A 56,247-nucleotide genomic window follows, 5' to 3' on the forward strand; every position below is an offset into this window, starting at 1 on the left:
GCGGGCCGGCAGTGCCGGACTTATCCACCGACGGTACGCGATGATGGGCGCGATCAGCACCTTGGCACCGGTTGTCGACGGGCGTGGGCTGGTCTGGTCGGGGCCGCTCATCGAGACCGCCGCTCGCGGGGCGACCGGGCGACCGCGATGGCGGCGTCCAGGTCCGTGGCGAGCCGGGGGTACGACGCCTGCGCCGCGGCGGGGAGCGCCCGGACGACCAGCGTGCTGCCGGCGGGCAGGGCGGTCAACCGTTCCCGGACCAGCGCGCGCAGTCGGCGCCGGACCCGGTTGCGGGTCACCGCGTTGCCGACCGCCTTGGACACGACGAAGCCGGCACGGGACGGCACGGACGACTGATCCGCACTGGTGTCTCGTGCCGGCTCCGGCAAGGTCGGTGTGCTGGGGTCGGCGGTCACCGGCATGGCCAGGTGGACCACGACGGCGCCACGTCCGGCGCGTCGGCCACCGCGAACCGCTGCGGCGAAGTCAGTGCTGCGCCGCAGTCGCTGTGCGGCGGCCAGCACGACTGCCCACGTCCCCTGGACCGGCCCGGTCGGCTCAGGCCGACAGGGTGGTGCGACCCTTGGCGCGACGGCTCGACAGGATGGCACGGCCGGCACGGGTGCGCATGCGCAGCCGGAAGCCGTGGGTCTTCGCGCGCCGGCGGTTGTTCGGCTGGTAGGTGCGCTTGCTCACGTCAGGCTCTCCGTTTTCGTACGCGCCCCGCGCGACGGGATCGCCGGGGTCGTGTGGTGGTCCAGGCCACCTCGACGGTGGCCCACGATCGGTGCTGTCCGGCGGAGCGGGACCTCGGCGATGCGGGGATGCGACCGCGGACAGCAAGCACCCATCACCCTAGCAGAGGGCGAGAAAGCAGCCGTTCCAGCCTACGCAGGGGGGCAATGACCGTCAAACACCCCGAGCGGGGGACAACAGGACGCGCCCGAGGCCGAAGGGCGGTTTTCGCTGATGCCGACAAGGGTGCCGCGGCGTCGCCGGTTGATGGCGCAGGGACAACGCTGTTACCGTGCCCGATTGCGGTGAGCGTCGGAAGCTCCGGTCGTCGCAGAGGCAAGACCGGACAAGGCAGTGAATCGTTCGGCACGGTGAACCCGCTTCAGCGCCCGTTCAGGCAGGGGCAGGTCCCACCCGCGTCCGGCGGCGGCCACAATCGGTCGGTACACAGGCTGTGGATAACTTGTGGATGACCACCGGTCGACCGTCCGGGTGGGTGTTGTTCCACCCGCGAACGCGGCGGGCCCGGGACGGCCGGCTGGCAGACAGCGGCGGCCGGGAGCAGAGGCGAGGGGGTGGCACGACGGTGGCCGGTACGACCGACCTTGCCGCAGTGTGGTTAGCGGCGACCGACGAGCTGGCCGACGAGATCATCTCCGCCCAGCAGCGTGCCTATCTCCGGCTGACCCGGCTGCGCGCGATCGTCGAGGACACCGCACTGCTCTCGGTGCCGGACGCGTTCACCCGCGACGTGATCGAGTCACGGCTGCGCCCGGCGATCACCGAGGCGCTCACCCGCCGGCTCGGCCGACCGATCCAGGTCGCGGTCACCGTCCGGGTGGCCGAGGATGCCACCGGGCGACCGGCCGGCACGGTCTACCGCAGCGCCCCGGACGCCGGCCCGCTCGGTCTCGACGGGCCGGGCGCCGCGCCGCTCGACGACGACCACGGCGCTCGACCGTCCGGCGACGCGCTGCTCCCGGAGCAGTCGCCGGCGCGTACGCCCGATCCGGTGGCGCCGCCCGCGCCGGCGGGCCCACCGCTCGCGCCGACCGTCGACGGGCATCGCTCGGGTCTCATCCCCGCCAGCAGGGACGGGCAGGAGGCGCTGTTCAGCGCCGCCTTCGCGGAACCCGTGCGCTCACCCCGACCGGGGCCGGACCGGCGCGGCTACGACGAGCAGGCCGCCCGCCTCGACCCGCGCGGCCCGGACACCCGTCCCTACGAGCCCCGCTACCGGGACGACTCGGCGTCGCCGCGCGACCAGCACGTGATCCGCTCGCTCCCCCGGGACAGCGGCACGGACAGCGGCCCGGGCCGTAGCGCGGTGGACCATCGGACCGGTGGTCGCGACGACCGCCGGTTGCCCGGTGCCGACACCGGCGGTAACCGGCTCAACCCGAAGTACATGTTCGAGACGTTCGTCATCGGCTCGTCCAACCGCTTCGCCCACGCGGCGAGCGTGGCGGTGGCGGAGTCACCGGCCAAGGCGTACAACCCGCTGTTCATCTACGGGCACTCGGGGCTGGGCAAGACCCACCTGCTGCACGCCATCGGGCACTACGCCACCACGCTCGGCAACGCCCGCTCGGTCCGGTACGTCTCGACCGAGGAATTCACCAACGACTTCATCAACTCGCTCCGGGACGACAAGACCAGCGCGTTCCAGCGGCGTTACCGCGACGTCGACATCCTGTTGATCGACGACATCCAGTTCCTGGAGAACCGCGAGCGCACCCAGGAGGAGTTCTTCCACACCTTCAACACCCTGCACAACGCCAACAAGCAGATCGTGATCACCTCCGACCGGTCGCCGCGCCAGCTCGCCACCCTTGAGGACCGGATGCGAACCCGGTTCGAGTGGGGCCTGCTGGCCGACATCCAGCCACCGGACCTGGAGACCCGGATCGCGATCCTGCAGAAGAAGGCGGCGCAGGAGCGGATGTACGCCCCGCCGGACGTGTTGGAGTTCATCGCCTCCCGGGTGTCGAACTCGATCCGTGAGCTGGAGGGCGCGCTGATCCGGGTGACCGCGTTCGCCAGCCTGACCCGGTCGACCGTCGAGCTGTCGTTGGCCGAGGAGGTGCTTCGGGACTTCATGCCCGACGGCGCCGGCCCGGAGATCAACGCCGACCAGATCATGGCCTCGACCGCTGACTACTTCGGGGTGAGCCTGGAGGACCTGCGCGGCCAGTCGAGGTCCCGGGTGCTCGTCAACGCCCGCCAGGTGGCCATGTACCTGTGTCGGGAGTTGACCGAGCTGTCGCTGCCCCGGATCGGGCAGGCGTTCGGCGGCCGGGACCACACCACGGTCATGCACGCCGACCGCAAGATCCGTCAGCAGATGGCCGAGCGCCGCTCGCTGTACAACCAGATCGCCGAGCTGACCAACCGGATCAAGCAGAACAGCTGAGGGGTACGACGCCGTCGCGGCGCGCACAGCCCGGGACACGCCCGGCCGGATCTCCGGTCGGGCGTTCTTTTTCGTCCGACAGCTGGACTCTCGACATGGTGGAGGCCACAGCATCGAGGCCGTGACCGCCTCGACTCCCACTCGTTGTCCACAGCTCGTTATCCACCGTCGGTGGATAACTACGGTCCGTCCTCCGCCAGTTACCCACAGGCTGTGGAGAAACCCTGTGTACGAGGCTGTGGACGCCTGGGGACGACGGTCACGTTTTCCACCGACGGCCGTCCACCTGTGCACGAGCTGTTGAAGGTTCTGGGGATGACGGCAATGCTGATCTTCACCGCGATCCACAGGCCTGGGGAGAAAGTCGGTGGATTACCGGTGGACAACCGGTGGACGACGGTGGACAACCGCCCGCCGGGACCGGGCTGTGGACACACGAGCCGGTTGTACCCCCGGTTCTCCACAGCTAAATCACCGGTGGATAACCTGTCTGAGCTGCGCAGACCCGGCTTTTCCACAGTTTGCACAGGTGCGATGAAGACGATGAGTTATCTCTTCTAAGAGAACAAAAACCAATCATCACCGTTGGGCTTTCTGTGGATTGGGCCGAGCGCTGCCGGATCAGCCGGTAAGCACCGACACGATCCATGGGGTCGGGCGCACAGCCGATGCCCCCGCGCCCTAAGGTGCGATGGGTACCCGCACGGTCGGGCGGGACGGTAGGCAGCGGTCGGCATGAGAGAGTTGTCGCTGACGTCGACGCGGAGGCATTGATGAAGTTCCGAGTGGAGCGCGACGCGCTCGCCGAGGCCGTGGCGTGGACCGCGAAGAGCCTGCCCAACCGGCCATCCGTACCGGTGCTCGCCGGGGTGATGCTCCGCGTCACCGACGGCAACCTGCGGGTTTCCGGGTTCGACTACGAGGTCTCCAGCCAGGTGACCGTTGAGGTGCAGGGCGACGCCGACGGCGCCGCGCTCGTCTCCGGCCGCCTGCTCGCCGAGATCACCAAGGCGCTGCCGGCGAAGCCGGTCGACATCGCCGCGGTCGGCGCTCACCTCGAGTTGGTCTGCGGCAGCGCGCGGTTCACCCTGCCCACCATGCCGGTGGAGGACTACCCCGCGCTGCCCGAGATGCCGCAGAGCGCCGGCACTGTCGACGCCGCGGCGTTCGCCACCGCCGTGTCCCAGGTGGCCATCGCGGCCGGCCGGGACGAGACGCTGCCGATGATGACCGGCGTCCGCGTCGAGCTGTCCGGCAACACGCTGTCCATGCTCGCCACCGACCGTTACCGGTTGGCGCTGCGCGAGATCCAGTGGCGGCCGGACGACCCCGAGGTGAGCATCAACGCCCTGGTGCCGGCCCGCACCCTGAACGACACCGCCAAGGCCCTCGGTCCGCTGGGCGGCGAGGTCACCCTCGCCCTCGCCCAGGGCGCCGCGGGCGAGGGCATGGTCGGCCTCGCCGGTGGCACCCGACGCACCACCAGCCGCCTGCTCGACGGCGCGAACTACCCGCCGGTGCGTTCGCTCTTCCCGGCCACCCACAACGCGGCGGCCCGGGTGCCGGTCAGCACGCTCATCGAGGTGGTCAAGCGGGTCGCGTTGGTCGCCGAGCGGACCACCCCGGTGCTGCTCAGCTTCAGCGCCGACGGCCTGGTGGTCGAGGCCGGCGGTTCCGAGGAGGCACGGGCCAGCGAGGCGATGGAGGCCACCTTCACCGGTGACCCGCTGACCATCGGCTTCAACCCGCAGTACCTCATCGACGGTCTGGCAAACCTGGGCTCGCAGACGGCAGTGCTCTCGTTCGTCGACGCCTTCAAGCCTGCGGTGATCTCGCCCGCGGACGAGGATGGCGAGGTCATTCCGGGGTACCGGTACCTCATCATGCCGATCCGCGTCTCGCGCTGATCGCGCCCAGCAACACCCAGATCCACGGAGGTAGAAACACATGCAGCTCGGGCTGGTAGGACTCGGCCGTATGGGCGGCAACATGCGGGAGCGGTTGCGTTCCGCCGGGCACGAGGTGGTCGGCTTCGACCACAACGCGCAGATCAGCGACGTCACGACCCTCGCGGGCCTGGCCGAGAAGCTTGAGTCTCCGCGCGCGGTCTGGGTCATGGTGCCCGCCGGTGTCACCGACGCCACCATCGATGAACTCGCCGAGGTGCTCGGCGAGGGCGACATCATCATCGACGGCGGCAACTCGCGCTTCAGCGACGACGCCCCCCGCGCGGAACGGCTCAACGAGCGGGGCATCGGCTACATCGACGTCGGGGTCTCCGGCGGCGTCTGGGGTCGGCAGAACGGCTACGGGCTGATGGTCGGCGGCGCCCAGGAGCACGTGGACCGCCTGATGCCGATCTTCAACGCGCTCAAGCCGGAGGGCGAGTTCGGCTTCGTGCACGCCGGTCCGGTCGGCGCCGGGCACTACTCGAAGATGGTGCACAACGGCATCGAGTACGGCCTGATGCACGCCTACGCCGAGGGCTACGAGCTGCTGACCGCCTCCGAGCTGGTCACCAACGTGCCGGGGGTGTTCAAGTCCTGGCGGGAGGGCACCGTCGTCCGCTCCTGGCTGCTCGACCTGCTCGACCGGGCACTCGACGAGGACCCGGAGCTGGCCGACCTGAGCGGCTACACGGAGGACACCGGCGAGGGCCGGTGGACGGTCGACGAGGCGGTCCGGCTGTCCGTACCGCTGAACGTCATCACCGCGTCGCTGTTCGCCCGGTTCCAGTCGCGCCAGGACGACTCGCCCGCCATGAAGGCCGTCGCCGCGCTGCGTCAGCAGTTCGGCGGCCACGCCGTCCACAAGCGCTGAGCGGTATCCACAACCTGTGTACGTTCACCGGCTGGAACTGGTCGACTTCCGCTCGTACGAGCGGGTGGCCGTCGACCTCCAGCCGGGGGCGAACGTCCTGATCGGCGCCAACGGCGTCGGTAAGACGAACCTCGTCGAGGCGCTGGGCTACGTGGCGACCCTGGACTCGCACCGGGTCGCCACCGACGCGCCTCTGGTCCGGATGGGCGCCGCGTCCGCGGTGATCCGCTGCGCGGTGGTGCACGACGGCCGGGAGCTGCTCGTCGAGCTGGAGATCGTGCCCGGCAAGGCCAACCGCGCCCGGTTGGGTCGTTCCCCGGCACGGCGGGCTCGGGACGTGCTCGGGGCGCTCCGGCTGGTGCTCTTCGCTCCGGAAGACCTCGAACTGGTCCGGGGAGACCCGGCCGAGCGCCGCCGTTACCTGGACGATCTGCTGGTCAACCGACAACCCAGGTACGCGGGAGTGCGGGCCGACTACGAGCGGGTCGTCAAGCAGCGCAACGCCCTGCTGCGCACCGCGTACCTGGCTCGCAAGACCGGTGGGTCCCGGGGCGGCGACCTCGGCACCCTCGCCGTGTGGGACACCCACCTGGCCCAGCACGGCGCGGAGCTGCTCGCCGGCCGGCTGGAGCTGGTGGCCGCGCTCACCCCGCACGTGGCCAAGGCGTACGACGCGGTGGCCGCCGGTCGGGGCGCGGCGAGCATCGCCTACCGACCCTCGATCGAGCTGGCCGAGCCGACCACCGACCGGGCCGTGTTGGCCGAGGCGTTGACGGCGGCCCTGGCCGCGTCCCGCTCCGCCGAGATCGAGCGGGGCACCACCCTGGTCGGCCCGCACCGCGACGAGCTGGCCCTGAGTCTCGGCCCGCTGCCCGCCAAGGGGTACGCCAGCCACGGCGAGTCGTGGTCGTTCGCGCTGGCGCTGCGCCTGGCCGGATACGACCTGTTGCGCGCCGACGGCATCGAACCGGTGCTGGTGCTCGACGACGTTTTCGCGGAGTTGGACACCGGCCGCCGAGAGCGGCTGGCGGAGCTGGTCGGTGGGGCGAGTCAGCTGCTGGTCACCTGCGCGGTGGACGACGACGTGCCGGCCGCCCTGCGCGGCACCCGCTACCAGGTCGGCGAAGGGACGGTACGCCGTGTCGGATGAGCCACGCCCCAAAGGACCGGCGGCGGGCGACGCCCCGTCGGCGCGTACCCCGAACGCGGCGGCGGGATCGGCGGACGGTGAGCCGGCGGCGGCCGCGAGCGGCCCGGAGCTGGCCCGGGCGGTGCTCGACGCGGCGTTGTCCCGGCGGCAGGCGGCGGCCCGCGCCCGGCGTGCCCCGGGCGGCGCAGCCGACGCTGCCGGCGGCTCGGGGCGGCGGCTGCGGGGCTACTCCGGTCCGGGCCCCGACCCGCGCGATCCGCAGCCGCTCGGCGCCGTGCTGAACCGGCTGGTGAAGGCGCGGGGCTGGCAGCAGCCGGCGGCCGAGGCCACCGTGTTCGGTGCCTGGGAGCGGGTCGTCGGCGCGGAGGTCGCGCAGAACAGCCGCCCGGTGAAGCTGGAGAACGGCGAGCTGACCGTGGAGGCCCGCTCGACCGCGTGGGCCACCCAGCTGCGGCTGCTCGCCGGTTCGCTGCTCAAGCAGATCGCCAGCGAGGTCGGTCACAACGTGGTGCGCAAGCTGCACATCCACGGCCCGGCCGCGCCCTCCTGGGGCAAGGGGCCGCGCCGGGTACGCGGCCGGGGCCCACGCGACACGTACGGCTGAGCGGGCCGTTCAGCCGCGCCGGTCGGCCTCGCGGGCCGCCCGCTTGCGTTCCCGTTGCTCCCGGGTGAAGCGCTTGCGCTCGGCCAGGTCGCGTTTCCACGCCTCGCGGGCCTCGGCCGAGCCGCCCTGCACCGCTCCCTGCACGCCCTGGGCCGGGCCGGCCAGGTGTCGGTAGGCCCAGCGCATCAGTCGGCCACCCTCGCCCGGGGCCCGGGTGACCGCGCCGTCCTCGCTCATCTGCCGCCCTCTCCGCGTCGTCCCACCGTCGGGCCCCGACACGAGCCGGGGCGTTTGGTGCACCAATGATTGGTGTACCAACGATCGGTACGATAGTCATCGTGGCTGACGAGGGCAACCGATGAGCGAACGACCGGACGGCGTCGACCCGCTGGCCCTGGAACAGCAGGTCTGCTTCGCCCTCTCGGTGGCGGCGCGCAGCGTGGTGGCCGTCTACCGACCACTGTTGGAACCGATGGGCCTGACCCATCCGCAGTACCTGGTGATGTTGGCGCTGTGGCAGCACGCGCCGCTGTCCGGCCGTGAGCTCAGTCGCCTGCTCCAGCTCGACCCGGGCACGCTCTCACCTCTGCTCAAGCGACTGGAGGCGGCCGGCTACCTGCGCCGGGAACGCGACCCCAGCGACGAGCGCAGCCTCGCGGTCACGCTCACCGCCAGTGGTGCCGCGCTACGGAGTCATGCAGAGCTGATCCCGGCCGCGATCGTGCAGCGGCTCGGGCTGCCGGTCGAGGATCTGCAACACCTGCACGCGGTGCTCACCCAGCTGATCGCGGCCGCGAACCAGCCGGCCGCCGCGGAGGCAGACGCCGCTGACGCCGAGGCCGCTGACGCTGACGCCGCGGCTCAGGCGTCGGCGTAGACGGCGAACCCGCGCTCGGCGCAGCGCCGGTAGAACGCCGCCAGCACGCCCAGCTCGGCGCAGGTGAAGTTCCACTGCGGCGGGTCACCGCGCTCGTCGCGCAGCGCGTCGAGCCGGCTCTCCAACCACCGCAGCTGCTGCTCGGCCAGCCTGCCGTCGCCGAGCAGCGAGCGCAGCACGGTGCTCACCGACTCGAAGGTGACCGCCTCGCCGTACGCGCGGTGCCCGGCCACGAACCTCTCGATGCCGCTCGCGATCCAGGAGCAGCCGTCCGGGTCGATCACCGGGTCCTCGTCCTCGGCGGCGGCGTCTGTGGCATACAACACACCTTCGAGGCCGAGGAGCAGATCCACCAACTCGGTGTACGCGGTCGCCCGGATGGTGCCGGTCTTCGCGATGAGCTCGGCCAGCGCGGCGGTCGGCGCGGAGATTCGCGGCAGGTCGACGATCTCGCCGAAGTCGACGAACTCGGCCGGAGCGACCGGATCGTAGAAGCGGCCGGTCCGCGGCCAGTGCACCGCGACGTTGTCCAGCCCCATCTGTCACCTCTTAAAGAGCACGTGTCGGGTCGATCGAGTCGATCGTCCCGGTTCCAACCGGTAAAGATCAAGGCTGGTTCCGGGGCGCCGCAAACGTACGGCACGGACGCTTCGGCCGCGACCCCCGACCCGCCCGACCGCGGGTCAACCCGTTCGGGGACGGCGCGTGCGACGGAAGCCTGGCGTGTGGGGGGAGTCGCGGGCGGCGGGGTTCTGCCGGCTACGGACTTCTCAGCCGCCTCTCTGAGGGTGCCGAGTGGTGGTTCTGTCCTCCGCGCACAGTAGGATTGACGGTGAGACGAAGACCCGGGTGCGGGAGTGGGACAGGGCCGGTGGCCCCGATTCATTCTCCACGTCGGGTCGAGCCGATCGCGATCCGCGGGCAACCGCGGCGACCGGCGCGTTCGACCCGCTGTCCGGAGGTCTCCGGCACCGGTCCGCGCGCCGACGTCGCGTCCTGTCCGCCGAACCCGCGCCCGACGCGCCCCTACCGGCGCGGCTGACGCGAGAAAGTGGCCGAGGGTGGCAGCGCAGGACAAGCAGGAGTACGGCGCAGAGTCGATCACCGTTCTCGAGGGGCTGGAGGCCGTTCGCAAGCGGCCCGGTATGTACATCGGGTCCACCGGCGAGCGCGGTCTGCACCACCTCGTCTGGGAGGTCGTCGACAACGCCGTCGACGAGGCGCTGGCCGGATACTGCGACACCATCGACGTGGTGCTGCTCGCCGACGGTGGCGTCCGGGTCACCGACAACGGCCGTGGTTTCCCGGTCGACCTGCACCCGAAGCTCAAGAAGCCGGGTGTCGAGGTCGCGCTGACCGTGCTGCACGCCGGCGGCAAGTTCGACGGCAAGGCGTACGCGGTCTCCGGTGGTCTGCACGGCGTCGGTGTCTCCGTGGTGAACGCGCTCTCCACCCGGATGGCCGTCGAGATCCACAAGTCCGGCTTCGTCTGGCGGCAGCAGTACAACAACTCCAAGCCCGGCCCACTGGACAAGGGCGAGACCACCGACCGCAGCGGCTCGGCGGTCTCCTTCTGGCCCGACCCCGATGTCTTCGAGACCGTCGACTTCGACTTCCAGACCATCTACCGACGTCTCCAGGAGATGGCCTTCCTCAACCGCGCCCTGCGCATCCACCTGCTCGACGAGCGGGTCGCCGAGGAGGAGGACGGCCGGCAGCGCGAGGTCACCTTCTTCTACGAGGGCGGCATCGCCGACTTCGTCCGGCACCTCAACGCCTCGAAGAACCCGATCCACAAGACCGTGGTCGAGTTCGGCGCGGAGGAGGAGGGCATGTCGGTCGAGATCGCCATGCAGTGGAACGAGTCGTACGGCGAGTCGGTCTACACCTTCGCCAACACCATCAACACGCACGAGGGCGGCACCCACGAGGAGGGCTTCCGGTCCGCGCTGACCAGCGTGGTCAACCGGTACGGCACCGACAAGAAGCTGCTCAAGGGCGACGAGAAGCTCTCCGGCGAAGACATTCGTGAGGGCCTCGCGGCGATCATCTCGGTGAAGCTGGCAAACCCGCAGTTCGAGGGTCAGACCAAGACCAAGCTCGGCAACACGCCGGTGAAGAGCTTCGTGCAGCGGGTCTGCAACGAGTGGCTGGTCGACTGGTTCGACCGCAACCCGGCCGAGGCCAAGATGATCATCACGAAGGCGTCGCAGGCCGCTCGGGCCCGGATCGCCGCGCAGCAGGCGCGCAAGCTGGCCCGGCGCAAGTCGCTGCTGGAGTCCGGCTCGATGCCGGGCAAGCTGGCCGACTGCCAGTCGACCGACCCGCGCGAGTCCGAGGTGTTCATCGTCGAGGGCGACTCGGCCGGCGGCTCCGCCAAGCAGGGCCGCGACCCGCGGACGCAGGCGATCCTGCCGATCCGCGGCAAGATCCTCAACGTGGAGAAGGCCCGGATCGACCGGGTTCTCAAGAACAACGAGGTCCAGGCGCTGATCACCGCGCTGGGCACCGGCATCCACGACGACTTCGACATGGAGAAGCTGCGGTACCACAAGGTGGTGCTGATGGCCGACGCGGACGTCGATGGCCAGCACATCCAGACCCTGCTGCTCACCCTGCTGTTCCGCTTCATGCGTCCACTCGTCGAGCTGGGGCACGTCTACCTGGCCGCCCCGCCGCTCTACAAGATCAAGTGGAACAAGAAGGGCGACGACGCGCAGTACGCGTACTCCGACCGTGAGCGGGACGGGCTGATCGCGCTGCGCCAGCAGAAGAAGCCGAACGCCAAGCCGGACGACATCCAGCGCTTCAAGGGCCTCGGCGAGATGAACTATCCCGAGCTGTGGGAAACCACCATGAACCCGGCGACGCGTACCCTGCGTCAGGTCACTCTCGACGACGCGGCGACCGCCGACGAGTTGTTCAGTGTGCTGATGGGTGAGGACGTCGAGGCGCGCCGGTCGTTCATTCAGCGCAACGCCAAGGACGTGCGGTTCCTGGACATCTGACGGGCTGCTGCGGATCGGCCGGGCACTGCCCGGCCGATCCGCCGGTCCACAGAGTTATCCACAGCTTGGCCGGTATCCACAGCGGTTATCCACAGCACGAAAACGACTCTGAGTCTGATAAGGGTATACAGTGACCGATTCTCCCGAGTCCACACCGAACGAGCCCGAGGTTCCCGCCGAGGCCATCGCCGCGGTGGTCGCGCACGACCGGATCGAACCGGTCGGGCTCGAGGTGGAGATGCAGCGCTCCTACCTCGACTACGCGATGAGCGTCATCGTCGGTCGTGCGCTGCCGGACGTCCGGGACGGCCTCAAGCCGGTCCACCGCAAGATCCTCTACGCGATGTTCGACTCCGGCTACCGCCCGGACCGCGGCTACGTGAAGTGCTCCCGCGTCGTCGGCGACGTGATGGGTCAGTTCCACCCGCACGGCGACTCGGCGATCTACGACGCGCTGGTCCGGATGGCGCAGCCCTGGTCGCTGCGCTACCCGCTGGTCGACGGCAACGGCAACTTCGGCTCGCCCGGTAACGACCCGGCCGCCGCCATGCGGTACACCGAGTGCAAGCTCGACCCGCTCGCCATGGAGATGCTGCGGGACATCGACGAGGACACCGTCGACCTGCAGGACAACTACGACGGCCGGGCCAAGGAACCCACCATCCTGCCGTCGCGGATCCCCAACCTTCTGGTGAACGGCTCCGAGGGCATCGCGGTCGGCATGGCCACCAAGATCCCGCCGCACAACCTGCGGGAGATCGGCGCGGCGGTGCAGTGGTGCCTGGAGCACCCGGAGGAGGACGAGGAGACCACCCTCGAAGCCCTGCTCGGCATCGTCAAGGGCCCGGACTTCCCGACCCACGGTCTGATCGTCGGCACGACCGCGATCCAGGACGCGTACCGCACGGGTCGCGGCTCGATCCGGATGCGCGCCGTGGTGGAGGTCGAGGAGGACAAGCGGGGTCGACCCTGCCTGGTCGTCAGCGAGCTGCCCTACCAGGTCAACCCGGACAACCTCGCCGAGCGGATCGCCGAGCTGATCAAGGAGGGCAAGCTCGCCGGGATCGCCGACATCCGCGACGAGTCCTCCGGTCGTACCGGCATGCGGATCGTGCTGGTGCTCAAGCGCGACGCGGTCGCGAAGGTCGTGCTGAACAACCTCTACAAGCACACCCAGCTCCAGGAGACGTTCGGCGCCAACATGCTGGCCCTGGTCGACGGGGTGCCGCGCACGCTCAACCTGGCCCAGTTCATCCGCTACTACGTCGAGCACCAGATCGACGTGATCCGCCGACGGACCGCGTTCCGGCTGCGCAAGGCCGAGGAGCGGGCGCACATCCTGCGCGGTCTGGGCAAGGCGCTGGACGCCCTGGACGAGGTGATCGCGCTGATCCGACGGTCGCCGACGGTGGACGACGCCCGGCAGGGCCTGATCCGGCTGCTGGAGATCGACGAGATCCAGGCGACCGCGATCCTGGACATGCAGTTGCGCCGCCTCGCCGCGTTGGAGCGGCAGCGGATCGTGGACGACCTGGCCAAGCTCGAGCTGGAGATCGCCGACCTCAAGGACATCCTCGCCAAGCCTGAGCGGCAGCGGAAAATCGTCTCCGAGGAGCTGGGCGAGATCGTCGCCAAGTGGGGCGACGACCGCCGGACGCAGATCATCCCGTTCGACGGCGAGGTCTCGATGGAGGACCTCATCGCCCGCGAGGACGTGGTCGTCACGATCACCCGGACCGGGTACGCCAAGCGGACCAAGGTCGATCTGTACCGCTCGCAGCGGCGCGGCGGGAAGGGCGTCAGTGGCGCCACGCTGCGGCAGGACGACATCGTCAGCCACTTCTTCGTCTGCTCGACCCACGACTGGATCCTGTTCTTCACGAACAAGGGCCGCGTCTACCGGGCCAAGGCGTACGAGTTGCCGGAGGCCAGTAGGGTAGCCAAGGGCCAACACGTGGCCAACCTGCTCGCCTTCCTACCCGACGAGCAGATAGCGCAGATCATTGAGATCCCGAACTACCAGGTAGCCCCCTATCTGGTACTGGCCACGAAGAACGGCCTGGTGAAGAAGACGCGGCTCGAGGAGTTCGACTCCAACCGTTCCGGCGGCATCATCGCGATCAACCTGCGCGATGAGGACGAGCTGGTCGGTGCTGCGCTGGTTGCGCCGGAGAACGACCTGCTGCTGGTCTCCAAGAAGGCACAGGCGATCCGGTTCAACGCCTCGGACGAGGCGTTGCGGCCGATGGGCCGGGCCACCTCGGGCGTGATCGGCATGCGCTTCACGGACGACGACGTCCTGCTCGCCATGGAGGTCGTCCGGGAAGGTTTGGACGTTCTGGTGGCCACGAACGGGGGATACGCGAAGCGAACCCCGATCGAGGAATACCCGGTGCAGGGCCGGGGAGGTAAGGGCGTGTTGACTGCAAAGATCACCGAACGGCGCGGTGGTCTGGTTGGCGCGGTGGTGATCGATCCGGACGACGAGCTGTTCGCGATCACCAGCAATGGTGGTGTCATTCGGACTCCGGTGAAGCCTGTACGCCGTACGCGTGACCGGAACACAATGGGGGTCAAGCTGATGGACCTCCCGGACGGCGTGACTATCGTGGCGATTGCTCGCAATGCCGACGAGCCTGACGAACAGGACTAGTTGAATGACGGAGACACAGGCGAAGTCGGGGAACACGGGGACCTCGGCCAACCCGGTCGACGAGGAGGCCGCCAAGGGCGGCACACCAGCGACCGGCCGCGCGGCCGTGGGCCGGGCGACGGTCCCCGCCGATGCGCCTGCCCCGAAGTTCACACGGGCTCCGGGCATGACACCTCCGCCGGAACAGCCGGGCGAGGACGGCGGGTCGGGCGACAAGACCGAGGCGACCAGCGCCGAGGCGCCGACGTCGGCCGCCGCCGCACCTTCGGCGCCGACGGCGGCACCCTCGGCCCGGCCGGCGACCACCCAGCCGATCGGTGTCCGGCCCGGCCAGGCGGCGTCCACCGGGTCCACCGGCACCCAGCCGCGGATCACACCGGGCATGACCCAGCCGCAGTCGGACGCGGGGCGTACCGGAACCGCGGCCGGTCGCCCGGCCAGCGGCGGCGGCCTGCCCCCGGGGATCGGCAACCCGTCCGCCGTCGGGGCCGCCCGCGTCGGTGACGCGGTGCGTGCCGCGCGTACGTCGGTCAGCTCGGCCGCGTCCCGTGGGCCGCGCCGGGCCCGGCTGAATTTGAAGCGGATCGACCCGTGGTCCGTGATGAAGTTCGCGTTCGCCGTGTCGGTGGTGCTCTTCATCGTCGTGGTGGTCGCCACTTCGGTGCTCTACCTGGCGCTGGACGCGATGGGTGTGTTCCAGAGCGTCAACGAGAGCCTGAGTGACCTGGTCAACGCCGGCGGTGGCCAGAGCACCAGCGGCTTCCAGATCACCGCCAAGGGCGTGATCCTCAGCTCGGCGCTGATCGGCCTGGTCAACGTGGTGCTGTTCACCGCGCTGGCCACGCTCGGTGCGTTCGTCTACAACGTCTGCGCGGACCTGGTCGGCGGGATCGAGCTGACCCTCGCCGAGCGGGACTGAGTGGCCGGGACGCCGGGGGTACCGCGGAATGCGGTGGCTCCGGCGTCCCGTACTCGGGTAGTTTTTGCAGGCGTCGACGGCCCGGCTCGCAGGCGCGGACCCCGATTTGGGTCCGGTCGAGCGGATGGGTTAATCTTGCTCGTCGCAACGCGGGGCTATAGCTCAGTCGGTTAGAGCGCAGAGCTGATAACTCTGAGGTCGATGGTTCGATTCCATCTAGCCCCACCGCATGTCGTCCGACGGTAGTCGAGCTTGAGGGGTCGCCCCATGTTCAAGAAGCTGCTGATTCTGGCTGGCGTCGTCGGCGTCGCCGCCGTCGTGTTCAACAAGATCAAGGCGTCGAACGACGAGCGCGCCCTGTGGCACGAGGCCACCACCGCGCCCGACCTGCGCTGACGTCCGGCCTCGGCGACGAGCGATCGACGCCACGGCCACCCACGGGGCCCTAGCTCAACTGGCAGAGCACTGCCTTTGCAAGGCAGGGGTTAGGGGTTCGAGTCCCCTGGGCTCCACCACCAGCACATTCCTCGTACGCGAGCTGCACGTCTTCGTCCCCAAGGGACGGACGCGGAGCAGTGGGCCGAGTAGCTGGTTTAGCCAGTACTCGGCAGGGGATCCGCGCTCATGCGGGTCAACATCGACGAACCGGACGCGGTCGAACAGTTCTGGCAAGGGATGCGGGAGGTGGCCGCTGCCGCTACCCGGCACCAGGACGAAGACCTGTACGACGCGCTCGTCAAGATCGGTAGATCCGCGCTGGCCCAGGGGGTCGAACTGGTGTCATCCAGCGGGTTCTTCCTTGAGTGCCCAATCTGTAACGCCAGGTCAGGCCAGCGCTGCATAAACGTGCCCGGCCACGTGCTCGGCGGCGACGGCGCACTCCATTCGGAGCGCGTCGAACTGGCCGAGAAGGCGATCAGCGGTGAGGTCCCGCTGCCTGCGCCGATGCGGTGACGACCTTCCCGCACGAGCGGTGACAGCGAGGTGGGCGGCATGGCGCTGACCGGATGGGGTAGCTGCCGTGGCGGTCTAGGTGTCGACCGCGAGCGTTATGACGCTGAGGCATGAATATGACTCTGAGGTATGTCGCTCCTGGTCATCCGGGCACCGGCGCCTGACCTTGTGCGGTCGGGCGGACGGGTAACACCGGGTGGTGGTCAGGAGTCGGAGCGAGCGATCCGGACGGCGATGCCGTCGAGGATCAGCTCCAGCCCCAGTGTGAAGTCCGCGTCGACGATCGCCTGGTCGGGGGTGTCCGACGGCGGCGCCTCGAACAGCGTGGAGGAGAACAGCCGGGCCATCTCGGGGAAGCGGTCGGGATTGACGAGTCGAGCCAGCGCGCGGCCGTACTCCCGTTCGGCGTCGGCCTGACCCTGGCCTTCGGCTCTGCCCTCGGCGAGTTCGCTGTACAGCCGAACGGACTGGACCACGTAGCCGCTGATCAGTGACAGCGCGCCGATCTTGTGCGCCCAGTCCAGGAGCGTGCCGGACATGATCGCCAGCGCGGCCTCCATCCAGGCGATCTGGTGCGGCCCGGAGGGCGGTCCGGAGGCGGGTACGCGCGTCAGCCACGGTCGACGTTGGAACACCGTGCGGTGCGCGAAGGCCCAGCGGCGCAGCCCTTCCCGCCAGTCGGTGGCCTCGATGTCCGGTGGCAACCCCAGGGCGACGTCGGTCATGAGGGTGAGCAGCTCGTCCTTGGAGCCGACGTGCCGGTAAAGCGACATGCTGGTGAAGCCGAGGCTTTTGGCGACCTTGGGAAGAGTCACGCCATCGAGCCCGTCGCGGTCGGCGATCTTCACGGCCGCGGCGACGACCACGTGCACGTCCAGGGTTGCGGGCCGTCCGAGACGCGACGACTCGGACAGGCCCCACAGCCGGCGCAGCGGCGCCGGAACGAAATCGTCGCTGGCCATGGGCTCCCACGTTCGCCCGGAAAGTTACGTCCACATCATGACAGACAGCATTAGTGTACGGGTGATACTTTCTCTACGAAACTAAAGCCGACCTCGGGGAGACGAACGTGAGCACTGACACCGCACCGCGGACAACGAGAGGGCCGGTGCTGCGCGCCGAGCGGGCCCTCGCGCCGGACCTGGCCCGGGGAGCGATGCTGTTGATCATCGCGCTGGCCAACGTCGCCGGAGTCGTCTTCGCCGGTGAGCCCGGCCTCGACACCACCCCGGAAGGCGTCGACCGTGGCCTCAACTTCCTCCTCTTCGAACTCGTCCACGCCCGCGGCTATCCGGTCTTCGCCGTGATGTTCGGCTACGGACTCGTCCAACTCGCCCGCCGCCAGGACGCCTCCGGCGCTCCGCCGAACCGGGTGCGCTCCGTGCTGTTACGCCGCAACTCCTGGCTCGTCGTGTTCGGGTTCGTGCACGCAGCGCTGCTGTACTACGGCGACTTCCTCGGCGCGTACGGGATCGTCGGGATCGTGATGACCCTGGTCCTGCTGCGTCGCAGCGACAGGTTCCACCGCATCGCACTGGTGCTCTGGGCACTGGCGGCGCTCGAGATGCTGGTCATCGGCGCTCTGGTGGTGAGCCGCATCCTCAGCGGGTCGGGCGGGTCGGCGCCGCTGTCGTCGAGCCACGTCGACTCCCTCGCCGCGCCCGACTACCTCGCGGCCATGCTCGATCGCCTCGGCGAATGGCCGGCGCACACGCTGACCGTCCTGCCCTTCATCATGATCGCCTGGCTGGGCATGTGGGCCGCCCGCCGCCGGATCCTCGAGGAGCCGGCCCGACACCGGAGTCTGCTCAGGTGGACCGCCGTCCTCGGCCTCGGCGCGGCGATCGCCGGAGGTCTGCCGGCCGCCCTGGTGAGCGCAGGATGGCTGCACGTCGACGAGTCAGCCGCCGGTCTGTCCGCGCTGCTGCACGGCGTCAGCGGCATGTTCGCCGGCCCGGGCTACGTGGCCGTCTTCGGCCTGATCGCCGTGCGAGCCAGCCGGTCCGGCCCGGTCGTCGGCGCACTCTCCGCCCTCGGTCAGCGTTCCCTGTCCGGATACCTCTTCCAGTCGGTGGCCTGGCTCATCCTCCTGGCACCCTTCTCGCTCGCCCTCGGCGACCGTTTCGGCAGCCCCACGGTGACCGGCCTGATCATCGCGGTGGCCGTCTGGCTCAGCACCGTGCTGATCGCCCAACAGCTCGACAAGCGCAAGCAGCCCGGCCCCGCCGAGATCGTCCTGCGCCGCCTCACCTACGGCCCGCGGACGTGATCGTCGCCGGCTGACACAGCCTCGGTGCGGGTTGGGCCACCAGCCCACCTGCACCGAGGGAATCGTCTCGCCACCACGGCACCGCGCTCGCCATGATCGAGCAATCGACGAACAGCCGACTCAGCCCTCGGATCCACCGTCCTTCGCAGGCTGCGCCGAATCGGCGTCCGAACCGCTGCGATCGGGGCGGGCCTCTGGAAGGTGTTCCATCAGCTTGGTGAGCGCGCCGTTGGCGAAGGTCGCGCCGAGCGCCGACCCGGCCCCGATGGTCCAGCCGACCGGCCCGAGCGGGGTACAGCCGAAGAACTGACTCACCCCCGGCGTCTGCACCACCACGACGAGCACCCCCAGTGACGCCGCCGTGGACGCCAACACCGCCGGGCTGGTGCCGCCGGCCAGGATGGTCTGCCCGAGCTGGGTGCCGACCAGGGAGACCAGGGCGACCGTTCCGGCCCGCTGACGACGTCCGGTGTAGCGGGCCAACGTCCAGCCCGTGGTCGCACCCAGCGTGGTGGCTGCCGCCCGCAACCCGATCTCCCTGGTGAGGCTCTCACCGAGCGCCGCGTCCGGGCCCTCCCGGAGCAACCCGTCGGTGCGGTCCGCAGCGGGTGGGCGGACCGCGATGGCCAGGGCCGGTGCCAGGTCGGTGAGCAGGTTGACCAGCAGCAGTTGTCGCCCGGTGAGCGCGGAGCGGCCGGTCGCCGCGGCGGTGAGCACACTGAACGCGATCTCGCCGAGGTTGCCGCCCACCAGGATGCTGAGGGCGTGGCGTACCGACGACCACATCGCCCGACCTTCGACCAGGGTCGCGATGATGGTCTCCAACCGGTCGTCGGTGACCACCAGGTCGGCTGCGGCACGGGCGGCCGGGGTGCCACGTTGACCGAGGGCGATGCCGACATCGGCCAGCCGGATCGCCGGGGCGTCGTTGGCACCGTCACCGGTCATCGCCACCGTCCGCCCGCACTTCTGCAACGCCTGGATGATCCGCACCTTGTGTGCCGGGGTGCAGCGGGCCACCACGTCGGTGTTGGCCAACCGCTCGGCGAGCGCGTCGTCGTCCAACTGGTCGAGTTCCCCGGCGGTGACCACCCGCTGTTCGTCGTGTTCGCTGATGGTGCTCGCGATCGCCTCGGCGGTGGCCGGATGATCCCCGGTGATCATGATGGTGTGCACGCCGGCCTGCCGGATCCTGCGTACCGCGGGGGCGGCGCTCTCCCGGACCCCGTCCGCGAGGGCCAGGAAACCCACGAAGGTCAGCCCTCGCACGTCCGAGTCGGTCACCTTCGGGTCGTTCACCTGGCACTCGGCGACGGCCAGGATCCGGTTTCCCGCGCCGGCGCGGTCGGCGAGCATCCGCTCCAGCTCAGCGCGGCCGGCGTCGTCAAGCGGCTCCTGGCGACCGTCGAGGCGCCGGGACGAACAGCGCGGCAGCACCGTCTCCGGCGCACCCTTGACGCTCAACAGCAGGTGACCGTCGGTCTGCCCGACGCTCGCGTGGTAGCCGCGGGACGGCTCGAACGGCAGCCCCCCGGCGGCCCGCCAACCGGCGGCACCGGTCTGCTCCACCACCCCGGCCTCGCCGGCACCCCGCCGGACCGCCCGGTCGGTCTGCAACGCCAACTCCTCCGGGTTCTTGGCGGCGGGAGTGGCCCGCAGCGCGGCAGCCAGCGTCATCCGGAGTCGATCGTCCAGCCGGTCCAGCGGGGCGTACCGGTCGCCGACGCTGTCGCCGACCCCGGCCAGCAGCAACTGGCCCTCGGTGAGGGTGCCGGTCTTGTCGAAGCAGAGCACGTCCACCCGACCCAACGCCTCGATGGTGCGCGGGTTGCGGACCAACGCGCCGTGCTCGGCCAGCCGCCGGGCGGCGGCCAGCTGCGCCGCGCTGACCAGGAACGGCAGCCCCTCCGGCACCGACGCCACGGCGAGGTTCGCGGCGGTCGCCGCCGTTTCGGCCAGGGGTACGCCCCGAAGCAGGCCCGCACCGGCCACCGCCACCGCCGAACCGGCCGCCAACGGGATGGCGGCGCTGGTCAACGAGCCGAGTCGGGCCTCCACGCCGCTCGTCGGTGGCGCCTGCCGCACCAGTGCCAGGCTGCGCCCGGCCTCGGTGTCGTTGCCGGTCGCCACCACCACGGCGGTGCCGTGCCCGGCGGCGACGGTGGTGCCCTCGTAGAGCATCGAGTGTCGGTCGGCGATGGCGGCGGCGACCACCGGCCGGTTGGACTTGCCGACCGGCAGGGACTCGCCGGTCAGCGACGACTCGTCGGCCTCCAGACCCACCGATTCGAGCACCCGGCAGTCGGCGGGCACCGAGTCGCCCGGTTCGAGGGCGATGACGTCCCCGAGGACCAGGTCTTCGGCGGCGAGCACCTGCTCGGCGCCGTCCCGACGGACCCGCGCGGTCACCGCGGACCGGGACAGCAGCTCCGCCAGCGACCGTTCCGTGTTGCGTTCGTGCACCGCCCCGATCAGGGCGGACCCACCGACCACGCTGCCCACCAGCGCGGCGTCGACCAACGAGCCGAACGACGCGGAGAGCACCGCCCCGGCGGCCAACACCGGGGTGAGCGGGTTGGACAGCTCGTCCACGAAGGCACGCAGCAGGCCACCACCCCCGGGAGCGGTACGGCCGTCACCACCGGAGCCGTGCTGCCGGCGCTGCGCTTCGGCGTTGGTCAGACCCTCCGGGGTGGAACGCAGGTGGTCGAGTACGGTGCCGACGGGCATCAGGTGCCAGGCGGTCGTCACGGGCGCCGGGGTGTCCGACTGGTCGTGCAACCGGCGGGCCTGCCACACCCCGTTCGCGAAGGCCAACCCGGCCGCGCCGTTGACCGCGACGAGCGCCCGGTGCGGCAGTTGGGTGGGTGGGGCGGTGAACGCGCCCAGCGCCCCGAGGCCGGTGCCGGCCATGGCCAGCCGGATGTTCTGCTGGGCCGTCCGTCGGGCCACCCCGGTCGCCTCGATCACCAGCGCCACGACCCGAAGGTCGGCACCGACCAGCAGGTGCGCGCCCCACGGCGGCAGCTCCTCCGGTGCGGCGAACCCGAGACCACAGTCGGACGCGCCGAGTGCCTGACGATTCGCCGAAACCAGCATCACCACCGCGCCGTCGCGCTGCAACGTGCGTACCGACTCGGTCAACTGGTCCCCACCGGGCAGCATCGCGTCGGCGAAGCCGTACCGCTGTTCGTCACCGCCCGCGACGACCAGCCGCAGGCCGGCGTGTCGGGCGGCGGACGGCAGGCCGTCGACGCCGGGCGCGGGTTCCGGCTCGACCCGCAACAGTGCGGCGAGCCGGTCGCCGTGGGCGAGACCGAGGAGCTGGCCGTTGCCGGAGCGCAGCCGGGCGGCGTCCGGGACGGCGTCCGGGTCGTTCGCGGGCATCCGGTCCAGCGGCCCCAGCTGCCAGCCGTCGGCGGCGCGGGTGCCGGCCGGGTCGTCCGGGTCGAACAAGGCGAACGCCCGCTCGGCCACCTGGTCGACGTCCGCTCCGGGCGCCGGCGCCAGATCGGCCAGTACGCCCCGATCCGAGCCGAGCACCGCCGCGTCGAGCACGAGGGTGTCGATCCGGTCCAGTTCGCGCAGCACGCTTCCGTCCATCGCGATGACCCCGCGTCGGGCCAGCATCCGGCCGAGCTGGGCCGCGTACCCCTCGCGGCCACTGCCGGGCGCCTTGGGCAGCGTGGACAGGCCCAGCGCGGCGGCCCGCTTCGGCCCGGCGAACGGCACCGCCGCCGCGCCGGCGGCCGTGCCGGCGGCGAGCATCCGGTTGATGTACCGCTCGACCGGGCCGTCCGGCTTCGGCCGGGGACGTTCGATCACCGGCCACCGGGCGCTCGCGCGTTCCGCGTCGCCGGTCAGTCGCGGCTCGGCCCGCTCCCAGGCGGAGAGTTGGGCCCGCGCCTCACCCCACTGCACCACCCGCTGCGCACCGTCCAGGACGATTCCCGTCCAGCGCCCGGTCAAGCCCTGCACCACCGCCTCGGCCAGCGGAAACAGGATGTCGGCGCGTGGGTCGGAGCGCAGCCGTTTGCCGATGAACTGGTGCAGCTTGGGTTGGAGGTCCACCGCGGAGAGCAGGCCGGCCACCTCGCCGGGCAGCGGCGCGAACGGTAGGACCCGGGTGGCCGCCGAGATCGTCAGGCCCAGCGCGTCGGAGGCGAGCGCGCCGAGGGTTCGCGGGGTTCGCGGCCCTTCCTCCGGCGGGTGCGGTGGTGGAATCTCCGGGTCGGGTTCGTGGTCGCAGGTCCGCTCGATCCGGTCGATAGTGGCGATCAGGTCGCGCAGCGCCGGCTCGGGGGCCTGGACGGCGACCACCACCCGGCCGGAGGGTGCGTTGACCCGTGCCCAGACAACGCCGGGAATTCGCTCCAGCGCGCCCTCCACCTGCCGGGCCAGCCGGTTCCCGCCGTCCTGGCAGACACCGTGCACTTCGATGTGGTGCCGGCCCGGCCGGGACCAGACCCGACGCCGCGTCAGCCCGGCAGTCCGGGCCAGCCGGGTCGCGGCCGAGCTGACCGTCCGAGACGCCTCGCCGACCAGGTGCGGCACGCCGAAGGACGGCAGGAAGCGGCCGGCAGCGCGACCCGCCGCCGTCATCGAGGCGTACGGCTGAACGGACGCCGGCCCGGCTCCCTCGTGCCGCTGGTCCTGACCTTGACCATTTCGTCCTCCCACCGCGCTCGCGTCCGGCGGCCTGGCTTCCCGACCTGCCATCCGTTATGCCCCCCGAGTGGCGGAATTTTCTGCCACCGCTGGCGCATGGACGGGATGGGCCGTGGAATCCGACGACCATCACCGGACATGGGGAGGCCGGCATGAGCACGTTGACGCGACATCTCAACGGTTCGCGGGAGAACATCCGGATGTACAGCCGACGGGTCGAGTTGCCGATGCTGGGCGAGGTGGCGGTGCCGCCCCCGGACAAGGTCGCCTACTACGCGGGGCTCGGGATGCTCGCGGCGCTACAGGTCATCGAATGGCCGATCGCGGTGGTGATCACCGCCGGCCACCTGCTGGCGGACCAACATTTTTCCGGTCTGGTACGCGGTGTCGGGGAGTCGCTGGAGAACGCCTGATGAGAGCCGGTTCACCGGACGTTTGACATGAATCAGGGTTGAGGTCGCATGCTCGGTCCATGCCGAGCACAGCCGTCACCGCCGTACCGACCACACCGGGGCTGTTCGCACCTCGGCTGCGCGCGATGACGGTGGGCAGTGTCGCGTTGATCTCACTGCTCGCGTTCGAGGCGTTGGCGGTCGGTACGGCGATGCCGACCGTCGCCCGCAGCCTGGACGGGCTGGCGCTGTACGGGATCGCGTTCGGTGGCCCGTTCGCCACCGGTGTGCTGGCCATGGTGGTCTCCGGCATCTGGTGCGACGCGCGGGGTCCTCGTGGGCCGATGTGGCACGGCGTGGTCTGGTTCGTGGTCGGGTTGCTGATCGCCGGGACCGCCCCGGTGATGAGCGTGCTGGTCGTCGGGCGGGTCGTGCAGGGTTTCGGTTCCGGGCTGCTCTCGGTGGCGCTCTACGTGATCGTCGGGCACGCGTACCCGCAGGAACTGCACCGGCGGATCTTCGCGGCGTTCGCGGCGGCGTGGGTCGTACCGTCGTTGGTCGGGCCGGCGGTCGCCGGGCTGATCGTGCAGTACCTGGGCTGGCGGTGGGTCTTCCTGGCGGTGCCGGCGGTGGCCGTGCCGGCCGTGCTGCTGATCCATCCCGGCCTGCGGTCGCTCGGTCGCAGCGCGGTGACCAGCCCACCGGCCGGTGCGGCGGCGCGGATCGGCTGGGCATGCGGGGCGGCGGTGAGCGCCGCGCTGCTGCACATCGGGGGTCAGCAGCGCGGCGCCACGGCCCTGGTGCTGGTCGCGCTCGCCGTGATCGGCCTGCTGGTCTGTGCCCCGCGCCTGCTCCCGGCGGGCTTTCTCCGGGCCGCGCGAGGTCTGCCCACCGTCGTCGGGCTGCGTGGGCTGGCGTCGGCGGCCTTCGTCGGCGCCGAGGTGGTCATTCCGTTGATGCTCTCCCGGGAGCGGGGCCTGTCGCCGACCGCGGCCGGGTTGGTCCTCACGGTCGGTGCGTTGGCGTGGTCGGCGGGCTCCTGGTTGCAGGGGCGCATTCCGGTGCCGGCGTCGCGGGCCAGCCTGCCGCGCGCCGGGCTGATTTGCATCACGGTCGGCACCGTCACGGTGGCGCTGGCCGTCCATCCGGAACTGCCGGTGACCGTCGCCGTGGCCGGTTGGGCGGCTGCCGGTCTCGGCATGGGGCTGCTCTATCCGTCGTTGTCGGTGCTCACCCTGGAGTTGTCCGCCCCGGGCGAGCAGGGCCGCAACAGCTCGTCGCTGCAACTGAGCGACTCGCTCTTCGCGGCGACCGTGCTGGCGCTGACCGGGGCGGTGTTGGCGGCCGGGAGTGCGCCGGGCCCGGCCAGTTACACGACGACCCTCGTGGTGACCGGGGGACTGGCGTTGCTCGGGGCGTTGCTGGCCGGTCGTGTCGTGGTCGGCGGGGACATCAGACCGGGCGGATGATCCCTCCGCGGCCCGAGGCGTCCGCAACCACGTACGGGGGAACCGGCCGGAAATGAGAGCAACACCGGTTCACGTTCGCCTTACCGTGACGCCATGTTCGTTGTCGTCACCACGGTGATCCTCTACGTCTTCGGCTTCGTCTTCCTCTACGGCGTGATCCGGCTGGGTGTCCGGCACGCGTTCGAGGATCTGGAGCTGCAACGGGCCAAGGCCCAGCGTGAAGAGGAGTTGGCCGCCGCCCGCGACCGCTCCTTCATGCGCGACAACGCTTTCCTCGCCGGCAGTTGAGCGCCGGATCGATCCGGCCGCGACCGGTGGCGGCACCGGGCGGCCGGGGAGCCGCCGGGCGGTTCGGCGCCCCGGATGCGAGGATCGCACCCGTGATGGGAACGCTGAAGACCGAACCGGCCCGCACCCGCCTGGATCTGCTCGCCCCGCCGGTCGCGGAGGCCATCGCGCAGTGGCCGGCCGACGCGCCGGTGGACGTCAACGACGTGCTGGTCGCGCCGATCGACGCTGACCTCGCCGACACCGCGGCGTTCTGCGCGGCGTACGAGGTGGGGCTGGACGTGTCGGCCAACTGTGTCGTGGTGGCGGGCAAGCGCGAGGGGGTGGTTCGTTACGCCGCCTGCATCGTGCTGGCCACCACCCGGGCCGACGTGAACGGGGTGGCCCGCCGGGCGCTGGACGTCCGCAAGGCGAGCTTCGCCCCGATGGCCGACGCGGTCGCGCTGACCGGAATGGAGTACGGCGGCATCACCCCGATCGGGCTGCCGGCGCAGTGGCCGATCCTGGTCGACGCGCGGGTCATCGCCACCCCGCACGTGATCGTCGGGTCCGGCGTACGGCACAGCAAGATCGCGCTGCCGGGCCCGGCGTTGGGCGCGCTGCCCGGCGCGCAGGTGGTGGAAGGGCTGGCCAGGCCGGCCTGACCAGGCACCGACATCGATGTTGTTGCACGTGAAACATCGTGATCATCGATGGGTGGGCAATTCGTCAGCGCGTGGCGGCCTCGCGCTGCTCGACCTCGGCGAGTGCGGCGAGCAACGTCTGCACCTCCTGGGCGCCGGAGACCGCGTACTTCCCGGCGAGCACGAAGGTCGGCACACTGGTGATGCCCAGGTCCCGGGCGGCGGCCAGATTGGCTGCGACGTCGGGGACGCGCTCGTCGGAGTCGAGGAACCGGCGCGCGTCGGCCGCGTCCAGGCCGATCTCGCCGGCCAGGGCGGCCAGCGCCTCCCGCGATCCGACGTCGATCCCGCGGTTGAAGTGCGCCTGGTAGAGGGCCTCCACCATCTCGGCCGCCCGGCCCTGGTCGGTGGCCCAGGAGACCAGTCGGTGCGCGTCGAAGGTGTTGGCGATCACCGCGTGGTCGTAGTCCAGGTGCAGGCCGTCGGCCGCCGCGACCTGGGTCACGTGGTCGACCATCTGCCGGGCGCGCTGCGGACCACCGAACTTGCCGGCCAACGCCTCCACCAGCGGAAGGGGCTGCGGCACCGGCGACGGGTCGAGCTGGAACGGTCGGTAGCGGACCGTCACCTCGCCCTCGTAACCGGCGAGGGCCTCATCCAGTCGGCGCTTGCCGATGTAGCACCACGGGCAGATGACGTCCGCGTAGATCTCGATCTCCATGACCGGTGGCAACCTCGCGGTCAGTCGAGTTGTTCCCGGATCTGCCGCTTCAGCCGGCCCAGGATCGCCGTGCCGCCGCGCACCCGCAGCGGGCTGATCGCCTGCGCCAGCCCCATCCGCTGGTAGAGGTCGTCCGGCACGGCCAGCACCTGCTCGGCGCTCGCGCCGGCCAGCCCCTCGGCGAGGATTCCGGCGAACGCCCGGGTGGTGGGCGCCTCCGGCGGGCAGTCGAAGAGCGTCTCCACGGTGCCCTCCGGGGTCACCCGGGCGCGCAGGAAGAACGCCGTCTGACACTCGGGCACCTGCTCCATGCCTTCGCGCTCCGCGGCACCCTCGGGCAGCGCCGGGATGACGTCGGCGTACTCCAGGAGCATCTCCAGCACCAGGTCGCGCGGCGCGGCGGCGAACTCGTCGACGATCTCGGCCAGTCGGGCCGGCATGTCAGCCATGCGTCGAGGCTACCGCCGTCGTGCGGAAGCTCCGGTCAGACGGTGGGCGACTGCTCGCTGATCTCACTGAGCGCGCTCGTCGGATCGAGCTGCATGGCCAGGTCGCCGAGCGAGACGATGCCCACCAGCTTGCGTTCGCTGTCACACACCAGCACGCGCCGAATGCCCCGGTCCCGCATGAGCGACGCCGCCTCACTTGCCGTGCAGTGTTGCTCGATCATCACGACCTCGCGGGTGACGATCGAGCCGATGGTGGTCGCCGCTGGGGAGCTGTTCTCCGCCACGGCCCGCACCACGATGTCCCGGTCGGTGAGCATGCCGGCGAGACTGGCCCCATCGGTGACCACCACGTCACCGATGTCCGCCTCCTTCATCACCCTGGCCGCCTCGTCCAGGGTGGTCTCCGCCGGCAGGTACACCACCTGCTTGGTCATCACGTCGCTGACCCGGTAACCGGTCATGAGAGCCTCCGAAGACGTATCCACCCGATCCGACTGCACTACCCCGTGACGCCCCAGCTACACCAGGTTCGCACGTACCTGGCGTACCTCGTGGACGAGTCGATCGACCAGGCCGTCCAGCGGGACCTCGGAGCGCACGTCGCCGGCCCGCTCGCGCAACTCGACGTACCCGTCGCCGAGTCGGCGGCCGACCACGACGGCCCGGGGGATGCCGATAAGCTCGGCATCGGTGAACTTGACCCCGGCCGAGACGTGCGTGCGGTCGTCGACGAGCACCCGCAGGCCGGCGGCGGCGAGACGCCCGCCGAGGTCGAGCGCCGCGTCGAGCTGCGGGCCCTTGCCCGCGACCACCAGGTGTACGTCACACGGCGCGATCGCCGGCGGCCAGACCAGCCCCCGGTCGTCGTGGTGCTGCTCGGCGACGGCCGCGACCGCCCGGGAGATTCCGATGCCGTAGCAGCCCATGGTGGGCCGCACCGGCTTGCCGTCCGGGCCGAGCACGTCGACCGTGAACGCATCGGTGTACCGGCGACCGAGCTGGAAGATGTGCCCGATCTCGATGCCCCGCCGGATGGTCAGCTCACCCGCCGCGCAGTCGGGGCAGGGATCACCGGCGCGCACCTCGGCCGCCTCGATCGTGCCGTCGGGCGTGAAGTCCCGCCCGCAGACCACGTCGGTGGCGTGCCGGCCCGGCTCGTTCGCCCCGGTCAGCCAGGCCGACCCGGCCACCACCCGGGGATCGACCAGGTAGCGGATGCCCAGCTTGTCGAGCACCTGCGGCCCGAGGTAGCCGCGTACCAGCTCCGGATACGCGGCCCACTCGTCGAAGACGGCCACCTGGGCCGGCTCCAGCGCGGCGGCGACCCGCTTCAGGTCGACCTCCCGGTCACCGGGCAGCCCGACCACCAGGGGTTCGGCGCGTTCGGCGCCGGGCTGACGGATCGTCAGGACGACGTTCTTCAGGGTGTCGGCGGCGGTCCAGTCATCGCGGTCCCCGAGTCGGCGGCTGTTCGCCAGCTCGACCAGGCTGGCGATGGTCGGGGTCTCGGGGGTGTCGTGCACCCGCGTCTCGGGCCGGGTGGTGGGATCGCTGGCGGCGGGCGCCCGGGTGACCACGGCCTCGGTGTTCGCCGCGAAGTCGCAGGCGGTGCAGCCGACGAAGGTGTCCTCACCGACCGGTGTCGCGGCCAGGAACTCCTCCGACGCGGAGCCGCCCATCGCGCCCGACATGGCGTGCACCACCGTGTACTCCAGGCCCAGCCGGTCGAAGATCCGCTGGTACGCGGCGCGGTGCCGGGCGTACGCGTCCCGCAGACCCGCCTCGTCCAGGTCGAAGGAGTACGCGTCCTTCATCAGGAACTCCCGGCCGCGCAGCAGCCCGGCACGCGGTCGCGCCTCGTCGCGGAACTTGGTCTGCACCTGGAACAGCGTCACCGGAAAGTCCCGGTACGAGGTGAACAGGTCCTTGACCAGCAGCGCCGCCATCTCCTCGTGGGTGGGCGCCAACAGGTGCTCGGCGCCGCGCCGGTCGGCGAGGGTGAAGATGTCGTCGCCGTACTCCGTCCACCGACCGCTCGTGCGGTACGGCTCGGCGGGCAGCAGCGCCGGGAAGTGCACCTCCTGGTCGCCGATCGCGACCAGCTCGCGGTGCACCACCTCGGTGATCCGATCCAGCACCAGCTTGCCCAGCGGCAGCCAGGTGTAGCCGCCCGGTGCGGCGCGACGGATGTAGCCTGCGCGCAGCAGCAGCCGATGACTCGGCACCTCCGCGTCGGCCGGATCCTCGCGCAGGGTCCGCAGCAACAGGGTCGACATGCGTAGCAGCATGGGGCGAAGCCTAGAGCTGCGCCGACTGGCGGAGCGAGCCTATTCGTCGCGGTGCCGGCGCCATGACCTCCGCCACGTCCGCAGTTCGGGGCGGTGCCGGCCGGGTTCCCGGTGACAGACTGGTCGCCGCAGGCAACGGGTGGCGTGAGGGAGGCGCGGGTGCGCTGGCGCAGTTTTGTCGCGGTCGGGGACAGCTTCACCGAGGGCATGGACGACGCGTACCCGGACGGCACCTACCGAGGCTGGGCGGACCTGGTGGCGACCCGGCTAGCCGCCGAGGCGGGCCCCGACTTCCGGTACGCGAACCTGGCCATCCGGGGCCGACTCTTTCCCAGCGTGGTCGCCGAGCAGGTGCCCTCCGCCGTGGCGATGAAGCCGGATCTGATCAGCTTCGCGGCCGGTGGCAACGACGTGCTGCGGCGCACCTTCGACCCGGACACGCTGGTCGCCCGCTTCGACGAGGTGGTCCGGCAACTGCGCTCGGGCGGCGCGGACGTGCTCCTGTTCCGGTTCGCGGACGTGATGGCACGACTGCCCGGTCAGCGTCTCGTCGCTCCCCGGGTGCAGCTGCTAAACCAGGCGGTCGGTGAGACCGCCGAGCGGCACGGCGCGATCATGGTCGACCTGTACGCCGACGACACCTTCCTCAACCCGATGCTCTGGAGCACCGACCGGTTGCATCTCTCCCCGGCCGGCCACCGGCGGGTCGCCGGGCAGGTGTTGAACGCCCTCGGCGTCGGCTGCGACGAGGAGTGGCTGATGGTCCCGCCGCACCCGGCACCGTCGCCGTGGCTGGCCGCCCGAGCCGCCGACCTGCGGTGGGCCGGTCAGCACCTAGCCCCCTGGGTGAAGCGACGGTTGACCGGCCGGTCGTCCGGCGACACGGTGACGGCGAAGCGCCCGCAACTCGGCCCGCTCGTCGACTGAGCGTGCTCACCCTGCACACCGCGGCACTACTGCGCCGCGACCGGGACGGCGAGCCGGTGCCGGAGCACGCCGTGCTGGTCAACGGCGACCGGATCGAGGCCGTCGGCCCGCTGGCCGAGCTGACGTCGGCGTACCCGGGCGCGCGGGTTCGCCGCTGGCCCGGCACGCTGGGGCCGGGTCTGCTGCACGACCGGCCGTTCCCGTCCGCGCCGACCCCGCGCGAGCGGGTGCACGCGCTGCTGCGTACCGGGGTGACCGCGGTGCTGGCCGAACACCTGGCCGACCCGGCGCTGCGGGCCGCCGTCGAGCGGAGCGACCTGCTGGTGCTGCCCACCGCCGTGCCGCCGACGCTGCGTCCGGGTGGGCGGGCCGACCTCGCGGTGCACGGGGTCGACGGCGCCTGTCTGGTGACCGTGCTCGCCGGTCGGATCGCCCACCGCCGCGCCTGACCAGGGCCCGGACATCCACTTTGGAGTGGCGGACCGAATCGGGGTCGCCCGATGTCCGCCCGCCCCGATAGCATCCGCTGCCCCCGTTGATCGGAAGGCGGGGACATCGGGGAAAGGTGGATGAGGGATGACCCTCATACCGGGCACGACGACATCCGCAAGACCGCTACGGGCACTGTTGGCCGTGGGGCTTTCCGTGGCGGTCGCCGCCGGGGCGCTCACGCTCACAACCGCGCCGGCCGCGGCGAACGGTGACAACGACCCGCCAGGCGTGCCGACAGAGTTGCAAACCTCCGGTACGCCGTGCACGACGGTCGAGCCGTACCAGTTGTGGCAGAACGACGACCTGACGCTCTCCGCCGTCCTGCACGACTCGGACATCGACGTGAATGGTTTCACCGACCGGTTGACCGCTACCTTCGCGCTCTGGCCGGTCGACGAACCGACGGCCCGGATCGAGCGGTTCGGGTACTACGGTCGGGACGGCGACCGGGAGAGCGGGCTCTTCGAACGCGAGATCCTCACCCACGACCGGGTGTACGCCTGGCAGGTGCGGGCAGCCGACAGCCAGGCCACCGGCGAGTGGAGCGGCCTCTGCTACCTCCGGACCGACTTCGAGGGACCGGCGGTCGCGCCGGTCGTCTCCTCCACCGACTTCCCCACCGAGGGCTGGCACCCGGCGCTACCCGGTCAGTTCACCTTCGACGCTGCGGCTACGCCGGACGCGGTCGGCTTCCGCTACCAGTTGGACGGCGCCCTGGCCGAGACGGTGTCGGCGGACCGGCCTGGTGGCTCGGCCACGATCACGCTCCGCCCGAAGGCGGGACCCCGCACCCTCGTGGTCTGGAGCCTCGACGCGGCCGGCAACAGGTCACCCGAGGCGCGGTACGAGTTCCGGGCCAGCGACGTCGCGCCGATCATCACCGGCCGGCTCACCGAGATCGGCGTGCCGACCACGTTCACCGTTCAGGCCGGCATGGAGGGGGTGGTCCGCTACCGCTTCCAGCTCGACGGCGACCCGGAGCAGATGGTCGACGCAGCGGCCGACGGCAGCGCCACGCTGACCGTCACCGCGACCCGGGGCGGCAACCGAGCGCTCTCCGTGACCAGCGTCACCGCTGACGGAGTGACCGCGACCGCGGCGAGCAACTTCCAGTTGACCACAGCCCCGAAAGTCTCCGCGACGGTCTACCAGCAGGGCGGCACCAGTGGAGCGCCAGGCGTGCCCGGAGTCTTCACCTTCACCCCGCGCCAGCCTGACGTGGTCAGCTACCGCTATCGCTTCGGTGCGGTGACCAGCACCGTTGGCGCAGCGGCCGACGGCACCGCGTCGGTGACCTGGACGCCGACCAAGGCGGGCCTGACCTCGCTCACCGTCTGGAGCATCGACCGGAACGGCACCCAGTCGGACGCGGCGTCCTTCACCTTCTTCGTCGGCAACCCTCCGTCGAGCAACCCGGCAAGCGATCGGTAAACGCCTGTCGACCGGCCCACCATCCAGGCGGGTGGTGGGCCGGTCCCGTTACAGCGGTCGCAGAGGGCGATCCGGCGTACCTTGGGGATCATGTCTGTGCCGAACGATCCCGATCCCCGCCTCCAGTCGTACGCGGACCCGCAGCGGCTGGTCACCACCGAGTGGCTGGCCCAGCATCTGGGCGACGAGGGCCTCGTCGTCGTTGAGTCCGACGAGGACGTGCTGCTCTACGAATCCGGTCACATCCCCGGTGCCGTCAAGGTCGACTGGCACCTGGAGCTGAACGATCAGGTGACCCGGGACTACCTGGACGCCAAGAGCTTCGCCGAGCTTTGTGCCGCGAAGGGCATCGGCCGGGGCGATACCGTCGTCTTCTACGGCGACAACTTCAACTGGTGGGCCGCGTACGCCCTCTGGGTCTTCTCGCTCTTCGGCCACGCCGACGTGCGACTGCTCGACGGCGGCCGGCAGAAGTGGATCGCGGAGGGACGCGAGGTGACCCGGGACAAGCCGGCTCGACCGCGCGCCGACTATCCGGTGCCGCTACGCGACGACGCGCCGCTGCGGGCCTTCCGCGAACAGGTCATGGCACACGTCGCCTCGGCCCGACCGCTTGTCGACGTCCGGTCGCCGGGTGAGTACACCGGCGAGATGCTGCACATGCCGGACTACCCGCAGGAGGGCGCGCTGCGTGGCGGGCACATTCCGGGCGCGGTCAGCAAGCCGTGGAAGTCCGCCGCGAACGAGGACGGCACGTTCAAGTCCGCCGACGAGTTGAAGGCGATCTACGCCGACCAGCTCGGGCTGAGTCCGGACGACGACGTGATCGCGTACTGCCGGATCGGCGAGCGGTCCAGCCACACCTGGTTCGTGCTGCGTCACCTGCTGGGTTATCCGCAGGTGCGCAACTACGACGGCTCGTGGACCGAGTGGGGCAACCTCGTCCGGGCACCCGTCGTGAAGGGCGACCAGCCCGGCGGCCTGGCCGCCTGACCGACCTGATCGTCCCCGCGCGGAGTGCACCGTCGCGCGGGGACGATGGTCAGTCGGCGAGTGCGATCACGCCGTGCAGGTCGCGGATGATGCCGGTGATCTCGCCGGTCTCCGGGTGCCAGCGCGCCAGGGCGGCCGGTTCCAGTCGGAGTAGTACCGCGCCCTTGTTGTCCCAGCCCAGCACGTCGCAACAGCCCTTGCCGCGATCCCGGCCCAGGTCGAGCAGGTGGAGCACGGCGCCGGTGCGGGCGTCCAGCACGGCTGTCCCCTCGGCGCCGTCGATCTCGCCGCTGGTGATCCAGGCTGCCCGTGCCAACCGCTCGCCGTTCAACCAGCCCCGGCCGTAGAACTCGTTCACCTGGTAGGGCGAGGGCAGCGCGGAGCCGGTGATCGGCTGTTCGGAGCGCAGCTCCGCCGCCTCGGCGGTCCGGCTGCGCAATGCCAGGCTGGCCCGCTCGCCGTACATCTCGATCAGCGGTGCCGCCCGCCCGGCGTCCGGGTCGGGTGCGGCCAGCTCCCAGGCCGACATGTCGAACATGCTGGCCGCCCCGCTGGCCCGCTCCACCGCGTACGTCCGGTCGTCCCCCCCGACCAGCACCCGGTCATGCGCCCACACCACCAGCTCCAGGTAACCGTCGAGGGGTATCCGGCGGACGGTCGCCGTGGTGAGGTCGACCATGATCAGCTCTTTGGCCTGCGGGAACGCGGCCGACCGGCCGTCCGGCGACAGCACTCCCGGTTTCAGCGCGGGCGCCTCGTTGCCGCCCGCGTCCCGGGTGGGTGCCGGCGTCACCACATCGAGACTGCGCACCACGCCGTCGTTGCCGAGCACCCGGATCGGGCCGTTCGCGCGATTTTCCTCGTCCAGCGGCTGGAACAGCGCCAGGGCCCGCTGGACCGGTCGCTGGGAGAGCGGCACGGTCGCCGGGCCGCCGAGCCGGGCCAACGGATCGGGCGGGAAGGTCAGCTCGGTGGGGGGATGCTGCACCGGACCCGCGTGGGTGGATTCGACGGTCGGTGTCACCGTCGGGCCCACTGGCGGGACCAGCGGCGGATCGGCAGACGGTCGGAGCGCCGCCACCGTGCCACCGCCGACCAGTGCCACGGCCAGGGCGACCACCCCGACGGTCCGCCGGGTCCGCCGGGTCCGCCGAGCCCGCTCCCAGCCGGCGCTGGCCGGCTGGCTGGGCAGCACGCCCTCGACGCTGACGGTCAGCAGTCGGCGTAGGTCCTGCTCGTTCACGGGTTCACCTCCAGGCCGCTGGCCAGGTCGGCCGAGCCTCGGCTCGGCCGGGCGTCGCGGGCGAGGTCCGGGGCGACTTCGCGAAGTCGGCGCAGCGCCGCGTGGCACTGACTCTTCACGGTGCCGACGGTCACCCCGAGCGCCTCGGCGGTGGCGACCTCGGTCAGGTCCTCGTAGTAGCGCAACACCAGCACGGCCCGCTGCCGTGGGGGCAGCAGGCCGAGCGCGTCGTGCAGTGTCAGCCGTAACGCGCCGTCACGGTCGTGGGCCACCTGGTCCGGCGGCGCGGCGCTGAGCCACTCCCGCCGTCGGCGTCGCCACCACGACACGGAGTCCCGGTAGAGGATGGCCCGCACGTACGCGGACGGGTCACCGTTCCGGACCGAGTTCCAGCGCAGCGCCAGCTTGAGCAGCGCGTCCTGGAGCAGGTCTTCGGCCTGGTGCCGGTTGCCGCAGATCAGGTAGGCCGCGCGTAGCAGCCGGTGTTGGTGGTTCTCCACGAAGGCGAGGTAGCCGTCGCGTCCGTCGTCCCTCGTCGGCGCCATCCGCCCCCCTCCCGGCCGTCGCGGCATGCGCGTCACCTGGCAGACGCACGGGAGGTGGCAAAAGGTTGGGTCAGCTCGATGCGGTTCCGGTCAGATAGCGCTGGAGGGTGGGCGCGATCCAGGAGACCAGTTCCTCCGGTGCGGCGTCCACCATGGGCGGCAGGCGCACGATGTAACGGGTGAAGGCGAGGCCGAGGACCTGACTGGCCACCAGGCCGGCTCGTCGGGCGGTCATCGCCGGGTCGGTGCCGAACGTGGCCACGGCCGCGGTGAGCTGGTCGGTGAAGATGCCCCGCATCCGCTCGGCCGCACCGGGATTGGTGCTGGCGGCCCGCAGCAGCGCCACCAGGGTCTCGTCGCCCTCCCAGCGGGACAGGAAGTGCCGGACCAGCACCTCACCGAGGCGCGCGGGCGGCACCGAGGCCAGGTCGGGCAGCCGCAGGTCGAACTCGGCCGCCGCCGCGAAGAGACCCTCCTTGCTGCCGTAGTAGCGCATCACCATCGACGGGTCGATCTGGGCGTCGGCGGCGATGGCCCTGATCGTGGCGCGCTCGTAGCCGTCCGCCGCGAACCGTTCCCGGGCCGCCCGCAGGATCGCCGCTCTGGTGGCGTCCGAACGGCGGGTTCCGGCGGGGCCGGCGGTTGCGGTCATGCCAACGACCGTAGGCCAACACTTGTTGACATGCAATCGACCCCCGGCCTACCGTTGCCAACAAGCGTTTGCCAACAACCGTTGGCGCGGGTCGACCCCCGGGAGGTGGCCATGTTGCCCACGAGCACCGACGTCCTGGTGGTGGGCGCCGGCCCCACCGGTCTCACCGCCGCGCTGACGCTGGCCCGGCGCGGGGTCGAGGTGACCGTGCTGGACCGCTTGGCCGCCCCGCCGGTGACCTCCCGCGCCGCCGTCGTGCACGCGTACACCCTGGAGGTGCTGGACCGGATCGGCGCCGCGACGCCGCTGATCGCCCAGGCGGTGCGGGCGCCGCGCTTCACCGTGCGCGACCGGGACCGGGTGCTGCTGTCGGTGCCGTTCCACGAGTTGCCGTCCCCCTTCCCCTACGCGCTGCTGGTCTCCCAGGCGGTCACCGAGGCCGTGCTCGCCGCCAAGTTGGCCGACCTCGGCGTCCAGGTGCGCCGGCCGTGCCGGCTCACCGGGCTGCGTCGCGCCGGTGCGGGCGTGCTCGCGCAGGTCGACGGGGAGACGGTGCGGGCCCGGTTCGTGGTCGGCGCGGACGGCCTGCACAGCACGGTCCGCGAGTTGACCGGCATCGGCTTCACCGGCGGCAGCGACGAGGAGTCGTTCGTCCTCGCCGACGTGCGGGTCGACAGTGCGCTGCCCCGGGACGAGGCGGCGCTCTTCCTCGCCCGCTCCGGGCCGCTGGTCTGGGCACCACTTCCCGGCGGGGTGGTCCGGTTGGTCGCCGCCGTGGCGACGGCGCCGGCCGCACCGGACGCGGCCTACCTTCAGGCACTGCTCGACGAGCGCGGTCCGGTGCGACGACCCGACCGGTTGACCGACGTGGTCTGGGGCTCCCGGTTCCGGGTGCATCACCGGATCGCCGACACCTTCCGGGCCGGGCCGGTGCTGCTCGCCGGTGACGCCGGGCACGTGCACAGCCCGGCCGGCGGGCAGGGCATGAACCTCGGCATCTGCGACGCGGTCGCGCTCGGCACCGCCGTGGCGGACGTGCTCGACGGTGGCTCGGAGGCGCTGCTCGACGACTACACCACCCGGCAGCGGCCGATGGCCGAGGACGTGTTGAGTTTCGCCGCCGGGCTGACCAGGTTGGCCACCGTCCCGCCGGCCGGACGGCCCGCCCGTGACGTGCTGCTCCGACTGCTCGGCGCCGTGCCACCGGTCCGTCGGCGGATGGCGCTGCGCCTGTCCGGGCTGTCCCACCGCGAGCGCACGTCCGCCTAGGCCGCGTCGTTTCCCACCGCGAGCGAACGCCCGCCTAGGCCGCGTCGTGTCCCACCGCGAGCGAACGCCCGGTCAGGCCGCGTCGCTGTGGCTCAGCACACCGGACGTGGCCGTCCGCAGTGCCCGCCACGCGGCGAGGGTGACCAGCGCGAACGTCACCGCCGCCGCGCCGGCCACCGGCACCGTGCCGTACGCCGCGGCGGCCAGCCCGGCGAGCACCGCCCCGAGCGGCGCGGTGAGCAGACCGACCATCCGCTGGGCCGCACCGACCCGGCCGAGCAGTTCGCTCGGCACGTGCCGCTGCCCGTACGACGCACACAGGCTGTTCCACACCACCGTGCCAGCGGCGAAGACGGCCAGGGCGATCCCGCCCGGCACCGGGTGCCGAGCCAACGCGAAGCCGGTCAGCGCCACGGTCTGCGCGGCCAGCACCGCGCGCAGCGCCGGCACCGTGCCGAGCCAGGCGGCGAGCAGCCCCGCCCCGAGGGCCCCCGCCACGCCCCCGAGGATGGCGGCGGCGGCGAACAGCCCGTACCCGGCCGGGGGCACCCGCAACACGTCCAGCGCGTAGAGCACCAGCACCGCCATGATCCCGCTGATCGCCAGGTTGCTCCCGGCGGCGAGCAGGGTGACCCGCCACAGGGTCCGGTGCGCCCGCAGCCAGCGCAGTCCCTCGACGATCTCGCTCCACACCGACCCGCGCCGGACCCCGGGCCGCGGCCGCGCGTACGCCACCGAGGTCGGAGCGAGAGCCAGCACGAGCAGGGCGGCCGCGGCGAAGGTGACGGCGTCGACAGCGAACGGGACGGCCGGGGCGGCGGCGAAGAGGACACCCGCGGCGGGCGCCCCGAGGAAACCGCCGGCCACCGCGGACCCCGCCTGGAGTCGACCGTTCGCCCGGGGCAGCGCGTCCGGCGGCACCAGCGCGGGGAGCAGCGCGAACGAGGCGGAGTCGAAGAGCGTGCCCAACGCGGCGAGCAGGAAGGCCGCCACCAGCAGCGCCAGGACGCTGATCCGGTCGAGCGCGACAACCACGGCGAGGGCCGCGACCACGACCGCGCGTACCCCGTCGACCAACGCCATCGTCCGGCGCCGGTCCCACCGGTCCGCGTACACGCCGCCAAGCAGCCCGAAGAGCAACGGCGGCAACTGACCGGCCACGGTGACCGCCGCGATGAGCCGGGGATCGCGGGTCACGGTCGCGGCCAACAGGGCCAGCGCCGGCGTACGCAGCGCGTCTCCTAACCGCGACGAGACGGCGGCGGACCAGAGCAGCCGGAAGTCCCGGCCGAGAGGGTTGGCGGTCATGCCGGTGACCGTGCCGGTTCAACCGGGTCGAGGGTCAAGCGGCCACTGTGCGGAACGAGGTCAACCGTCACTCCACCGCAGGCAGCTCGCGGTCTACGCTTGCCCGGTGACGGTGGAGCAGCAGGCACGGGGTGCGGCGGGCGCGGGCCGGCGCAGGTCCCGCAAGGACGAGATCCTGGAGATCGCGGTAGGTCTGTTCGCGGCGCGCGGCTACCACGGCGTGTCGATGGACGACATCGGCGCGGCGGCCGGGGTCACCGGTCCGGCGCTCTACCACCACTTCGCCGGCAAGGAGGCGATGCTGGCCGCCGCGCTGATCCCGGTGAGCGAGGGGTTGCTGGCCGGCGGGCGGGAGCGCGCCGCAGGGCGCTCGGACGACCCGCGTGGCGTGCTGGAGTCCCTGATCGACTTCCACGTCGAGTTCGCGTTGGCCAACCCGGCGGTGATCGCGTTGCACCTGCACGAGCTGGACCGCCTGCCCGAGGAGCCACGACGGCGGATCCGCCGCCTGCAACGGCTCTACGTCGAGGAATGGGTGACCGTGCTGACCGCGCTGCACCCGGGCATGCCCGACGGTGAGGCACGGGTGCTCGCCCATGCCGCGTTCGGCCTGATGAACTCGACCCCGTTCCTCGGGGGTGAGGTGGATCGGCGACGTCGCGCCGAGCTGCTGCGCGGCGCGACCCTGGCCGCGCTGCTCGCCTGAGCCGACCCGGCCGCTCGCCGGAGCCGACTCGTCATAAGCGTGCCGGTCATGATTCCCTGACATCGTCCCACCATCCGGACGCCGGGAGGAAACATGATCGAGTCACTGCTGGTCGCTAATCGGGGCGAGATCGCCCGCCGGATCATTCGTACCGCCAAGCGGCTCGGGATCCGCGTGGTCGCGGTGCACTCGGAGGCCGATGCCGACCTGCCGTTCGTCGCGGAGGCGGACGAGGCGGTCCTCATCGGTCCACCGAACCCGGCGTTGAGCTACCGCAACACCGAGGCGATCCTCGCCGCCGCGAAGTCGACCGGCGCCCAGGCCATCCACCCCGGGTACGGCTTCCTGTCGGAGAACGCCGAGTTCGCCCGTACCGTCGAGGCGAGTGGCCTGATCTGGGTCGGCCCCGACGCCGACGCGATCACCGCGATGGGCGACAAGATCAATGCCCGGAACCTGATGGCGGCGGCCGGTGTTCCGGTCGCGCCCGGCACCACCGACCCGGCTGCCGACCTGGACGCGGCGGTGACGGCTGCCGCCGAGATCGGCTACCCGGTGATGGTCAAGGCCGCCGCCGGTGGTGGTGGCATGGGTATGGGCGTGGCCGTCGACGAGGCCGCGCTGCGCACCGAGTACGACAAGGTGCGCGCGTTCGCCGAGCGGATGTTCGGCGACGGTTCGGTGTTGATCGAGCGGTACTTCCCCCGGGTGCGACACGTCGAGGTGCAGATCCTCGGCCTGGCCGACGGCCGGGTGGTGGCGCTCGGCGAGCGGGAGTGCTCGGTGCAGCGGCGCAACCAGAAGCTGGTCGAGGAGTCCCCGTCGCCGGCGGTCTCGCCGGAGCTGCGATCCCGTCTCCTGGCAGCGGCGGTACGGGCCGGCGAGGCGGTCGGCTATCGCAACGCGGGCACGGTGGAGTGCTTGCTCGACACCGCCACCGACGAGTTCTTCTTCCTGGAGATGAACACGCGGTTGCAGGTGGAGCACCCGGTGACCGAGTACGTCTACGGCATCGACCTGGTCGAGGAGCAGCTGCGGGTGGCGTCCGGGCTGGCGCCGACGTTCGACCCGGACGCGTTGACCCCTCGTGGCCACGCCGTCGAGATGCGGATCAACGCGGAGGATCCGAAGCGCTTCCTGCCCGGCCCCGGCGTGATCAGGACCTGGGTGGAGCCGACGGGCGAGGGTGTCCGGGTGGACTCCGGCTACACCGAGGGCAACACGGTCACCCCGTTCTACGACAGCCTGCTGGCCAAGCTGATCGTCAGCGGCGCGACCCGTGCCGAGGTGTTGGAGCGGGCGAAGGAGGCGGTGGCGGCCTTCCAAATCGAGGGCCCGAAGAACAACGTCCCGTTCTTCGCCGAGCTGCTGACCAACGAGGAGTTCCGCTCCGGCGCCTACGACACCGGCATCGTCTCCCGCATGCGCTGACGTCCGCTCACGCCAGTTGATCAAGAGGTTCGCGTCAGAATTCCGGCTGCGGATGACGCAAACCTCTTGATCAACAACCGGGTGGCATGCTGGGAGGACCCCCAAGCACTGCTTTCGTCACAGTGAGGTGACCCCTTATGGCGGACCTGCCGAGTTTCGTCTCCATCCGTGAGGTCGGGCCGCGGGACGGGTTGCAGAACGAGGACCCGATCCCGACCGACGCCAAGGTGCGGCTGCTCGACGCCCTCTCCGGCACCGGCGTACGCCGGATCGAGGCGGTGTCGTTCGTGCATCCCAAGGCGATTCCGCAGATGGCCGACGCCGACGAGGTGTGGCAGCGGGCAACGCAGGCCGACGGGGTGCGATATTCCGCGCTGGTGCCGAACACCCGGGGTGCCCAGCGGGCCCTCGCCGTCGGGTTCACCGAGATCGAGGTGGTGGTGTCGGCCAGCGACACGCACAACCGGCGCAACGTGAACCGGTCCACCGACGAGTCGCTCGACGACATCGCCGAGCTGATCGACCTGCTGCACGGCGCCTCGGCGCGGGTCGAGGTGATCGTGGCGACCAGCTTCGGCTGCCCCTACGAGGGCGACATCGACCCACAGCGGGTGGCCGGCATCGTGGACCGGGTCGTCCGCGACGGCGCCGACCGGGTCGCGTTCGGCGACACCACCGGCATGGGCACTCCACGTCGGGTCCGGGAGCTGCTGACCGCGGTACGCGACCGCAACGCGCACGTGCCGGTCCTGCTGCACTTCCACAACACCCGAGGCACCGCGCTGGCCAACCTGTTGACCGCTCTCGAGCTGGGAGTGACCGAGTTCGACGCCAGCGTCGGTGGCCTTGGTGGCTGCCCGTACGCGCCGGGGGCGAGCGGCAACCTGGCCACCGAGGAGGCCGTGCACATGCTGCACGACATGGGCATCGACACCGGCATCGACCTGCCGGCTCTCATCGAGGTGGCCGAGTTGGCCGAGGAGTTGCTCGGCAAGAAGCTGCCGTCCGGGGTGCTGCGGGCGGGCCCGCGTACCCGGCTGACGCCGCTGCCGGGCTGAGGACGCGACGGAGGGGCCGGCGCACGCGCCGGCCCCTCCCACGTACCTGGTCGTTCAGCCCACCGGGGTGAGCACGTTCGGCCAGCTGTCGCGGAAGACCTGCGAGCTGCGGTCGGTGGCGCTGAACGTGCCGGCGAAGAGGTTGCTGACCCGGCTCGCCTCGGCGCTGCTCGGGTACGGGTTGGTGCAGCTGGTGCCGGCGCTGCCGCCGGACATCAGCAGTGAGCAGTTCCCGTTGTAGTTGTCCGGCAGACCGAGGATGTGCCCGATCTCGTGCGTCATGATCCGCAGCGGGCTGTACTGCGCCGCCTGCTGGGTGTCGATGTAGACCCGGCCGTTGCCGAGGCTGGTCCGCACGGCGTACGAGCCACCGCCGGTGATCTGGTAGATGCGCAGGTTGGAGCCGCAGTTGGCGGAGAGCGTCAGGTTGACGGTGGCGTTGTTCCAGATCGAGGCGGCCTGGTTGGCGGTGCCGGCGTAGTTGCCCGCCTGGCTGGTGTTGTAGCAGATGGTCATGGCGGCGGACGCGGGCGCGGGGTTGGCGACCGTGACGCCGAGGGTGGCGGTTGCCGTCGCCACCAGGGCGACCGCGAGCCGACTGAGTCGTGAGGTCATCGCTGACTCCAATCCGGGAGGAGGGGGTGCCAGGAGCCTAGCGACATGAATTCATGTTTTTCAATGTCTTGCTCTCGGCTCGGCTGTCTGGTTCGCTCGAAGGTCGCCGACAGTCGTGCCGATGCGCTAGCCTAACGATCGTTCAGGTCGGGATGGCGGAGGAGTCGGCGTGACGCTCGACGGTGAGGCACTGGAGCAGCTGCGCAAGCGGGCCCGGTCCGGCGGCGCGGACAAGTACCACGCGGCCAACGCGGCCAAGGGCAAGCTCTTCGCCCGTGAGCGGGTCGCGCTCCTGGTCGACGAGGGCTCGTTCGTCGAAGACGGTCTCTACGCGAACGCGCTCGCCGAAGGGTTGCCCGCCGACGGCGTGGTCACCGGCACCGCCACGATCGACGGGCGGCAGGTCTGCCTGATGGCCAACGACTCCACCGTCAAGGCCGGCAGCTGGGGCGCCCGCACCGTCGAGAAGATCATCCGAATCATCGAGCGGGCCTACGGCGCCGGGGTGCCGATGGTCTACCTGGTCGACTCGGCCGGTGCCCGGATCACCGACCAGGTCGACCTCTTCCCCGGCCGGCGTGGCGCCGGCAAGATCTTCTGGAACCAGGTTCGCGCCTCGGGCTCGATCCCGCAGGTCTGCGCGCTGTTCGGCCCGAGCGCCGCCGGTGGGGCCTACATCCCGGCGTTCTGCGACGTGGTGGCGCTGGTCGACGGCAACGCGAGCATGTATCTCGGCTCCGACCGGATGGTCGAGATGGTCACCGGCGAGAAGACCACCCTGGAGGCGATGGGCGGGGCCAAGGTGCACACCGCCGAATCCGGGGTCGGGCACTTCCTCTGCAAGACCGAGGCCGACGCGCTCGACGTCGTGAAGACCTACCTGTCGTACCTGCCGGCGAACTGGACGCAAGCGCCGCCGACCGCGCCGGCGGTCGCCGCGCCCGCGAAGGCCGACCTGGCCGCGCTGGTGCCGGCCAGCGAGCGGCAGGCGTTCGACATGCGACGGTACGTCAAGGGCCTGCTCGACGAGGGTTCGTTCTTCGAGATCCAGGCGCTCTGGGCCAAGGAGCTGACCATCGGCTTCGGCCGCCTCGACGGTCAGGTCGTCGGGGTGGTCGGCAACAACTCGATGTTCAAGGGCGGGGTGCTCTTCGTCGACTCGGCCGACAAGGCCACCCGGTTCGTGCAGCTCTGCGACGCGTTCAACGTGCCGCTGTTGTTCCTCAGCGACGTGCCCGGCTTCATGGTCGGCAGCGCGGTGGAGAAGCAGGGCATCATCCGGCACGGCGCCAAGATGATCACCGCGATCTCCGAGGCGACGGTGCCGAAGATCTGCGTGGTGGTGCGCAAGGCGTACGGTGCCGGCCTCTACGCGATGGCCGGACCCGGGTTCGAGCCGGACGCCACGATCGCGCTGCCGACCGCGAAGATCGCCGTGATGGGCGCCGAGGCCGCCGTGAACGCGGTCTACGCCAACAAGATCGCGGCCATCCCGGACGCGGACGAGCGAGCCGCCTTCGTCGCCGCCAAGCGGGCCGAGTACGAGCAGGACATCGACGTCGTCCGGCTGGCCAGCGAGCTGGTGGTGGACGCCATCGTCGAGCCGCACGACCTGCGCACCGAGCTGGTCCGTCGATTCGCGGCGGCACGTACGAAGGATCGGCACTTCTCCCGTCGTCGGCACGGCGTCACCCCGGTCTGATCCCCGAATCGGGCCCGCACAGCGACCCGCCCCCGGCGTCACGAGCACCAGGGCGGACCGTCCTTACAGGAGGATGAGATGGACTTCCGGCTCACCGACGAACAAGCGGCGCTGCGCGAGAGCGTGCGGGAATTCGCCCGCGAGGTGGTCGCCCCGGTCATCGCGGAGCACTACGAGCAGCACACCTTCCCGTACGAGGTGATCCGGCAGATGGGCAAGATGGGCCTGTTCGGCCTGCCCTTCGACGAGGAGCACGGCGGGATGGGCGGTGACTACTTCGCGCTCTGCCTGGCCCTGGAGGAGCTGGCCCGGGTCGACTCCAGCGTGGCCATCACGCTGGAGGCGGCGGTCTCGCTGGGCGCGATGCCGATCTACCGCTTCGGCACCGAGGAGCAGAAGGCGACCTGGCTGCCCCGGCTGCTCAGCGGCGAGGCGCTGGCCGGCTTCGGTCTCACCGAGCCGGGCACCGGCTCGGACGCCGCCGGCACGCAGACGCGGGCCGTGCTGGACGGCGACGAGTGGGTGATCAACGGTTCGAAGGCGTTCATCACCAACTCCGGGACCGACATCACCGTCATGGTCACGGTCACCGCGGTGACCGGTACGAACCCGGACGGCTCGAAGGAGCTGTCGACCATCATCGTGCCGACCGGCACACCCGGCTTCACCGTGGCGCCCGGCTACTCGAAGGTGGGTTGGACGGCCTCGGACACCCACGAACTGACCTTCGACGACTGCCGGGTGCCGGCGGCCAACCTGCTCGGCACGCGGGGACGGGGGTTCGCGCAGTTCCTGCGGATTCTCGACGAGGGTCGGATCGCCATCGCCGCGCTGGCCGTCGGCCTCGCCCAGGGCTGTGTCGACGAGTCGGTCAAGTATGCGAAGGAGCGGCACGCCTTCGGTAAGCCGATCGGCGCCAACCAGGCCATCCAGTTCAAGATCGCGGACATGGAGCTGAAGGCGCACACGGCCCGGTTGGCCTACTACGACGCCGCCGCGCGGATGCTTGCCGGCGAGCCGTTCAAGCGACAGGCCGCCATCGCCAAGCTGCACGCCAGCACGATCGCGGTGGACAACGCCCGGGAGGCCACCCAGATCCACGGCGGGTACGGCTTCATGAACGAGTACCCGGTGGCCCGGTTCTGGCGGGACTCCAAGATCCTGGAGATCGGCGAGGGCACCAGCGAGGTGCAACGCATGATCATCGCCCGGGACCTGGGTCTCTGAGCGGTCCAGCCGAGCTGATCGACCAGTCGTTCCGGACGGACTGTCCATACGGCTGTCGGATATCGGCGAGCGGGCGTCAGTAGCCCGACGTTCGACTGCCGACGGTCGGAGTCGATCCGTACTCTTCGAGCCCATGACTCCGGATCATGACCGGTCGCGGAGCCCGGCTGGCCGTTCCACTCTGCCGGAGCTGCTCCGCGGGCATCGACGCGCCGTCGGCCTGACCCAGGCCGAGCTGGCGTCCCGCGCCGGGGTAGGGGTGCGGACGGTGCGTGACCTGGAGCGGGGCCGGTCGATCCGACCACAGCGCACCACTGTCGAGTTGCTCGCCGACGCGTTGGCGCTGAGTGGCACCAGTCGGGCCGCGTTCCTGTCCGCGGCTCGGGGCGTCGAACCGACCCCGCCCGATGCCACCTCGACCCCGTTCGCGCTCAGCGGCGACACCACCTCGGCGGACGTACCCGGCAACCGGCCGGTCGCCCTCCCGCCGCCGGTCGCGTTGATCGGCCGGGAACGCGACCTCACCGAGCTGGCCGGGATGCTGACGGCCGAGCGCGGTCCCCGGCTGGTGAGCCTCGTCGGGTTGGCCGGCGTCGGCAAGACCGCGCTGGCGACGTCGGTGGCGCACCAGGTGGCCGCCGCCCACCCGGCCGGCGTGGCCGGGGTGCTGGTCGGCGAGGGTTCGGACGGTCCGGACGTGCTCGCCGCCTCGATGTCCGTGCTCGGCGTGGCGCGGCTGTCCGAACTCGTGGCCCTGCTCGCCGGGCGACCGGCGCTGCTGGTGATGGACGCGGTGGAGCACGCGCCGGGCCCGGTGGCCGCAACCCTGCACCGGTTGATCGGAGCCCTGCCCTCGCTGCGGGTGCTGGTCACCGGGCGGCATCCGGTCGGGTTGCCCGGTGAGCGGGTCTGGCCGGTCGCGCCGCTCGACGTGCCACCACCGGAGGCCGAGCACTCCGCACTCGAATCGTGGCCGGCGGCGGCCCTGTTCACCGCCCGGCTCGCTCAGGTCCGTCGGGAGCCGCCCACCCCCGCTGAACTGCCGGCGCTCGCCGCGTTGGTTCGGCGGTTGGGCGGGCTCCCGCTGGCCATCGAGCTGATGGCCGCCCGGGGCCGACTTCTCGACCTGGGCGAACTGCTCAACCGGTACGGCGACCGGGTGCTCGACCTCGCCACTCCCGCCGAGCCGGCGGCCCATCCGGGTTGGGACGCGCCGGAGGCGCTGACCCGTCGGACGAGCGAAGCCGACACCGGTGCGGCGGTCGCGGTCACCCTGCGCGACGCGGTGGCGTTCAGCTATCGGCTGTTGGCACCGGACGAGCGGGCCGCGCTGCGCCAGTTGGCCGTCTTCGGTAACCGCTGGTCGGTGGAGCTGGCCGAGGAGATGCTGGCCGACGAGGCCGACCGGGACGGCACGGTGGCGATCGACCCCGTTCCGCTGTTGGACCGTTTCGTCGAGCTGGGGCTGCTGAGCGTACGAGGAACCGGGTCGTTCCGGTTCCGGCTGCTGGACGCGGTCCGTGACTACGCCGTCGAGCAGGCGGCCGGCGCAGGTGAGCTGACCCGCATCCGGCGTCGACACGCCGACGTCATCGCGCGACTGGTGGCACGGACGGCTACCGACCTGGTCGGTCCACGGGTGCCGGACGCCGTACACCGACTGGACGAGATGAGCAGCGACATCAGCTCGTCGTTGGCCCATGCCGCCACCGACGACCCGTTGACCGCGCTGCGGCTGGCGGCCTGCCTGACCCGCTGGTGGCGGTTCCGTGGGCGCGACGTGGCCGGGCGGCAGTGGCTGCGACGGCTGCTCGCGGACCCGCGGACAGCCGACGCGGATCCTCTGCTGCGTGGCTGGGCTGCCCTCGGGGTCGCCCGGCTCGCCGCCGAGCACGGCGCGGGCGTCGAGGAGCTGTCGACGGCACGTGCGGCGTGGGACACCTTCCAGCAGGCCGGCGACATCACCGGGGAGCTGGAGGCGCGCAACGTTCTCGGCACGCTGTTGATCTCCGTCGGGCGGCAGGACGAGGCGCGCGAGCAGGCAGAGGCGCTCCTGCGCATGGCCGCCCGCAACGGTCGGACGCGGGACCTGGCGGTGGCCCAGAACAGCCTCGCCTGGCACGAGATCCGAGCGGGTGACCTGGCCGCGGCCCGCCGCCGGCTCGCCGCGGTGGACCGACTCGCCGTCGAGAGTGGGGAGCAGCGGCTGCGGGTGCTGGGCTGGGCCAGCCGGGCCGAGGTCGCTCGCCTGGAGGGCTGGTACGCGGACGCCATCGACCGGGGCCGCGCGGCGATCGCGGCGCTGTCAGAGCTGGGTGACCCCGGGCGACGCCGTCGGGTGCTCGGGACAGTCGGGTTGGCGCTCGCCCAGGACGGGCGTGCCGCGGAGGCGACCGAGGTGCTCGCCGAGTTGCGCGTCGGGCGCGTGGAGGTCGTACCGGCGCGGCCGACCGTGCCGCGACCGCGCTCGGAGAACACGGCGCTGGCCTGGGGTGGGCCGGAGGCGGGGCTCTGTGCGTTGATCGAGGGAAATCTGGCGCTGCACCGGGGTGACCGGGAGTTGGCCGCCGAGTGGTTCGCCGCCGCCGCCGACGACGCGGGTCAGGATCGCCGCGACGTGGTGGAGGCGCTGGTGGGACTGGCCGCGAGCACCGGGGATCCGGCGGTGCTCGATCGGCTGGACCGGGTCTGTGCGGAGAGTGGCATCCGGCTGTTGCCGCAGGAGTCGGGGTTGCTCTACGCGCTGACCGCCGCCCGGAGCGGACCGGCGGCCCAGTAGGCGCGGCGGAGCCCAGGTGGGCCGAGGGCGGTCGCATCGGGGAGAGTGGCGCGGGCGAAGAGCCCCCTTGGTGCTACCCCTCGCTGATCGCCCGCGCCGTCACCCCCCGGTGATCCCCGGTGCACGAAGCCTGCCACCGCCGCACTGACGGAAAGTCGGCTTGGACCGAATCCTCCAGCTTGGCGGGGTCAGTTCTGCCGGTCTTTCTGCCGGTGCCGCCATCGACGGAGCGGGCGCGCCTCAGGAGCGCCGGGTGGCGCCGCCGGTAGCGGCGATCTGCTCCGGATCGGCGTCGTCACTGCCGGCGGTGGCGCACGGATGCGCGGCGTCGCGGACCCGGCGCAGCCCGTCGAGGAGGGCCGCCAGCGCCTCGGGGTCGAGTTGCCCGGTGAACCACTGCTCGATCATCTGTAGGTGCCCGGGCAGCGTCTCGTTCAGGCGCTGCATCCCGGCGGCGGTGACCACCGCGTACGAGCTGCGTCGGTCGTTCGGGCAGGCCCGGCGGGTGAGCAGCCCGTCACGTTCCATCCGGTCCACCACCCGCGTCACTCCGCTTGTCGACAGGGAGGTCTGCGCGGCGAGGTCGGTCATGCGTAGTTGGTTGCCCGGCGAGCGGGCCAGTCGCGTGATGACCTCGAACTCGACCGCGGAGAGGCCGTGCTCCTCGAATTGGGCAGCGAACCGGGCAGACAGCCCGGCGTGTGCCTCGAAGAGCAGGCCGACGGCGGTGATCCGGGGATCGTCGAAGACGTTGGTCACTCGCCCATCATACCAGTGCTTGACACCGGGAATATTGTTGCGGCTATAGTTGCTCGGGCAGTCGTTGGGCCACTAAACAATCTCCCTGGAGGACAGCAGCATGACCAGCAGCACCGAGACGGTTACCCGCGACTGGGACGGCCTCACCATTCCGACGGCCGGCACCTACGCGCTCGACGTGGCGCACAAGCGGGTCGGCTTCGTTGCCCGGCACATGATGGTGAGCAAGGTTCGCGGTGAGTTCAACGAGGCGACCGCCACCATCACCGTCGCCGAGGACCCGCTGCAGTCGTCGGTCGTCGCCACCATTCAGGCCGCCAGCGTCGACACCACCCAGGCCGACCGGGACGCGCACCTGCGCAGCCCCGAGTTCCTGGACGCCGAGAAGTTCCCGACGCTCGAGTTCCGCAGCACCGGGGTCAAGTCCCGCAGTGGCAGCGAGTTCGTGCTCGCCGGTGAGCTGACCATCAAGGACGTCACCCGGCCGGTCGAGCTGGCGGTGGAGTTCGAGGGTGTCGGCCGCAGCCCGTTCGGCCAGGACATCTTCGGCTTCTCCGCGAGCACCGAGATCGACCGCGAGGAGTTCGGCCTGACCTGGAACGTCGCCCTGGAGACCGGGGGCGTGCTGGTCAGCCGCAAGATCAAGATTGAGATCGAGGGCGAGGCCGTCCGTCAGGCCTGACCCCTGGGATCACCCGAGGGCCAGGGGAATCCTCCCGGTGACCCAGAACGCAGGGCCCGCGCCGCACGTCGGCGCGGGCCCTGCGTCGTCGGCGCTCGTGGTAATTGTCACGAGTTGTTCGCACCGCCACCGGGTCCACCCGGTCGGCGGCGGGGTACAGATGGCGCCACGAGCGCGACCGCTCCGGCCGATGCCGGATCACCGCCGTCGGCCTACTGGCCCCGGCCAGGTGAGCGCTCTTACGGTGGATGCTTCACAATGCGCTTTCCGGGACGGCAACATCCCGACCGCGCCGGCCGTCGGGAGGACACATGGGCAGGGACGTCTCAGAGGGCGCCTTCACCCGGGATGATCGCGTCCGCTATCGGCAGAAGGTACGGCGGTGCCTGGACGTCTTCGCCCTGATGCTCGACGACTTCGGTTTCGACGCGGACCGGCCGATGACCGGCCTGGAAATCGAGCTCAACCTTGTCGACTCGGCGGCCGAGCCGGCGATGCGCAACGAGGAGATCCTCGCCGACATCGCGGACCCCCTCTTCCAGACCGAGCTCGGGCAGTTCAACCTGGAACTCAACGCCGAACCCCGACTGATCGAGGGCACCGGCTTCGCCGACTACGAGCACGACCTGCGCGGCAGCCTCTCCCGAGCCGACGAGCGCGCCGCCAGGTCCGACGCGAAGATCGTCCTGGTCGGCATCCTGCCCACCCTCACCGAGGGACACCTGGTTGAGGACAACCTCTCCACCAACGAGCGGTACCGGGTGCTCAACGACCAGATCGTCGGTGCCCGGGGCGAGGACATCGAGCTGGACATCCGCGGCGTCGAGCAGTTGCGGACCCATACCGACTCGATCGCCCCCGAGGCCGCCTGCACGAGCCTTCAGTTCCACCTCCAGGTCGCCCCGGACAGCTTCGCCGACTACTGGAACGCGTCCCAGGCCATCGCCGGAGTGCAGGTCGCGACCGGGGCGAACAGCCCCTTCCTGTACGGCCGCCAACTCTGGGCCGAAACCCGGATCGCCCTGTTCCAACAGGCCACCGACACTCGCCCGGACGAACTCAAGGCCCAGGGCGTACGACCCCGGGTGTGGTTCGGTGAACGGTGGATCACCTCGATCTTCGACCTGTTCGAGGAGAACGTCCGGTATTTTCCGCCGCTGCTGCCGATCTGCGAGGACGAGGACCCGGTGGAGGTGCTGCACGCCGGCGGCGTGCCACAGCTCGGGGAGCTGCGGCTGCACAACGGCACGGTCTACCGGTGGAACCGCCCGGTCTACGACATCATGGACGGCCGCCCGCATCTGCGGGTGGAGAACCGGGTGCTGCCGGCCGGTCCGACAGTGGTGGACATGCTGGCCAACGCGGCCTTCTACTTCGGGCTGGTACGCGGTCTGGCCGAGGCCGACCGTCCGATCTGGAGTCAGCTCACCTTCAGCTCGGCCGAGGAGAATTTCCACGCCGCCGCCCGACGTGGCCTCGACGCCGTGCTGCACTGGCCCGGGCTCGGCGACGTGCCGGTCACCAAGCTGGTCCTGGACCAGTTGCTGCCCACCGCCGCCGCCGGTCTGGACGGGTTCGGTGTCGCCCCGGCGCAGCGGGACCGGCTGCTCGGCATCATCGAGCAGCGCTGCCGTACCGGCCGCAACGGTGCCGTCTGGCAGACCGAGGCGGTCTGGGCGGCGGAACGACACCACGGCATGGACCGGTCGGCCGCGCTACACCACATGGTCAAGCGCTACGCCGAGCTCCAACGCACCAACGAACCCGTCCACACCTGGCCAGCCAACTAACCCACCCCACCCGCACCCCACCCCAACCCCACCCCAACCCCACCCGCCCTCGTCGATCATGGACTTATGGTGGGCGTTTTGGGCACGCGTACCCGTTCTGCACACCACCACAACTCCATGATCGACACGGGGGGCGGGCGGGGGGTGGAGGGTGCGGGTGGGGTGCGGGTGGGGTGGTTAGTCGGTGGTGGGGCGGCGGGTTGCTCGGGTGCGGCGGTTGGCTTGCGTCGGGTCTGCTGGGGCTCCCGTTTCAGGGCGGGGCGGGCCCTGGAGGTCTGGATTTGTGCGGGGCGCGGGTACCTGCGGTGCGGCGGCCGTCTCCCCGGGCGGTGGGACGGTCCCGGGTGCCGGCGGTGGGGTGTAGGCCCTTCTGCGCCGTGCCGTGGGGCTGGCGGACGGGTCGGCGGCCGGCGGCGCGGGGTCGGTCTCGGCGACCGGGGCCCGGTCGGCCGCCGTGTCCCGAGCGACCGGGGCCCGGTCGGCCACCGTGTTCTGAGCAACCCCGGCCCGGTCGGCCAACGTGTCCCGAGCGACCGAACTCGGGTCGGCCGGGCGGCTCTGCTCAGCCGCATGGTTTCGCTCGGCCAGGCGGGCGGCCAGCACCGAGCCGGCGATACCGGCGATCACCGCGTACGGGGCGATCAGCTGGGTGGAGAGCTGCGCGGGGCCCAGCGTCGACCAGTGCGGCAAAGTGGTCAGGTAGGCGAGCGCGACGAGCACCGGGCCCGCCGCGCCGGAGGCCGCCGCGCCCACGCGGTGCCCGCCCGAGCGGGCGGACCGCCGCGCGGCCAGCACGCCGATCAGCAGCGCGGGCAGCAGCGCCAGCAGCGCGCCGGGCCAGTAGAGCTGGTCCCCGATCCAGTAGCGGGGGTGGTCCGGGGCGAACTGCCAGGTGCCGAGCTGCGCGCCGGTCAGCCCGCGTCCGACGCGTACCCCGTCGATCACCGAGACCACCGCGAGCAGCCAGAGCCAGGCGGCCGTCGCGGTCACGTTGACCGCGGCGGCCCGGGACCGAAGCGCCCAGATCGCCACGAGGACCCCGATCAGGATGCCCAGCGTCGCCTGGATGGCGGCCGTCCGTTGCGGCGCGCCGGTGTCGGCGCCGGTCGCGACCCGCGCGGGTACGGCGATCAGCAGCACCGTGACCAGCCCGCCGATCGCGGCGCCCAGCGCCAGGGCCACCCGCCGCAGCAGGCCGTTTCGCACCGGCGGGGCGGCCATCGGCGGCGCTGTGCCCGACACCTCCGGCTGGCCGGTGTCGGCGGTCGGTGGACGCCCGTCACCCGGGGCGTCGTGCTCCGATGCCGTGGTCTCCGGAGAATCGGCGACCCTCTCCGGCTCGGCCTTCGCCGGGGCGTCTCGTTGGTGGAGTCGCTGCGCGCAGACCGCGCCGAGGACGGTGGAGCTGGCGGCGAGCCAGGTGGCCCAGGCGAGACCGTCCGCCCAGGCCGTGTCGGTCGCCCCGGCATCGGTGGCCGTCCAGGTGATGACGCCGAGCCCGTAGCCGAAACCCAGCTGTGCGGCACCGGCGCCGGCAGCGACCCCGATCGCCGTCACGATCGACACTCCCCAGCCCTGTCTGGCCATGCCGGGCAGCGTAACGTCCCGTCGTCGGCGCGGCGAGTCGCAACGACCCGCCGGTGTGGACCGCCGGTGCGGCGGATTGGGCGGCAGGCGGTACGGTCGCCGGTGATGAGGCGGTGGGCGTTATGACGGACACGAACACGGGCCAGCAGAATGCCGCCGGTGGCGGTGCGGGCCGAGCCAGTGTCGTGCTCGGCGGTGGGTTGGCGGCGGTGCTGCTCGCCGCCATCGGCGCGACCGGTGGCTGGTTGCTGGCCGGCGAGGACGAGGCACCCGCTGGCGATCCGCTGGCCGTCGCGACCACGACCGGCACGCCGACCGGCCGGGCCACCGCACCCCGACCGACCAGCGGGCGGCCGACACCGTCGGCCGCCCAGACCTCCGCGACCTCGACCAAGGGGACCGGCCTGACCGTGCCGCCGGTGATCGGCACCGACTTCGAGCAGGCCCGGGAGACGCTGCGCAAGCAGCGGTTGGGTTGGCAGCTGGTCTTCGGTGACGGCGTCGGCCGTACGGTCGAGAGCACCGCACCCGACGTGGGCGTGGAGGTCGCCCGGGGGACGACGGTGCGACTACAGGTCGCCGGGCCGGCACCGGCCGCCGAGGTGCCGGACGTGGTCGGCAAGAGCTGCGCCGACGCCGCCGACGAGTTGGTCGACGAGGGCCTCTACCCGCGCTACGTCAGCGGACGCTCTGGGAAGGTCAACCGGCAGGAGCCGGCCGAGGATGGGCCGGCCCGGTGGAACGACCAGGTCAGCATCTGGTGTGGGGCGGGCTCCGCCGACCAGCCGACCGTGAAACCCACGCTCTGATTCCAGTCCGGCGGTCGAACCTCCCGACGGGCACCCGCCGCTCCGCCGTGCCGGCAGTCGGCGCGGCTCGGCCCGCTGATCCCCACCGATGGCCGTCTGGGCGGTTAGGTTGGCGGTCGAGGGCCATGTGACGCCCGTCCGGTTCGGGAAAGGACGTGCGATGAGCGACGACCGCCAGGAGCCTCCCGCCGGCGAGCACGACGACGACCAGACCCGCCCCCTGCCGCCCCCCGCCGACCAGCCGGGCACGCCGGCCGACCGGACTGCGCCGATTCCGCCGCCGTGGTCCGGGCGGGCCGAGGTGCGGTCGCCCCGACCGGACGACGGGGAGTGGTACGTCGAGGAGCAGGGTGGTCGACGGTGGTGGCTTCCGATCCTCTGGGGCGTACTCGCGCTGCTGCTCGCCGGTCTGCTCGGGGGCGCGCTCTGGTTGGTGCTCTCCCAGCAGGATGCCGACCGGGACGATCCCGGGTCCACCCCGTCCCCTCCGCCGACCAGTGCCCCCAGCGCCTCGCCGACCAGCGCGACTCCCACCTCGGCGGCACCCACAAGCGAGACGCCGAGCAGCCCGGCGACCACGAGCGCGCCGGTCGAGGTGCCGGTGCCGCCGCTCGCCGGTCTGCCGCAGGCCACCGCCGAGGGTCTGTTGGACCGGCTCGGCCTGACCTACCGGGTGGTGTACCGCCCGTCCGAGCTGCCGCCCGGGACCGTGGTGGGCACCGAGCCGGGGGCGGGCACACCGGTGTCGGTCGACGACGGGCTGTTGTTGGTCATCTCCCAGGCCCAGCCCTCGGACGAGGCGAGTCCGACCACGCCGAGCCCCACGGCGACGCGTACGCCGTGAGCGTCTGACCGCCGGTCACGGTGTGCGCGTCACCGGCGGCCGGCGGTCACCACATTCTGCGACGGGTGCCGACGAGGCCGAGGCCGGCCAGCGAGATGGTGAGGCCGAAGATGCCGGACCAGAACAGGGAACGGCGGATGTCCGTGGCGCTGTGCCCGGCGGGGGCGGCTTCGGTGAGGTCCTGACGGCCGTTGGACTGGCCGCCGGCACCCAGGCCGGACGCCGGCCCGGTCGGGTCGGCAACTCCGGCGTGGTCGCCCGGGGGGTCGGCACCGATCCAGCCGGGTGCCTCGTAGCCGGACTGGTCGTCGCCCGTCGGCGGGTCGGGGTCGAGCACGGTGATCTCCGGTGCGGGCACCGGGGCGGTCAGCCGGGTGGACGACATCGCCGGGTCGCGGACGAGGACCAGGAGTGTCGCCATCGCCCCGAGGAGGGCGAGGAGTCCAAAGGCGTAGGCGATACGGGAGCGGTGGTGCCGCCGCAGGGCGGGCTGATTGACCATGACCATCCCAGGGTCAGGGTCCTTGACGAGCGGGTGAAACGGTGCCGGGGTGGGCGTACCAATTCTATGGCGACAGCACGCCCACCGGCGGCGGATCGGGTCGGTCAGCCCACCCGGACCGGGGTTCGCGCGACCGGCCGGCGGGCCCGCACCGTGTGCGGACGGGGTTCGGGGGCGGCCTGCAACTGCTGCAGCCCTTCCCGTTGGACGAAGATCGAGCGTCGGGTGACCGCGTCGCCCGCGGCATTCAACTCGTAACCGTCGAGCCAGAGCCAGCCGTCGTAGGTCGGCCAGTCGAGCACCCGGATCACCCGGAACTTGATCGGCCTGAGGAACTGGACACTCGCCGCGCGAGTCACGTGCAGTACGTCACCGGTGCGGGGAAGCACATGGGCTCCTGGGGAGGATTGGCCGGCGGCTGCGCCGGCGGTGCCTGAACGGGGGACGTCTCGGCCGGCGACGGGGTCGTGCCTCGTGGACCGGTGGTGCGGTTTGGCGGTGGTCGGGCCGTACTCCGCTGGTGGCGTGCCGCCACCCGACCACCACCCGGTTGCTTCCGGGAACCGCGCCCGCCGCCGCAGCTTGCCGGCTTGCAGCGGCGGGGTCTTTCAACCCGGAGCAGGTCTCGTTGTCGTCGGCCGGGCCCGCGTCGTGCCCGGTGTTCCCGGATCGGTGGGGTCACCACTCCGAGGGACCGAACGGGGACGCTGAGTGATCCGTGCCATACGGACAGACTGCATCAGGGACGTGCTTCATGCAAGTTGCACGTCGACTTTTGCCGATACGTGAGCGTGTCGCGCGAAAGGGCTATTGAAGCCATCCGCGTCCGGACGGCACACTGAGGGCCGGTTTCGCCCGTCGCGGCCGGCCGAGGACCGGCACCACCCCCTCGTCGCGAACGCTCGCCGGTCGACGGTCGCGCCCCCGGCGGGTGTCACCCAGTGGCGCGTTACCGGAGGTAGCCCGAGTGGGGTCGAGCAGCCAGCGGCGGGGACCAGTGACTCACGGCCTGCGCGATGAGTGAGCGGCGCAGTCCCACCATCAGACGGCGGCGGCTCGGTGCCGAGCTGCGCCGCCAGCGGGAGTCCGCCGGGATCACCATCGAGGTGGTCGCCGAACAGTTGGAGTGCTCGGCGTCGAAGGTCTCCCGGATCGAGACCGGGCACACCACGGCCACCCCTCGCGACGTCCGGGACATGCTGCGGATCTACGGCGTGGTCGGCGCCGAGAGCGACGAGCTGGTGCAGATCGCCCGGGAGGCCCGCCAGAAGGGCTGGTGGCACCCGTACAGCACGGTGCTCGTCGGCGCGTACGTCGGGCTGGAGGCGGCGGCGAGCTCGATCCGGGCGTACGAACAGCAGGTCGTGCCGGGTCTTCTGGAGACCGAGGAGTACGCCGGGGCCATGATCCGCGCCGCCCGGCCGGACTTCACCGCCGATCAGGTGCATCAAAGAGTGCGTGTCCGTTTGGGCCGTCAGTCGTTATTGACCCAGGACGATCCGGTCGATCTGTGGGTGGTGCTCGATGAGGCGGTGGTAAGTCGGCCGGTGGGCGGGGACGAGGTGATGCGCGGCCAACTCAAGCGGTTGGTCGAGG

General features: G+C 71.3%; 52 protein-coding genes and 2 tRNA genes (2 of these 54 cut by a window edge). 34 read left to right on the forward strand and 20 right to left on the reverse strand.

Translation table 11 applies throughout. The features are described from left to right. The 3 genes in view from yidD to rpmH are tightly spaced (at most 34 nt apart) and all read right to left on the reverse strand, a layout consistent with a single transcriptional unit that may run on beyond the window. On the reverse strand, positions 1-111 hold the beginning of the coding sequence (yidD, locus tag AB0J33_RS00820) for a membrane protein insertion efficiency factor YidD (RefSeq protein WP_363608485.1). Its footprint begins 186 nt before the window's first position; the window shows 111 of its 297 coding nt (coding positions 1-111); its start codon is at positions 109-111; the stop codon falls past the left edge of the window. After that, positions 108-524, reverse strand: coding sequence for a ribonuclease P protein component (rnpA, locus tag AB0J33_RS00825; RefSeq protein ID WP_363608487.1), 417 nt, complete (start codon positions 522-524; stop codon positions 108-110). The genes yidD and rnpA overlap by 4 nt, the downstream gene beginning before the upstream one ends. A 34-nt stretch (positions 525-558) precedes the next feature. Then, on the reverse strand, positions 559-696 hold the full coding sequence (rpmH, locus tag AB0J33_RS00830; protein ID WP_007453904.1) for a 50S ribosomal protein L34: 138 nt from the start codon (positions 694-696) through the stop codon (positions 559-561). Between the two features lie 625 nt (positions 697-1,321). Here rpmH and dnaA point away from each other — a divergent pair. The 5 genes from dnaA (at position 1,322) to AB0J33_RS00855 (ending at position 7,722) form a co-directional block, all read left to right on the forward strand. Beyond that, positions 1,322-3,148 (forward strand): chromosomal replication initiator protein DnaA, encoded by a 1,827-nt coding sequence (dnaA, locus tag AB0J33_RS00835; protein WP_363610152.1) that lies wholly within the window; start codon positions 1,322-1,324, stop codon positions 3,146-3,148. 773 nt (positions 3,149-3,921) lie between these two features. Beyond that, positions 3,922-5,055, forward strand: coding sequence for a DNA polymerase III subunit beta (gene dnaN, locus AB0J33_RS00840; RefSeq protein WP_363608490.1), 1,134 nt, complete (start codon positions 3,922-3,924; stop codon positions 5,053-5,055). A 40-nt stretch (positions 5,056-5,095) separates the two neighbouring features. Beyond that, on the forward strand, positions 5,096-5,968 hold the full coding sequence (gene gnd, locus AB0J33_RS00845; RefSeq protein ID WP_363608492.1) for a phosphogluconate dehydrogenase (NAD(+)-dependent, decarboxylating): 873 nt from the start codon (positions 5,096-5,098) through the stop codon (positions 5,966-5,968). A 16-nt stretch (positions 5,969-5,984) separates the two neighbouring features. Further along, a complete protein-coding gene (recF, locus tag AB0J33_RS00850; protein ID WP_363608494.1) occupies positions 5,985-7,118 on the forward strand; it encodes a DNA replication/repair protein RecF in 1,134 nt (377 codons plus the stop codon). Beyond that, complete coding sequence (locus AB0J33_RS00855; protein ID WP_363608496.1) at positions 7,108-7,722, forward strand: DciA family protein; 615 nt, start codon at positions 7,108-7,110, stop codon at positions 7,720-7,722. Before recF ends, AB0J33_RS00855 begins: the two co-directional genes overlap by 11 nt. A 9-nt stretch (positions 7,723-7,731) precedes the next feature. Here AB0J33_RS00855 and AB0J33_RS00860 read toward each other — a convergent pair whose 3' ends face one another. Then, positions 7,732-7,959: a hypothetical protein gene (locus AB0J33_RS00860; RefSeq protein ID WP_363608498.1), complete on the reverse strand. Its 228-nt coding sequence runs from the start codon at positions 7,957-7,959 to the stop codon at positions 7,732-7,734. A gap of 121 nt (positions 7,960-8,080) precedes the next feature. On the opposite strand from AB0J33_RS00860, the gene AB0J33_RS00865 reads away from it, so the two are divergent. Further along, the gene (locus AB0J33_RS00865; protein ID WP_363608500.1) at positions 8,081-8,599 is read left to right on the forward strand and encodes a MarR family transcriptional regulator; all 519 of its coding nucleotides are present in this window, start codon (positions 8,081-8,083) and stop codon (positions 8,597-8,599) included. On the opposite strand, the gene AB0J33_RS00870 is transcribed toward AB0J33_RS00865, so the two are convergent. After that, entirely contained in the window at positions 8,584-9,138 is a 555-nt protein-coding gene (locus tag AB0J33_RS00870; RefSeq protein WP_269681771.1) for a hypothetical protein, read from the reverse strand. The two genes, AB0J33_RS00865 and AB0J33_RS00870, sit on opposite strands and share 16 nt — an antisense overlap. A gap of 522 nt (positions 9,139-9,660) precedes the next feature. On the opposite strand from AB0J33_RS00870, the gene gyrB reads away from it, so the two are divergent. The 7 genes from gyrB (at position 9,661) to AB0J33_RS00905 (ending at position 16,133) form a co-directional block, all read left to right on the forward strand. Further along, complete coding sequence (gene gyrB, locus AB0J33_RS00875; protein ID WP_363608502.1) at positions 9,661-11,607, forward strand: DNA topoisomerase (ATP-hydrolyzing) subunit B; 1,947 nt, start codon at positions 9,661-9,663, stop codon at positions 11,605-11,607. Between the two features lie 130 nt (positions 11,608-11,737). After that, a complete protein-coding gene (gene gyrA, locus AB0J33_RS00880) occupies positions 11,738-14,260 on the forward strand; it encodes a DNA gyrase subunit A (RefSeq protein WP_363608504.1) in 2,523 nt (840 codons plus the stop codon). Positions 14,261-14,264: 4 nt separating this feature from the next. Next, a complete protein-coding gene (locus AB0J33_RS00885) occupies positions 14,265-15,179 on the forward strand; it encodes a DUF3566 domain-containing protein (RefSeq protein ID WP_363608506.1) in 915 nt (304 codons plus the stop codon). A gap of 151 nt (positions 15,180-15,330) precedes the next feature. Continuing rightward, positions 15,331-15,404 (forward strand) — tRNA-Ile (locus AB0J33_RS00890). A gap of 42 nt (positions 15,405-15,446) precedes the next feature. Further along, complete coding sequence (locus AB0J33_RS00895; RefSeq protein ID WP_209444550.1) at positions 15,447-15,575, forward strand: DLW-39 family protein; 129 nt, start codon at positions 15,447-15,449, stop codon at positions 15,573-15,575. A 43-nt stretch (positions 15,576-15,618) separates the two neighbouring features. After that, positions 15,619-15,694, forward strand: a tRNA-Ala gene (locus tag AB0J33_RS00900). Positions 15,695-15,803: 109 nt separating this feature from the next. Further along, the gene (locus AB0J33_RS00905) at positions 15,804-16,133 is read left to right on the forward strand and encodes a hypothetical protein (protein ID WP_363608508.1); all 330 of its coding nucleotides are present in this window, start codon (positions 15,804-15,806) and stop codon (positions 16,131-16,133) included. 203 nt (positions 16,134-16,336) lie between these two features. On the opposite strand, the gene AB0J33_RS00910 is transcribed toward AB0J33_RS00905, so the two are convergent. Further along, complete coding sequence (locus AB0J33_RS00910; RefSeq protein WP_363608510.1) at positions 16,337-17,095, reverse strand: TetR/AcrR family transcriptional regulator; 759 nt, start codon at positions 17,093-17,095, stop codon at positions 16,337-16,339. Between the two features lie 107 nt (positions 17,096-17,202). Between AB0J33_RS00910 and AB0J33_RS00915 the strand changes: the two genes are divergently transcribed. Beyond that, entirely contained in the window at positions 17,203-18,402 is a 1,200-nt protein-coding gene (locus tag AB0J33_RS00915; RefSeq protein ID WP_363608512.1) for a DUF418 domain-containing protein, read from the forward strand. Between the two features lie 120 nt (positions 18,403-18,522). Here the strand turns inward: AB0J33_RS00915 and AB0J33_RS00920 are convergent, their stop codons facing one another. After that, positions 18,523-23,004, reverse strand: coding sequence for an HAD-IC family P-type ATPase (locus AB0J33_RS00920; RefSeq protein ID WP_363608514.1), 4,482 nt, complete (start codon positions 23,002-23,004; stop codon positions 18,523-18,525). Between the two features lie 218 nt (positions 23,005-23,222). On the opposite strand from AB0J33_RS00920, the gene AB0J33_RS00925 reads away from it, so the two are divergent. The 4 genes from AB0J33_RS00925 to AB0J33_RS00940 all read left to right on the forward strand — a co-directional run bounded on the left by AB0J33_RS00925 (position 23,223) and on the right by AB0J33_RS00940 (position 25,863). Continuing rightward, the gene (locus tag AB0J33_RS00925) at positions 23,223-23,483 is read left to right on the forward strand and encodes a hypothetical protein (RefSeq protein ID WP_363608516.1); all 261 of its coding nucleotides are present in this window, start codon (positions 23,223-23,225) and stop codon (positions 23,481-23,483) included. A gap of 59 nt (positions 23,484-23,542) precedes the next feature. Continuing rightward, positions 23,543-24,931 (forward strand): MFS transporter, encoded by a 1,389-nt coding sequence (locus AB0J33_RS00930; protein WP_363608518.1) that lies wholly within the window; start codon positions 23,543-23,545, stop codon positions 24,929-24,931. A 93-nt stretch (positions 24,932-25,024) separates the two neighbouring features. After that, complete coding sequence (locus AB0J33_RS00935; RefSeq protein ID WP_124776780.1) at positions 25,025-25,219, forward strand: hypothetical protein; 195 nt, start codon at positions 25,025-25,027, stop codon at positions 25,217-25,219. A gap of 95 nt (positions 25,220-25,314) precedes the next feature. Beyond that, positions 25,315-25,863, forward strand: a complete 549-nt coding sequence (locus tag AB0J33_RS00940; protein ID WP_363608521.1) for a YbaK/EbsC family protein — start codon at positions 25,315-25,317, stop codon at positions 25,861-25,863. Between the two features lie 64 nt (positions 25,864-25,927). On the opposite strand, the gene AB0J33_RS00945 is transcribed toward AB0J33_RS00940, so the two are convergent. The 4 genes from AB0J33_RS00945 to AB0J33_RS00960 are packed head-to-tail and all read right to left on the reverse strand — an operon-like array spanning position 25,928 to position 29,300. Beyond that, positions 25,928-26,563 carry a DsbA family oxidoreductase gene (locus AB0J33_RS00945; RefSeq protein ID WP_363608523.1) on the reverse strand — a complete coding sequence of 212 codons (636 nt, stop codon included), beginning with the start codon at positions 26,561-26,563 and terminating at the stop codon, positions 25,928-25,930. 20 nt (positions 26,564-26,583) lie between these two features. Beyond that, positions 26,584-27,012 (reverse strand): SufE family protein, encoded by a 429-nt coding sequence (locus AB0J33_RS00950; RefSeq protein WP_357601471.1) that lies wholly within the window; start codon positions 27,010-27,012, stop codon positions 26,584-26,586. Positions 27,013-27,047: 35 nt separating this feature from the next. Beyond that, positions 27,048-27,473 (reverse strand): CBS domain-containing protein, encoded by a 426-nt coding sequence (locus AB0J33_RS00955; RefSeq protein WP_363608525.1) that lies wholly within the window; start codon positions 27,471-27,473, stop codon positions 27,048-27,050. 57 nt (positions 27,474-27,530) lie between these two features. Beyond that, positions 27,531-29,300: a proline--tRNA ligase gene (locus AB0J33_RS00960; protein ID WP_363608527.1), complete on the reverse strand. Its 1,770-nt coding sequence runs from the start codon at positions 29,298-29,300 to the stop codon at positions 27,531-27,533. Positions 29,301-29,459: 159 nt separating this feature from the next. Here AB0J33_RS00960 and AB0J33_RS00965 point away from each other — a divergent pair, with 159 nt between their 5' ends. From AB0J33_RS00965 to AB0J33_RS00980, 4 genes are all read left to right on the forward strand, one after another. Beyond that, positions 29,460-30,227, forward strand: coding sequence for an SGNH/GDSL hydrolase family protein (locus AB0J33_RS00965; RefSeq protein ID WP_030331914.1), 768 nt, complete (start codon positions 29,460-29,462; stop codon positions 30,225-30,227). A gap of 2 nt (positions 30,228-30,229) precedes the next feature. Beyond that, positions 30,230-30,676: a hypothetical protein gene (locus AB0J33_RS00970; protein ID WP_363608529.1), complete on the forward strand. Its 447-nt coding sequence runs from the start codon at positions 30,230-30,232 to the stop codon at positions 30,674-30,676. A gap of 184 nt (positions 30,677-30,860) precedes the next feature. Continuing rightward, on the forward strand, positions 30,861-32,150 hold the full coding sequence (locus AB0J33_RS00975; RefSeq protein WP_363608531.1) for a hypothetical protein: 1,290 nt from the start codon (positions 30,861-30,863) through the stop codon (positions 32,148-32,150). A gap of 90 nt (positions 32,151-32,240) precedes the next feature. Then, positions 32,241-33,143 carry a sulfurtransferase gene (locus AB0J33_RS00980; RefSeq protein ID WP_363608533.1) on the forward strand — a complete coding sequence of 301 codons (903 nt, stop codon included), beginning with the start codon at positions 32,241-32,243 and terminating at the stop codon, positions 33,141-33,143. A 49-nt stretch (positions 33,144-33,192) separates the two neighbouring features. On the opposite strand, the gene AB0J33_RS00985 is transcribed toward AB0J33_RS00980, so the two are convergent. The 3 genes from AB0J33_RS00985 to AB0J33_RS00995 all read right to left on the reverse strand — a co-directional run bounded on the left by AB0J33_RS00985 (position 33,193) and on the right by AB0J33_RS00995 (position 35,583). Next, on the reverse strand, positions 33,193-34,386 hold the full coding sequence (locus AB0J33_RS00985; protein ID WP_363608535.1) for a hypothetical protein: 1,194 nt from the start codon (positions 34,384-34,386) through the stop codon (positions 33,193-33,195). Further along, positions 34,383-34,931 carry a SigE family RNA polymerase sigma factor gene (locus AB0J33_RS00990; RefSeq protein ID WP_363608537.1) on the reverse strand — a complete coding sequence of 183 codons (549 nt, stop codon included), beginning with the start codon at positions 34,929-34,931 and terminating at the stop codon, positions 34,383-34,385. The genes AB0J33_RS00985 and AB0J33_RS00990 overlap by 4 nt, the downstream gene beginning before the upstream one ends. A gap of 70 nt (positions 34,932-35,001) precedes the next feature. Beyond that, positions 35,002-35,583, reverse strand: coding sequence for a TetR family transcriptional regulator (locus AB0J33_RS00995; protein WP_363608539.1), 582 nt, complete (start codon positions 35,581-35,583; stop codon positions 35,002-35,004). 111 nt (positions 35,584-35,694) lie between these two features. On the opposite strand from AB0J33_RS00995, the gene AB0J33_RS01000 reads away from it, so the two are divergent. Next, positions 35,695-36,852, forward strand: a complete 1,158-nt coding sequence (locus AB0J33_RS01000; protein WP_363608541.1) for an FAD-dependent oxidoreductase — start codon at positions 35,695-35,697, stop codon at positions 36,850-36,852. Between the two features lie 72 nt (positions 36,853-36,924). Here AB0J33_RS01000 and AB0J33_RS01005 read toward each other — a convergent pair whose 3' ends face one another. Further along, positions 36,925-38,160: an MFS transporter gene (locus AB0J33_RS01005; RefSeq protein ID WP_363608543.1), complete on the reverse strand. Its 1,236-nt coding sequence runs from the start codon at positions 38,158-38,160 to the stop codon at positions 36,925-36,927. 106 nt (positions 38,161-38,266) lie between these two features. On the opposite strand from AB0J33_RS01005, the gene AB0J33_RS01010 reads away from it, so the two are divergent. The 3 genes from AB0J33_RS01010 to AB0J33_RS01020 all read left to right on the forward strand — a co-directional run bounded on the left by AB0J33_RS01010 (position 38,267) and on the right by AB0J33_RS01020 (position 41,355). Beyond that, complete coding sequence (locus AB0J33_RS01010; protein ID WP_030331931.1) at positions 38,267-38,866, forward strand: TetR/AcrR family transcriptional regulator; 600 nt, start codon at positions 38,267-38,269, stop codon at positions 38,864-38,866. Positions 38,867-38,959: 93 nt separating this feature from the next. After that, positions 38,960-40,297, forward strand: a complete 1,338-nt coding sequence (locus AB0J33_RS01015) for a biotin carboxylase N-terminal domain-containing protein (protein ID WP_363608545.1) — start codon at positions 38,960-38,962, stop codon at positions 40,295-40,297. A gap of 137 nt (positions 40,298-40,434) precedes the next feature. Beyond that, positions 40,435-41,355, forward strand: a complete 921-nt coding sequence (locus AB0J33_RS01020; RefSeq protein ID WP_363608547.1) for a hydroxymethylglutaryl-CoA lyase — start codon at positions 40,435-40,437, stop codon at positions 41,353-41,355. Positions 41,356-41,409: 54 nt separating this feature from the next. Here the strand turns inward: AB0J33_RS01020 and AB0J33_RS01025 are convergent, their stop codons facing one another. Further along, complete coding sequence (locus AB0J33_RS01025; protein WP_363608549.1) at positions 41,410-41,970, reverse strand: snapalysin family zinc-dependent metalloprotease; 561 nt, start codon at positions 41,968-41,970, stop codon at positions 41,410-41,412. Between the two features lie 169 nt (positions 41,971-42,139). Here AB0J33_RS01025 and AB0J33_RS01030 point away from each other — a divergent pair, with 169 nt between their 5' ends. The 3 genes from AB0J33_RS01030 to AB0J33_RS01040 all read left to right on the forward strand — a co-directional run bounded on the left by AB0J33_RS01030 (position 42,140) and on the right by AB0J33_RS01040 (position 47,678). Then, on the forward strand, positions 42,140-43,672 hold the full coding sequence (locus tag AB0J33_RS01030; RefSeq protein WP_363608552.1) for an acyl-CoA carboxylase subunit beta: 1,533 nt from the start codon (positions 42,140-42,142) through the stop codon (positions 43,670-43,672). A gap of 78 nt (positions 43,673-43,750) precedes the next feature. Further along, the gene (locus AB0J33_RS01035) at positions 43,751-44,899 is read left to right on the forward strand and encodes an acyl-CoA dehydrogenase family protein (RefSeq protein ID WP_363608554.1); all 1,149 of its coding nucleotides are present in this window, start codon (positions 43,751-43,753) and stop codon (positions 44,897-44,899) included. Positions 44,900-45,032: 133 nt separating this feature from the next. Further along, positions 45,033-47,678, forward strand: coding sequence for a helix-turn-helix domain-containing protein (locus AB0J33_RS01040; RefSeq protein ID WP_363608556.1), 2,646 nt, complete (start codon positions 45,033-45,035; stop codon positions 47,676-47,678). 240 nt (positions 47,679-47,918) lie between these two features. Here the strand turns inward: AB0J33_RS01040 and AB0J33_RS01045 are convergent, their stop codons facing one another. Beyond that, the gene (locus AB0J33_RS01045; protein ID WP_363608558.1) at positions 47,919-48,437 is read right to left on the reverse strand and encodes a MarR family transcriptional regulator; all 519 of its coding nucleotides are present in this window, start codon (positions 48,435-48,437) and stop codon (positions 47,919-47,921) included. 100 nt (positions 48,438-48,537) lie between these two features. On the opposite strand from AB0J33_RS01045, the gene AB0J33_RS01050 reads away from it, so the two are divergent. Continuing rightward, a complete protein-coding gene (locus tag AB0J33_RS01050) occupies positions 48,538-49,119 on the forward strand; it encodes a YceI family protein (protein WP_363608560.1) in 582 nt (193 codons plus the stop codon). Between the two features lie 311 nt (positions 49,120-49,430). Then, a complete protein-coding gene (locus AB0J33_RS01055; RefSeq protein ID WP_363608562.1) occupies positions 49,431-50,909 on the forward strand; it encodes a glutamate--cysteine ligase in 1,479 nt (492 codons plus the stop codon). Positions 50,910-51,086: 177 nt separating this feature from the next. Here the strand turns inward: AB0J33_RS01055 and AB0J33_RS01060 are convergent, their stop codons facing one another. Further along, the gene (locus AB0J33_RS01060; RefSeq protein WP_363608564.1) at positions 51,087-52,496 is read right to left on the reverse strand and encodes a hypothetical protein; all 1,410 of its coding nucleotides are present in this window, start codon (positions 52,494-52,496) and stop codon (positions 51,087-51,089) included. Between the two features lie 122 nt (positions 52,497-52,618). Between AB0J33_RS01060 and AB0J33_RS01065 the strand changes: the two genes are divergently transcribed. Then, positions 52,619-53,305 (forward strand): PASTA domain-containing protein, encoded by a 687-nt coding sequence (locus AB0J33_RS01065; protein WP_363608566.1) that lies wholly within the window; start codon positions 52,619-52,621, stop codon positions 53,303-53,305. A gap of 160 nt (positions 53,306-53,465) precedes the next feature. Beyond that, positions 53,466-54,149, forward strand: coding sequence for a PASTA domain-containing protein (locus tag AB0J33_RS01070; protein ID WP_363608568.1), 684 nt, complete (start codon positions 53,466-53,468; stop codon positions 54,147-54,149). Positions 54,150-54,195: 46 nt separating this feature from the next. Here AB0J33_RS01070 and AB0J33_RS01075 read toward each other — a convergent pair whose 3' ends face one another. After that, entirely contained in the window at positions 54,196-54,657 is a 462-nt protein-coding gene (locus AB0J33_RS01075) for a hypothetical protein (RefSeq protein ID WP_363608570.1), read from the reverse strand. Between the two features lie 98 nt (positions 54,658-54,755). Further along, on the reverse strand, positions 54,756-55,040 hold the full coding sequence (locus AB0J33_RS01080; RefSeq protein WP_124775688.1) for a hypothetical protein: 285 nt from the start codon (positions 55,038-55,040) through the stop codon (positions 54,756-54,758). Between the two features lie 627 nt (positions 55,041-55,667). Between AB0J33_RS01080 and AB0J33_RS01085 the strand changes: the two genes are divergently transcribed. Beyond that, on the forward strand, positions 55,668-56,247 hold the 5' portion of the coding sequence (locus tag AB0J33_RS01085) for a helix-turn-helix transcriptional regulator (RefSeq protein ID WP_091396372.1). It continues 302 nt past the right edge of the window; 580 of the gene's 882 nt are visible here — the first part of the coding sequence; its start codon is at positions 55,668-55,670; its stop codon lies beyond the right edge, outside the window.

It is taken from the genome of Micromonospora sp. NPDC049645 (assembly GCF_040675155.1).
Lineage (GTDB): Bacteria > Actinomycetota > Actinomycetes > Mycobacteriales > Micromonosporaceae > Micromonospora.

Bases quoted from the DNA above. Each gene is read 5' to 3' on its own strand.
- AB0J33_RS00990 (WP_363608537.1), bottom strand. From the start codon at position 34,931: ATGGCGCCGACGAGGGACGACGGACGCGACGGCTACCTCGCCTTCGTG.
- AB0J33_RS00980 (WP_363608533.1), top strand. From the start codon at position 32,241: ATGTCTGTGCCGAACGATCCCGATCCCCGCCTCCAGTCGTACGCGGAC.
- AB0J33_RS00940 (WP_363608521.1), top strand. From the start codon at position 25,315: ATGGGAACGCTGAAGACCGAACCGGCCCGCACCCGCCTGGATCTGCTC.
- AB0J33_RS00870 (WP_269681771.1), bottom strand. From the start codon at position 9,138: ATGGGGCTGGACAACGTCGCGGTGCACTGGCCGCGGACCGGCCGCTTC.
- AB0J33_RS01020 (WP_363608547.1), top strand. From the start codon at position 40,435: ATGGCGGACCTGCCGAGTTTCGTCTCCATCCGTGAGGTCGGGCCGCGG.
- AB0J33_RS01000 (WP_363608541.1), top strand. From the start codon at position 35,695: ATGTTGCCCACGAGCACCGACGTCCTGGTGGTGGGCGCCGGCCCCACC.
- AB0J33_RS01025 (WP_363608549.1), bottom strand. From the start codon at position 41,970: ATGACCTCACGACTCAGTCGGCTCGCGGTCGCCCTGGTGGCGACGGCA.
- AB0J33_RS00930 (WP_363608518.1), top strand. From the start codon at position 23,543: ATGCCGAGCACAGCCGTCACCGCCGTACCGACCACACCGGGGCTGTTC.
- AB0J33_RS00895 (WP_209444550.1), top strand. From the start codon at position 15,447: ATGTTCAAGAAGCTGCTGATTCTGGCTGGCGTCGTCGGCGTCGCCGCC.
- AB0J33_RS00885 (WP_363608506.1), top strand. From the start codon at position 14,265: ATGACGGAGACACAGGCGAAGTCGGGGAACACGGGGACCTCGGCCAAC.
- AB0J33_RS00950 (WP_357601471.1), bottom strand. From the start codon at position 27,012: ATGGCTGACATGCCGGCCCGACTGGCCGAGATCGTCGACGAGTTCGCC.
- AB0J33_RS00910 (WP_363608510.1), bottom strand. From the start codon at position 17,095: ATGGCCAGCGACGATTTCGTTCCGGCGCCGCTGCGCCGGCTGTGGGGC.
- AB0J33_RS01055 (WP_363608562.1), top strand. From the start codon at position 49,431: ATGGGCAGGGACGTCTCAGAGGGCGCCTTCACCCGGGATGATCGCGTC.
- AB0J33_RS01070 (WP_363608568.1), top strand. From the start codon at position 53,466: ATGAGCGACGACCGCCAGGAGCCTCCCGCCGGCGAGCACGACGACGAC.
- AB0J33_RS00925 (WP_363608516.1), top strand. From the start codon at position 23,223: ATGAGCACGTTGACGCGACATCTCAACGGTTCGCGGGAGAACATCCGG.
- AB0J33_RS01005 (WP_363608543.1), bottom strand. From the start codon at position 38,160: ATGACCGCCAACCCTCTCGGCCGGGACTTCCGGCTGCTCTGGTCCGCC.
- AB0J33_RS01060 (WP_363608564.1), bottom strand. From the start codon at position 52,496: ATGGCCAGACAGGGCTGGGGAGTGTCGATCGTGACGGCGATCGGGGTC.
- gnd (WP_363608492.1), top strand. From the start codon at position 5,096: ATGCAGCTCGGGCTGGTAGGACTCGGCCGTATGGGCGGCAACATGCGG.
- AB0J33_RS01050 (WP_363608560.1), top strand. From the start codon at position 48,538: ATGACCAGCAGCACCGAGACGGTTACCCGCGACTGGGACGGCCTCACC.
- AB0J33_RS01075 (WP_363608570.1), bottom strand. From the start codon at position 54,657: ATGGTCATGGTCAATCAGCCCGCCCTGCGGCGGCACCACCGCTCCCGT.
- AB0J33_RS01065 (WP_363608566.1), top strand. From the start codon at position 52,619: ATGACGGACACGAACACGGGCCAGCAGAATGCCGCCGGTGGCGGTGCG.
- AB0J33_RS00865 (WP_363608500.1), top strand. From the start codon at position 8,081: ATGAGCGAACGACCGGACGGCGTCGACCCGCTGGCCCTGGAACAGCAG.
- AB0J33_RS01040 (WP_363608556.1), top strand. From the start codon at position 45,033: ATGACTCCGGATCATGACCGGTCGCGGAGCCCGGCTGGCCGTTCCACT.
- AB0J33_RS00860 (WP_363608498.1), bottom strand. From the start codon at position 7,959: ATGAGCGAGGACGGCGCGGTCACCCGGGCCCCGGGCGAGGGTGGCCGA.
- dnaN (WP_363608490.1), top strand. From the start codon at position 3,922: ATGAAGTTCCGAGTGGAGCGCGACGCGCTCGCCGAGGCCGTGGCGTGG.
- AB0J33_RS01015 (WP_363608545.1), top strand. From the start codon at position 38,960: ATGATCGAGTCACTGCTGGTCGCTAATCGGGGCGAGATCGCCCGCCGG.
- AB0J33_RS00960 (WP_363608527.1), bottom strand. From the start codon at position 29,300: ATGCTGCTACGCATGTCGACCCTGTTGCTGCGGACCCTGCGCGAGGAT.
- AB0J33_RS00920 (WP_363608514.1), bottom strand. From the start codon at position 23,004: ATGACGGCGGCGGGTCGCGCTGCCGGCCGCTTCCTGCCGTCCTTCGGC.
- AB0J33_RS00945 (WP_363608523.1), bottom strand. From the start codon at position 26,563: ATGGAGATCGAGATCTACGCGGACGTCATCTGCCCGTGGTGCTACATC.
- AB0J33_RS00905 (WP_363608508.1), top strand. From the start codon at position 15,804: ATGCGGGTCAACATCGACGAACCGGACGCGGTCGAACAGTTCTGGCAA.
- AB0J33_RS00955 (WP_363608525.1), bottom strand. From the start codon at position 27,473: ATGACCGGTTACCGGGTCAGCGACGTGATGACCAAGCAGGTGGTGTAC.
- AB0J33_RS00995 (WP_363608539.1), bottom strand. From the start codon at position 35,583: ATGACCGCAACCGCCGGCCCCGCCGGAACCCGCCGTTCGGACGCCACC.
- AB0J33_RS01035 (WP_363608554.1), top strand. From the start codon at position 43,751: ATGGACTTCCGGCTCACCGACGAACAAGCGGCGCTGCGCGAGAGCGTG.
- AB0J33_RS00935 (WP_124776780.1), top strand. From the start codon at position 25,025: ATGTTCGTTGTCGTCACCACGGTGATCCTCTACGTCTTCGGCTTCGTC.